The sequence below is a fragment of the Streptomyces antarcticus genome (assembly GCF_026627255.1).
Taxonomy (GTDB): domain Bacteria; phylum Actinomycetota; class Actinomycetes; order Streptomycetales; family Streptomycetaceae; genus Streptomyces; species Streptomyces antarcticus.
Map to the genome: position 1 here is coordinate 1 of NZ_JAPNLM010000012.1, position 57671 is coordinate 57671.

Genomic DNA, 57671 nt, shown 5'->3' on the forward strand with positions numbered 1-57671 from the left:
GATCGCCGTCAGACCCTCGCGGATGTCCTCGCCGGCGAGGTTGTCGTCCTTCTCCCGCAGGAACTTCTTCTCCCGCGCGTAACGGTTCACCAGCCCGGTCAGCGCCGCACGGAAACCCTCCTCGTGCGTGCCGCCCTCGTGCGTGTGGATCGTGTTCGCGAAGGAGTAGACCCCCTCCGTGTACTGCGAGTTCCACTGCATCGCGATCTGGACCGAGAGCATGCGCTCCTTGTCCTCGGCCTCGACGTCGATGACCGTCGGGTGGATCAGCTCGCCCTTGCGCGAGTTGAGGTACTTCACGAAGTCGACGATGCCGCCCTCGTAGTGGTACTTCACCGTGCGCGCCGGGGGCTCGGCCGCGTCCACGTCCGGGTCGTCCGCGCCGACCGTCGCCTTCGCCGACTCCCGCTCGTCCGTCAGCGACAGGGTCAGGCCCTTGTTGAGGAAGGCCATCTCCTGGAAGCGCCGGGAGAGCGTCTCGAAGGAGTACTCGGTCGTCTCGAAGATGTCGGCGTCGGCCCAGAACGTCACCGACGTGCCGGTCTCGCCGGTCTCCTCGTTCTTCGCGAGCTCCGCGGTCGGGGCGCCGAGCTTGTAGTCCTGGGTCCAGCGGAAGCCGTCACGCCGGACCTCGACCGCGACCCGCTTGGACAGCGCGTTCACGACGGAGACGCCCACGCCGTGCAGACCGCCCGAGACGGCGTAGCCGCCGCCGCCGAACTTGCCCCCCGCGTGCAGGACGGTCAGCACGACCTCGACGGCCGGCTTGCCCTCGGAGGGCACGATGTCGACCGGGATGCCGCGGCCGTTGTCGACGACCTTCACCCCGCCGTCGGCGAGGATCGTCACGTCGATGGTGTCCGCGTGCCCGGCCAGCGCCTCGTCGACCGAGTTGTCGACGACCTCGTAGACGAGGTGGTGCAGACCGCGCTCACCCGTCGATCCGATGTACATGCCGGGCCGCTTGCGGACCGCGTCCAGGCCCTCCAGGACCTGGATGTTGCTTCCGGTATACGAAGATCCACCTGCCTCGGCGGCCTCGCCGCCGGCGGTGGACTCGTTCTTGTCGTTGGGGTTGCCGGAATCGGCCACGAAGCGCCCTTTCTGGCACAGCACAGGCCGTACTCCGGGCCAGCAGGCATGCGAGCGGGAGCGGCTGCGTCGATCTGCGTTTGTCAGCGTGTTGTCGGCGTAAGTCGACGGGATCCCGCGATCGGGCGGGATTGGCTCCAGTCTACCGGTACCGCCGACATGAATGGGGGTTTGCCGGTACCTGAGTCCGCATGTGCCGCCCTGAACCTCCTCTCTCCGACTCCCCATATACGGGAAGGGGCTCAAAGAGGCTCACACGGGCGTCCAGCGCTTCGGGCTGTCAACCTCCCGCTACCGTGAGGGACGCCACGCGCGCACCGCCGCCCAGGGCCGGGTTCCGGCGGCACGCGGCACCGCCTACCGCCCCTCCCGCACAGGGAAACGGGCGGGGGACCGGGGGCGGGTGACCGGCTCGGCGGGCCGCCGAGGCGCGCCGCCGAGACCGGATGCGGGCCGCCGGGACCGGATGCGCGCCGCCGACGGTGGCCGAACCCGCCGAGGGCCGCCCCCGCCGAGTGTGCCGTCGGCACGGGCCGGGAGGCCGGCTCAGCCGTAGGTGTCCCCCGGGCCCTTGCTCCCGGGCGCCCGCCACGGCCCGTACCCCTTGGGCCGTCCGCCGGGGCCCTGTACCTTGATCATCCGTACCGTGCCCTGCCCCAGGTCCGCGTTGAGCCGCGCGACCAGCTGCGGGGCCAGCAGCTTCAGCTGCGCCGCCCACGCCGAGGAATCGCACCGCACGACCAGTTCACGGTCCTCGTAGCGTTCCGGTTCACAGTGCGCGGCGATGTCCGGGCCGACGATCTCCGGCCAGCGCTCCATCACTCCCGCCACCGCCATCGGCATCTCCCAGCCGCGCTCCGTGCGCAGCCGGTCCAGCGCCGCCATCAGCGGCATCGGATCCCGGCCGTCCGCCCGCGCGCCCGAGCGCAGCCCCGGCTGGTGCTGGCGCCTGCGGCCACCGCCCGCCGCGTTGCCACGGGCACGCGCCTGCTCGCGCGCCGCCGCCAGGGCCTGGCGGGCCAGGTCCACCCCGGACGCCTCCGGAACCTTGCGCGGCTCCTGGCCGGCCCGGGGGCCGTCTCCCTGATCGTTCACAGCCGGGTCACCTCACCGCCGGACACTCCGAACCGCGCTCCCGCAAGCACGCCCGGAACGTCATCGTCCACTGCCGCCGTCACCAGGACCTGCTCGCCCGGTGCCACCAGCTCCGCCAGCCGCTCCCGGCGCCGCGCGTCCAGCTCCGCGAAGACGTCGTCCAGGATCAGCACGGGCTCGCTGCCCTCCGAGCGCAGCAGCTCGTACGAGGCCAGGCGCAGCGCCAGCGCGTACGACCACGACTCCCCGTGGCTGGCGTACCCCTTCGCCGGCAGCTCGCCCAGCCGCAGCAGCACGTCGTCGCGGTGCGGGCCGACCAGGGTCACCCCCCGCTCGATCTCCTGTTTGCGCACCTCGGCCAGCGCTGCCAGCAGGGCCTCGTACAGCGCCTCACGGGTCCGCGCGGCGCCGCCGTCCACGGCCTCGGCCGACTCGGCCGACTCGGCCGCCGCGCCCGCCGAGGACTTGTACGCCATGCCGAGCGGGCCGCCGCCGGGCGCGAGCTGCTCGTACGCCTTGTCCGCCAGCGGCAGCAGCGTCGCGATCAGGTCCAGGCGGTGCGCCAGCAGCTCCGCGCCCGTGCGCGCCAGGTGCTGGTCCCACACGTCGAGGGTGGACAGGTCCATCGAGCGGCCGCCGTGCCGGCGGGCCATCGCCGCGGACTTCAGCAGGGTGTTGCGCTGCTTGAGGACCCGCTCGTAGTCGGACCGGACCGCCGCCATGCGCGGCGAGCGCGCGGTGACGAGCTCGTCCAGGAACCGCCGCCGCTCCCCCGGATCGCCCTTGACCAGGGCCAGGTCCTCCGGCGCGAACAGCACCGTACGGACGATCCCCAGCACGTCCCGCGGCCGGACCTGCGAGGAGCGGTTGATCCGGGCCCGGTTCGCCCGCCCCGGGTTCAGCTCCAGCTCGACCAGCTGCCGGCGCTCGCCCTGGGTGAGGGCGGCGCGGATGACCGCCCGCTCCGCGCCCATCCGCACGAGCGGGGCGTCCGAGGAGACCCGGTGGCTGCCGAGGGTCGCCAGATAGCCGATCGCCTCGACGAGATTGGTCTTGCCCTGGCCGTTGGGCCCCACGAAAGCGGTGACGCCCGGGTCGAGGGGTACCTCGGCCCGGGCGTACGAGCGGAAGTCGGCCAACGAGAGATGCGAAACATGCATGCGGCGCCGACCTCCCCCGGCTTCCTGCTGTTCTGTGCTCTGTGGTGCTGTGGTGCTGTGGGGCTTGTGGTGCTGCTACACCTTCTCGACCGCGTGGCCGCCGAACTGGTTGCGCAGCGCGGCGATCATCTTCATCTGCGGGGAGTCGTCCTGGCGCGAGGCGAACCGCGCGAAGAGCGAGGCGGTGATGGCCGGCAGGGGAACGGCGTTGTCGATCGCCGCCTCCACGGTCCAGCGGCCCTCGCCCGAGTCCTGCGCGAAGCCGCGCAGCTGTTCCAGGTGCTCGTCCTCGTCGAGGGCGTTCACGGCCAGGTCCAGCAGCCAGGAGCGGATGACGGTGCCTTCCTGCCAGGAGCGGAAGACCTCGCGGACGTCGGTGACCGAGTCGACCTTCTCCAGGAGCTCCCAGCCCTCGGCGTAGGCCTGCATCATGGCGTACTCGATGCCGTTGTGGACCATCTTGGCGAAGTGGCCCGCGCCTACCTTGCCGGCGTGTACGGCGCCGAACTCGCCCTCGGGCTTCAGGGCGTCGAAGACCGGCTGTACGCGGGCCACGTCGTCCGCGGCGCCGCCGAACATGAGGGCGTAGCCGTTCTCCAGGCCCCAGACGCCGCCGGAGACTCCGCAGTCGACGAAGCCGATGCCCTTGGCGGCGAGCTCCGCCGCGTGCTTCTCGTCGTCGGTCCAGCGCGAGTTGCCGCCGTCGACGACGACGTCGCCGGGGGAGAGCAGCTCGGCGAGTTCGTCGACGGTGGACTGGGTCGCCGCGCCTGCCGGGACCATCACCCACACCACGCGGGGGGCCTGCAGGCTGTCCACGAGTTCCCGCAGGCTGTGGACATCGGCGAGGTCCGGGCTGCGGTCGTATCCGATGACGGTGTGGCCTGCGCGGCGAATGCGCTCGCGCATGTTGCCGCCCATCTTGCCGAGACCGACGAGACCAAGCTCCATCAGGTGGTTCCTTAAGCGTTGTGGCCGTCTGTACCGGGGGTCCCCTGCTTCCCGGAGACACCCCCGGCCCCGAGCCTACGCCGGGCCGCGCTTCGCGGCTTCATGGGGCGCACGGGGCGCGGAACGCGGTCAGGCCCGGTCCCGCGGACTGCGAAACCGGGCCTGACCTGTGAAGAATCAACCGGAGAGGCGCACCGGCATGATCAGGTACTTGTACGCCTCGTCCGCTTCGGCGTCGACCGCGGGGCGGCCGCTGAGCAGCGCCGGCTTGGTGGACGTGGTGAAGCTGAGCTGGGCGGCGGGCGAGTCGATCGCGCTCAGGCCGTCCAGCAGGAAGGTCGGGTTGAAGGCGATCGAGATGTCGTCGCCCTCGAGCTTGGCGTCGACGCGCTCCACAGCCTGTGCGTCGTCGCTGGACCCGGCCTCCAGGATGAGCACGCCCTGCTCGAAGCTGAGCCGGACGGGGGTGTTGCGCTCGGCGACCAGGGCCACGCGCTTGACGGCCTCGACGAACGGGGCGGTCTCGATCACGGCGATGGAGTTGAACTCGGTCGGGAAGAGCGTGCGGTACTTCGGCAGGTCGCCTTCGAGCAGCCGGGTGGTGGTGCGGCGGCCGGCGCCCTCGAAGCCGATCAGGCCCTCGCCCTGGCCGGAGCCGGAGAGCGCCAAAGTGACGGTGTCACCGCTGGTCAGGGACTTGGCGGTGTCCAGGAGGGTCTTCGCGGGCACCAAGGCCACGGCGGAGGCCTCCGGGTCCTCGGGCTTCCACAGGAACTCGCGGACCGCGAAGCGGTAGCGGTCGGTGGAGGCCAGGGTGACCCGGTCGCCCTCGATCTCGATGCGGACGCCGGTCAGCACGGGCAGCGTGTCGTCACGGCCGGCGGCGATGGCGACCTGGGCGGCGGCGGAGGCGAAGACCTCGCCGGGCACGGTGCCGGTCGCGGTCGGCATCTGCGGCAACGCCGGGTACTCCTCCACAGGCAGGGTGTGGAGTGTGAACCGCGAGGAGCCGCAGACCACGGTCGCCCGTACACCGTCTGTGGAAATCTCCACCGGCCGGTTGGGGAGGGCCCGGCAGATGTCGGCGAGCAGCCGGCCGGACACCAGGACCGTGCCGTCCTCCTCGACGTCCGCCTCGACGGAGACCCGGGCCGAGACCTCGTAGTCGAAGCCGGAGAGGCTCAGCTTGCCCTCCTCGGCCTTCAGCAGAAGGCCCGCGAGAACGGGGACCGGCGGCCGGGCCGGGAGGCTGCGGGCCGTCCAGGCCACCGCCTCCGCGAGTACGTCGCGCTCCACCCGGATCTTCACCGGAACCGCCTCCTGCTGTTGCTCGCTCGTCTGCCGGCCTTCGTCGTCGGCTCGTCGATGCCTCGACCGATGCCGGGGACCAGTCTGACGTACGGCGCCGACAGTCGGTGCGGCCGGCGGTCAAGTCGGGAGCGAGGTGTCGGCGAGCCCGTCCGCCGAGTTGTGCACAGGACCCGCTTGAAAACCGAATCCGAGCTAACTCTCTATGGGGGTAGTAGTAGGGGCTGTGGATACAGTGGATAAAACCGTTTCCGCAGGTCAGACCCCTTTTTTTATCCACCGGGCCTGTGGGCGGCACCGGTGGACAACCCGGTGTCCCTGTGGAGAACGAAAAGTTCTGCACAGGCTGTCCCCAGGAGAGCCCCACTACTCCACAGGTGTGTCCCCAGCTTTCCCCCGGTACTCCACAACCCAAACGTCCACCTCCGTGTGACCGCTTTCACTCGGGGCGGTGAGAAGGGGTGGCGCGTTGCCGAACAGTGGACAACGGTGTGGAGAAGTCCTCGGATCCTGTGCACAGGATCGGCGAAGCTGTGGGCCGCCGGTGGACAGAGGCGTGGAAAGTCCTGTGGACGAAATATTTGTCCACAGCCTGTGGATGACGTTTGTGCACAATTCCACAGGGTGCTGACCTGCCCTGATGACCCCTCACCCCGCGCCCCTGTGGACAGATTGTGGGTGACGGATCCTGTCCCCAGGCTGTGGACGGAAGAAAGTCCGTGAATCTGTGGATGACTTGCTCCGTTGGGGGCGTATTCGAACAGGCCAGGGGCGCGCGGACGAAGAAGGGCGCCCCCGTTGTGGTCCGGAAGCGCCCTCTGTGTGCGTGTGAAGGGGCCCTGGCACCGCTCCCGCGGGCCCGTCTCAGGCGTTCTTGATGCGGTTGGTGAGCTCCGTGACCTGGTTGTAGATGGAGCGGCGCTCGGCCATCAGGGCGCGGATCTTGCGGTCCGCGTGCATGACGGTGGTGTGGTCGCGTCCGCCGAACTGCGCCCCGATCTTGGGCAGGGAGAGGTCGGTCAGCTCCCGGCACAGGTACATGGCGATCTGCCGGGCGGTCACCAGGACCCGGCTGCGGGAGGACCCGCAGAGGTCGTCCACCGTCAGCCCGAAGTAGTCCGCGGTGGCCGCCATGATGTCCGAGGCGGTGATCTCGGGCGCGCTGTCCTCACCGCCCGGGATGAGGTTCTTGAGGACGTCTTCGGTGAGGCCGAGGTCGACCGGCTGCCGGTTCAGGCTCGCGAAGGCCGTGACCCGGATCAGCGCCCCCTCCAGCTCGCGGATGTTGCGCGAGATGCGGGAGGCGATGAACTCCAGTACCTCCGGCGGGGCGTTGAGCTGCTCCTGGACGGCCTTCTTCCGAAGGATCGCGATACGGGTCTCCAGCTCGGGCGGCTGGACGTCGGTGATCAGGCCCCACTCGAAGCGGTTGCGGAGCCGGTCCTCCAGGGTGACGAGCTGCTTGGGCGGCCGGTCGGAGGAGAGCACGATCTGCTTGTTGGCGTTGTGGAGCGTATTGAAGGTGTGGAAGAACTCCTCCTGCGTCGACTCCTTGCTCGCGAGGAACTGGATGTCGTCGACCAGCAGGATGTCCATCTCCCGGTACCGCTTGCGGAAGGCGTCGCCCTTGCCGTCGCGGATGGAGTTGATGAACTCGTTGGTGAACTCCTCTGAGCTCACGTACCGCACGCGGGTTCCCGGGTACAGGCTGCGCGCGTAGTGCCCGATGGCGTGCAGGAGGTGGGTCTTGCCGAGGCCCGACTCGCCATAGATGAAGAGGGGGTTGTACGCCTTGGCGGGCGCCTCGGCGACGGCCACGGCGGCGGCGTGCGCGAAGCGGTTGGAAGCGCCGATGACGAAGGTGTCGAACAGGTACTTGGGGTTCAGCCGGGCGGTCGGCTCCAGCGGGCCCGAGGTCGAGCCGCCGGACGAGCCCGGCGACGAGGGCCGGCCCTGGGGCTGGCGCGGCGCCGGCTGCTCGTACTTCTGCTGCTCGTATTGATGGGACTGCCGCGACTGCTGGGGCTCGTACGGGGACTGCTCGTACTTCTGCTGCTCGTACGAGCCCTGGTCGTAGCCCGAGGGCTCGGACTGCTGGAGGTAGCCGGGCTGCGGGGAGGCGTACGGGTCCCGCTCGGGGAAGCCGCCGAGGCGCGGCTGCTGCCAGCCGTAGTCGTCCTGCTGTCCGCCGCGGGGCCAGGAGCCGGGCTCGGGGCGCGGCTGCTGGTAGTCCGGGTAGGCGGGGCGGGCGGTGGGGAGCTGGTCGTCGGAGCCGCCGCCGGAGCGCTGGCCGCCGTACGGCTCGTATCCTTCGCGCTGCTGGACGGGCTGGGCGGGGGGCGCGGGCTCGCCCGCGGAGTCGTCCACGGTGATGGCGATGCGGATGGGGCGGCCGCATTCACGGCTCAGTGCGTCGCTGATCAGCGGGGCGAGGCGGCCTTCGAGGACGCGCTTGCCCCATTCGTTGGGGACGGCGAGCAGGGCGGTGTCGGCGACGAGGGCCAGGGGCTGACACCGCTCGACCCACTGCTTGTCCTTGGGTTCGATCCCCGGCTGTCCCTCCCCGAGGAGCTTTTCAAGCACCCTTGGCCACACTGCGGCAAGATCGGCGGGTACGTCAGCCACAGAGCACGCTCTCTCACGGGGGTCCCACGAATGTGTGGTTCTTTGGGACGGTCGGGGCAAAAAATCCGGGGTCAGTCAACGGTAGTCAGGGCGACGGGTACGGTTCAAGTCGTTGTCCACAGCCTGTGCACAGTGTGGGGCACCGCCGCCTCGGTTTGACCGGATGGCGTAGCCGCGCGTACCGTAACGAGGTCGAGTTGTCGATGGCTGCTGCCGCCTGCCTACCGATGGGCGAAGATCACGAGTCGTGATCGTTTGCGGTGCCACTCGAGCGGTCACGCGAATTTCCTTCGTGGGCGCACGGTGACAGCCAGGCGATGTCCCGCCACAACGATTCATTCTCTGGAGCCCCCGAGTGAGCAAGCGCACCTTCCAGCCGAACAACCGCCGTCGTGCCAAGACCCACGGCTTCCGTCTCCGGATGCGTACCCGTGCCGGTCGCGCGATCCTGGCGAACCGCCGTGGCAAGGGCCGCGCCACCCTTTCCGCGTAACCGATAAGCGCAGGTCGTGACGTCGTGCTGTCTCCCGAAAATCGGCTGAGGCGGCGCGAGGACTTCGCGAGCGCGGTACGCCGAGGGCGTCGGGCCGGTCGCCCGCTCCTCGTCGTACACCTACGTACCAGCGGTGCAACGGACCCGCACGAGTCGGGGGAGATCGATCCCTCGACGCGTGCGGGTTTCGTCGTCAGCAAGGCCGTGGGCAACGCCGTCGTCCGTAACCGGGTGAAGCGCCGTTTGCGCCATCTTGTCCGCGAGCGGCTGTCCCAGCTGCCCGCCGGTAGCCTGGTGGTGGTGCGTGCGTTGCCCGGAGCGGGTGACGCCGGCCCCGACGAACTGGCCCGGGACCTGGATGCCGCTCTGACGCGGCTCCTGGGAGGCGTCGCTCGATGAAGTACCCGCTGCTCGCTTTGATCAAGCTGTACCAGTGGACGATCAGTCCGCTGCTCGGCCCGGTGTGCCGGTACTACCCCTCGTGTTCGCACTACGGGTACGCGGCCATCGACCGGCATGGTGCGGTGAAGGGGACGGTCCTGACCGCCTGGCGGATCCTGCGGTGCAATCCGTGGTCCCCGGGCGGCGTGGACCACGTCCCACCCCGTAAACGCCCGCGTTGGCACGAGCAGCTGCGCAGTGCGTTGCGTAGATCTCGCAATGCTCAAGGAGCCTGATTAGTGGACACGATTGCCGGTCTGTTCAGCTTTATCACCACACCCGTCTCGTGGATCATCGTCCAGTTCCACAGCGTCTATGGCGCGGTCTTCGGACCGGACAGTGGGTGGGCCTGGGGCCTGTCCATCGTGTCCTTGGTGATCCTGATCCGTATCTGCCTGATCCCGCTCTTCGTGAAGCAGATCAAGGCGACGCGTGGCATGCAGGCGCTCCAGCCGAAGATGAAGGTGATCCAGGAGCGCTACAAGAACGACAAGCAGCGTCAGTCCGAAGAGATGATGAAGCTGTACAAGGAGACGGGTACCAACCCGCTCTCCTCGTGCCTTCCCATCCTGGCGCAGTCGCCGTTCTTCTTCGCGCTTTACCACGTGCTCGCCAGCATCGCCAACGGCGACACCATCGGCGTCATCAACAAGTCGCTGCTGGAGAGCGCCCGCCAGGCGCACATCTTCGGCGCCCCGCTGGCGGCCAAGTTCACGGACAGCGCCGAGAAGGTCGCCGGCCTGGACGCCTCGATCACCAACGTGCGCATCGTGACCGCCGTCATGATCGTCCTGATGTCGCTGTCGCAGTTCTACACGCAGCGCCAGCTGATGCAGAAGAACGTCGACCTGTCGGTCAAGACGCCGTTCATGCAGCAGCAGAAGATGCTGATGTACATCTTCCCGCTGATCTTCGCGGTCATGGGCATCAACTTCCCCGTCGGTGTCCTCGTCTACTGGCTCACCACGAACGTCTGGACCATGGGTCAGCAGATGTACGTGATCAACCAGAACCCGACGCCGGGCAGCATGGCGCAGGACCAGTACCTGACCCGTCTGCTGAAGCACATCAGCGCGAACGGTGACGTCAAGGGCCGTAGCAAGAAGAAGATCGTCGCGGGGATCGTGGCCAAGGGCCCGGACCGCAACGACAACGAGCGCAAGTTCATCAACGCGCTGACGAAGCAGGGCCTGGCCGCCCAGCCGGACGGTTCCGTGTCCAAGAGTGTCGAGGCCACGGCAGACTCCGACGCGGCGAGCGGCGGTGCCGCGAAGCGGCAGCAGCCGAAGCGCCAGTCGAAATCGCAGCGCCAGACGCCCACCAAGCCCTCTCCCAAGAAGTAAGAAGGAGTCCCTCCCGTGACGGAAGGCACCACCACCGCCGCCGCTGAGGGTGGCGACACCCTGACCCGCCTCGAGCAGGAGGGCGAGATCGCGGCCGACTACCTCGAGGGTCTCCTGGACATCGCCGACCTGGACGGGGACATCGACATGGACGTCGAGGCCGACCGGGCCGCGGTGTCGATCGTCAGCGACTCGGCCACCGGCGACCTGCACAAGCTCGTGGGCCGCGAGGGTGAGGTCTTGGAGGCTCTCCAGGAACTGACGCGCCTTGCCGTGCACCGGGAGACCGGTGACCGCAGCCGGCTGATGCTGGACATCGACGGCTTCCGCGCGAAGAAGCGCGAGGAGCTGGCGGCGCTGGGCGCCCAGGCCGCGCTGGACGTGAAGGCGTCCGGTGAGCCCCTGAAGCTGGCGCCCATGACCCCGTTCGAGCGGAAGGTCGTCCACGACGCGGTGGCGGCCGCCGGCCTGCGCAGCGAGTCCGAGGGCGAGGAGCCGCAGCGCTTCGTCGTGGTACTCCCCGCCTGACCGGTAGCGCGAGTGTTCGGCCCCGTCTGTGTCGCAGGCGGGGCCGATGTTTGTCAGCCTGGCATGTGAATAACGCACCATCTTGAAGACGTGGTTCTTCAGAACCATGCGGTACGGAAGGACGGTCCCCGTGACGGAGGCAGCTGAGCTTCCCCCGGCGCCTGAAGAGGCGCGCGCGGTGTTCGGTGAGTTTTTCCCGGAAGCTGTGCGCTATGCGGAGCTGCTGGCCGATGCGGGTGTCAAGCGGGGCCTGATCGGGCCACGCGAGGTGCCGCGGCTGTGGGAGCGGCACCTGCTGAACTGCGCTGTGCTGTCGGAAGTGGTGCCACAGAACGTCACCGTGTGCGACGTGGGCTCGGGTGCCGGGCTGCCGGGCATCCCGCTGGCCCTGGTGCGGCGTGATCTCAAGATCACGCTGCTTGAGCCGCTGCTGCGGCGGACGACCTTCCTTCAGGAAGCCGTGGAGCTTCTCGGCCTCGACCACGTCACGGTGGTGCGCGGGCGGGCCGAGGAGGTCCTCGGCAAGCTGCAGCCGGTACACGTGGTGACGGCGCGCGCGGTCGCTCCGTTGGACCGGCTGGCCGGCTGGGGCGTACCCCTGCTGCGGCCCTACGGGGAGATGCTGGCGCTCAAGGGCGACACCGCCGACGAGGAGCTGGTGGCGGCGAAGGTCGCGCTGGCCAAGCTCGGTGTGGTGAAGACCTCGGTGCTCCAGGTGGGCGAGGGTGTCGTGGATCCGCTGTCGACGGTGGTGCGGGTCGAGGTCGGAGAGAGCCCCGGTGGGGTGAGGTTCGCGGCCAAGCGGGCTAAGGCCGCCCGGGTAGGGCGCGTCCGTCGTCGCCGTTGACCAGGGTGCTCAAGGGGCTCGGCCGGGAAATTTTGCCGGTGTTGAGCCCTATAGGTATGGATTTCGGAGTGTCGTAGCAGCCTGAAGACTCCGTCCGGGCATCGTGTTTCACGTGAAACGTCGCTCTCTGCTGCACGGAATCATCAGCCGCGGTCGGGCGGCTGCGGCCCCTCGCTCCCGCAAGGACGCGAGGGGGACGGAGTTGTCCACATCGGGGGATTCATCCACAGGAGTACGGGCCCCGCTGGTTCGCGACCCGGGTGACATGGGAGGCTCTGTGCATCGCGAGCCTGCTGCCGAGGAGAGTGACACCGTGCGGTCCGACGCCAACCTCGCGGGGCCGATGGCCGATCCGGTCCCCGGTCCCCGCTCTGAATCCGCGGGGGAGGATGTTTCACGTGAAACATCGCCTCCGCCCCTTGTAGACAACGACACCCCGATCGGCCGAGCCGCCCAGCTGGCGGTCGAGGCGATGGGGCGGGCCGGTGAGGGACTTCCCCGGCCCGACCAGACCCGGATCATCGTGGTCGCCAACCAGAAGGGCGGGGTGGGCAAGACCACCACGACCGTCAACATGGCCGCCTCGCTGGCACTGCACGGTGCACGGGTCCTGGTGATCGACCTCGACCCGCAGGGCAACGCGTCCACGGCGCTGGGCATCGATCACCACGCGGATGTGCCGTCGATCTACGACGTGCTCGTCGACAGCCGGCCGCTGCTCGAAGTGGTCCAGCCGGTGGCGGACGTGGAGGGCCTCTTCTGTGCTCCGGCCACGATCGACCTGGCGGGCGCCGAGATCGAGCTGGTATCGCTCGTGGCGCGTGAGAGCCGGCTTCAGCGGGCGATCCAGGCGTACGAGCAGCCGCTCGACTACATCCTGATCGACTGCCCGCCCTCGCTGGGTCTGCTGACCGTGAACGCGCTGGTGGCAGGGGCGGAGGTGCTGATCCCGATCCAGTGTGAGTACTACGCGCTGGAGGGGCTGGGCCAGCTGCTGCGCAACGTCGACCTGGTGCGCGCCCACCTGAATCCGGCACTGCACGTCTCGACGATCCTGCTGACGATGTACGACGGCAGGACCCGGCTGGCCTCGCAGGTGGCGGAGGAGGTGCGCACCCACTTCGGCAAGGAGGTGCTGCGCACCAGCATCCCGCGGTCGGTGCGCATCTCCGAGGCACCGAGCTACGGGCAGACGGTTCTCACGTACGACCCGGGTTCCAGCGGCTCCCTCTCCTACTTGGAGGCGGCGCGCGAGGTGGCGTATCGCGGGGTTGGAATGCATTACGAAGCCCAGCCCGCCCACCTGGGCACGGGCATGAAGAGCACGCAGAGTGTGGCGGAGGGGATCCAGTGAGTGAGCGACGTAGGGGTCTGGGACGGGGAATCGGTGCGCTGATCCCCGCGGCTCCGCAGGAGAAGACACCGCCGGTGATCGGCGCCGGGTCGACATCGCCGTCGGCGGTACCGGTGCTGACCTCGGAGCGCGGGATCGCTGCGGCGAAGCTCGCCGCGCTGCCGCAGGCCGATGTTTCACGTGAAACACCGCTCGCCATTGTTCCGGAGCAGGCGGATCCGGTGCCTCAGGAAGCCAACGCGGTGGCGGGAGCCACGTTCGCGGAGCTTCCGATGGACTCGATTACGCCGAACCCCCGGCAGCCGCGCGATGTGTTCGACGAGGACGCGCTCGCCGAGCTGGTGACCTCCATCCAGGAGGTGGGCCTGCTCCAGCCGGTGGTCGTGAGGCAGGCAGCTCCCGGTCGCTATGAGCTGATCATGGGCGAGCGGCGCTGGCGCGCCTGCCGCGAGGCCGGGTTGGAGAGCATTCCGGCGATCATCCGGGCCACGGATGACGAGAAGCTGCTGCTGGACGCGCTGCTGGAGAACCTGCACCGGGCGCAGCTGAATCCGCTGGAAGAGGCCGCGGCGTACGACCAGCTGCTCCGGGACTTCAACTGCACCCACGACCAGCTGGCCGACCGGATCGGGCGTTCCCGTCCGCAGGTGTCCAACACCCTGCGGCTGCTGAAGCTCCCGCCGTCGGTGCAGCGCAGGGTGGCCGCAGGCGTGCTGTCAGCGGGGCACGCGCGGGCCCTGCTGGCGGTGGACGACTCCGAAGTACAGGACCGGCTGGCGCACCGGATCGTGGCCGAGGGGCTTTCGGTACGGGCGATTGAGGAGATCGTGACGCTGATGGCGTCGGAGCCTTTGAGCCCGGTCAAGCCGAAGGGACCGCGGGCCGGTACGCGGGTGGCTCCGGCGCTCAACGAGCTGGCGACGCGCCTGTCGGACCGGTTCGAGACGCGGGTGAAGGTCGACCTAGGGCAGAAGAAGGGCAAGATCACCGTCGAGTTCGCCTCGATGGAGGATCTGGAGCGGATCCTCGGAACGCTGGCACCGGGCGAGGGCCGGGTGCTGGAGCAGGGGACTTCCGGGGAGTGATCCCCCGGACACAGGGGCGGACCGCGCTGGTGGCAACCGGTGTGGTCCGCCCCTTCGCCGTGCCCGGCCCGGCGCGCTGACCTGTCGAAGAAGCAGGGGGCTGTGGATACGATGCGCTCATGGGTCGTCGGCTGGTACCGCTCACGCTGGACAACCTCTCGGACCTGCCCCGGCGTTGCCGGTCCTGTGTGTTCTGGGAGCTGGATCCGGTCAGCGGGGAAGCCGCCGTCAAGGCGGGGACCGCGGCGCCGGAGAAGGAGGCCTGGATCTCGGCCGTCCTCCTGGAATGGGGATCGTGCGGCCGTGTGGTCTACGTGGACGAGGTCCCGGTGGGGTTCGTGCTGTACGCGCCGCCGGCGTACGTGCCGCGTGCCACGTCGTTCCCGACCAGTCCGGTCTCACCCGACGCCGTGCAGCTGATCACCTCGTGGATCATGCCGGGGTATCAAGGGCAGGGTCTGGGGCGGGTGATGGTCCAGACGGTGGCGAAGGATCTGCTGCGCCGGGGGTTCCGGGCGATCGAGGCTTTCGGGGACGCCCGGTGGGAGGGCCCGGCCTGCCTGCTGCCAGCGGACCACCTGCTCGCGGTGGGCTTCAAGACCGTACGGCCCCATCCGGTGCATCCCCGGTTGCGGCTGGAGCTGCGCTCCACGCTGTCGTGGAAGGAAGACGTGGAGATGGCGCTGGACCGGCTGCTCGGCGGGGCGCGCAAGGAGCCGGCCCTGCGCCCGCTGTGATCCGGAAAGCGAAACGGGGCCACCCCAGGGGCGGCCCCGTTTCACGTGAAACATCGTGACCGTCAGGCGGTCTCGACTCAGACGGCCTTGACTCAGGCGGTCTTGATCTCGACGAAGTCGGAGAGGTCGCGCAGGATGGCGGCCTTCGGCTTGGCTCCGACGATGGTCTTGGCGACCTCGCCACCCTGGTAGACGTTCAGGGTGGGGATGGACATGACGCCGTACTTGGCAGCCGTGGCCGGGTTCTCGTCGATGTTCAGCTTGACGATCTCGATCTGGTCACCGTACTCGGCGGCGATGGCCTCGAGGGACGGCGCGATCTGACGGCACGGTCCGCACCAGGCGGCCCAGAAGTCCACCAGTACGGGCTTGTCGCTCTTGAGGACCTCGGCGTCGAAGTCAGCGTCGGTCACGTTCTTGAGGGTGCCGGCCACAGCGGCCTCCTTCTTCATTCCTGCGGGGTGTGGGGTGGGGGCTGGTACGGGTGTCAGACCGTTGCGTGCGCCTTCTCGGCGTCCGCGAGGGCGGCGAGGAAGCGCTCGGCGTCGAGAGCGGCGGAACAGCCGGTGCCGGCGGCCGTGATGGCCTGACGGTAAGTGTGGTCCACGACGTCGCCGGCACCGAAGACGCCGGTGACGTTCGTCCGCGTGGACGGGGCGGTGACCTTGAGGTAGCCCTCGTCGTCGAGCTCCAGCTGGTCCTTGAACAGCTCGGTGCGCGGGTCGTGGCCGACGGCGATGAAGAGGCCGGTCACGGGCAGCTCGGAGGTCTCACCGGTCTTGGTGTTGCGCAGGGTGAGGCCGGAGAGCTTCTGCTCGCCGTGGATCTCGGCCACCTCGCTGTCCCAGGCGAACTTGATCTTAGGGTCGGCGAAGGCCCGGTCCTGCATGGCCTTCGAGGCGCGCAGGCTGTCGCGGCGGTGGACGATCGTGACGGACTTGGCGAACCGGGAGAGGAAGGTCGCTTCCTCGATCGCGGTGTCGCCGCCGCCGACGACGGCGATGTCGTGGTCCTTGAAGAAGAACCCGTCGCACGTGGCGCACCAGGACACGCCGCGTCCGGAGAGCGCGTCCTCGTTGGGAAGGCCGAGCTTGCGGTGCTGCGAACCGGTGGTGACGATGACGGCCTTGGCGCGGTGCACGGTGCCGGCGGTGTCGGTGACGGTCTTGATCTCACCGGCGAGGTCCACGGACACGATGTCGTCCGGGACCAGTTCGGCGCCGAAGCGCTCGGCCTGGCCGCGCATGTTGTCCATCAGATCCGGCCCCATGATGCCGTCCTGGAAGCCGGGGAAGTTCTCCACCTCGGTGGTGTTCATCAGGGCGCCACCGGCGGTGACCGCGCCTTCGAAGACAAGGGGCTTGAGCGAAGCGCGTGCGGTGTACAGGGCAGCCGTGTAACCGGCCGGCCCGGATCCGATGATGATCACGTTTCGAACGTCGCTCACGGGTTTCTTCCTCGTCTCTGCGGACTGCTTTTGCCTACCGGGGGCCGGTGCGGACTCTCACCCCACCCAACGGATCCTAAGGCGCATGCATTCCCCGGCCGTGCCGCGATCCCGCGGTGTCAGTTTCGCGGGTAGGTGCTCGACATCAGGAGCTTCCCGGGGGCGGTCTGTCCGGCGGACTCGCAGGCGGTTTCGACGAGGTAGGCGTCGACGCGGGTGGCGTCGCCCGGGTGCGGGAGGACCAGGAGGTAGACCGGTGCCCCCCGGTAGCTGCCGCGCTCGGCTGCGAGCGGAGTGTCGGGGCGGCCGGTGCCGTTCTGGACACACGCGGGGACGGTGGCGGCCACGCGGTCACCGCTGCCCGCGACCCCGGGGCCCGGAGAGGTGTTCTCCATCCCGTAGGTGTTGTTCTGCTCCTGTGGGGCCGTCTTGGCGCCCGGGCCGGAGGCCAGGAGCTGGCGGACGCTGTCCGGGAGGCCTTGGACGGTGTAGGTCCCGTCCTCCGCGGGGGCCTGAGCCGTCGAGGACGCCGCGTCGCCGCGGGCGGCGGTGCTCTGTGCGGGCGGGCCCGACAGATCGGCGAACAGGAAGATTCCGAGGGCGCACGCGGCCGCTCCGGCCAGGCCCGTGATGACGGCGATCCGGCGACGGGCGCGGCGGCGGCCGGGGCCGCTTGAGCCGACCGGGTGACCGGAGGGTCGACGGGCCCCCGTCGCGGGGGTCGTGCCGGTCGGTGTTTCACGTGGAACACCGCCGTCCACGGAGTCGGTCCGGGTCACGGCGGAGGAGGGGACCGGTGGCTTCGCGGCATCGAGGAGTGCCTCGGCGGCGAGGGCGGCGTCGATGCGTCCGGCGATGTCTACGGGCATCCGGGCGGGGCCGGGGAGGGTGCCGAGCAGGCCGCGGATCTCGTCCAGGGAAGTGCGCACATCCGCACACAGGGAGCAGTCGCCGAGATGCCGGCGGACCTCGGTGGTGCGCGAGGGAGAGAGAAGTCCTTCAGCCAGGTCGGAGATCTCCGAGACGTCCGGGTGCCTGGTCGTGCCGTTCGTGGGGCTCACGGTCGTCCACCTCCGCCCTTCACAGCGTCTGGGTCTGGATGCCTGGGTTCTGCCGCTGGTGTGACGGATGGGCCCGGCGTCCGGTTCCCTCCCCGCTTGGCGACGGTGTTATCCCCGGCATTCGTGCGCAGATGAGTGAGGAGCGGCACCAGTTTGGCCCGGCCCCGCGCGCACCGGCTCTTCACCGTCCCAGTGGGTACGTCGAGGATGTGGGCTGCCTCGGCGACGGGGTAGCCCTGCATGTCGACGAGGACCAGTGCGGCCCGCTGTTCGGCCGGCAGGGTGCCCAGGGCGGCCAGGAGCTGCCGATGGAGGTCCTCGCGCTCTGCGGGGGCCTCGGCGGACTCGTGGGGCTCCAGGAGCCGCTCCAGGCGGTCCGTGTCGTCCAGGGGTGCGGTCTTGCGGGAGGCGGCCTTGCGTGCGCGGTCGAGGCAGGCGTTCACGGTGATGCGGTGCAGCCAGGTCGTGACGGCGGATTCCCCGCGGAAGGTGTGCGCGGCCCGGTAGGCGGAGACGAGGGCGTCCTGTACCGCGTCGGCGGCCTCCTCGCGGTCGCCGAGGGTGCGCAGGGCCACGGCCCACAGCCGGTCGCGGTGACGCCGTACGAGCTCACCGAAGGCATCCGGGTCGCCGGCCACGTGCCGGGCGAGCAGGTCGCGGTCGGTGTCCGAGCGGGGGTCGTCAGCGGCGGGCCTCATGATTCCCCTCCCCTGGTCGGATCCGTGCAGGTATTGAATCGGGTTTGCCACGGAAAGTAAACGACGGGAATCGGGCATTTCAGTCATGATCGTCCGGTGCCACGGCCCGTCGGCCAAGAGGCGAATGCATTCCCGTTCTCCCTGTGGCACCGCTGATCGACGGGTGCCTCCGGGAAATGCGTTCGCCGCCTTCATGCCCTCGGGCGGTGGGTCGGAACCCGCCGCCGGTCGGCTGTGCCCGGCGCCGCGAACAAGGAGGCGGAGTCCAGGACGGGGCCAGGAAGAGGACTCGCTCCGCTGCGGGCGCACTACGGGGCGGGGCTGTGGGAATACTGCTCCCACAGCCCCGAATTTCTTTCCCGGATACTCCGGCCGCTATGAACGGCGCGAGAACGAGACGTTCGTGATGGCCTGCTTGTAGCCGGACCCGCTGAATTCATAGGCGCCGGACTTCGGCATGGCGGTGATCCACAGGACCACGTAGCGCGTATTGACCGGAGTCTCGGTGGCGAGGTCGAGCTTCTTTCCGGAGGTCTTGCCAGTGGCGATCTTCCGCATGGCACTGATCGGCGTCGCCGACGACAGGCTGTTGGTCGCGTAGAGGGTGGCCGTGGTGTGGTCGCCGCCGAACTGGAACGCTATCGACGCGGCGTTGACGCCCTGCTCGGAGCCCAGGTCGTAGGCGATGCCGACGCCCGCCTTGAAGGAGGTGTCCATCTCGGGACCGTCGTTGTAGCGCTTGGTCCGCCAGTACGACGTGGGGTCGTTGTCGTGGCTGTTCGCGACATCCTCGGCGTTCTGCGCGACTCCGTCCGGGAAGTATTCCGCGGCGTCCTTGACGGGGAGCGGGACCGGTGCGGCCTTCGGGTCGTCGCCGGTCTTGTCAGGCTCGTCGTCCTGGGTGGTGCCGGTGTCGCTCGGGCTCCTGTGGTCCAGAAGCGTGTCGGCGAGCTGCCAGCTGCCCAGTCCGAGTGCGGCGATCAGAAGAGCGGCGACGCCCCACTTGAGGGCCCGGCCGGTACGGCTCTGCAGCGGGGGCGGAGGGACGACCACGACCGTCGGGGAGGCGGGTGCGCCGGAAGGCGTGGGCCGGCCGTAGCTGCCCTGCTGGTACGTCGTGTGCTGGTATTCGGGCGGAGCCGTGAAGGTGGGCTCCGGCGGCCGGATGCGGGGCATCGCGGCGACGGCCTTGGCCAGTTCCTCCGGGGTGGTGCAGGCGGGTTCCTGGCGGGAGGCGGTCGCCCCGTCGTTGGCGAGCGCGCGCATGGCGAGCTCACCCAGGCTGCGGTGGACACCCGCGCGCACCTGGTCGGGTGCGATCAGGCCCACGCCCTTGGGCAGGCCGGTGAGTCCGTAGGCATCGTTCTCGTAGGGCCAGCGCTGGGTCAGGGCGGCGTAAAGGAGCGCCCCGATGGCCTCGGTGTCGGCGCGCTGCGGGGTCTCGCTGGTGATGCCGCGCAGAGCGGCGTTCACGGCGAGGCCGCGGATGCGGTACTGGCCCGAGGAAGTGCGCAGTATGGCGCTCGGCGTCAGCCGCAGATGGGCGAGGCCTTCGCGGTGCGCGGCGGTCATCGCCTGGGAGATCTGGCTGACGAGCTGGTAGGCCTCGTGGGCCTCCAGCGGGCCGGCGGCCAGCAGGGCGGTGAGCTCGGTGGCGTCGGGCAGCCACTCGTGGACGACGTAGACGAGGTCGTTCTCCTCCACGGCGTCGAGGACCTGGACGAACCGGGGGTCGCCGAGGAGGGCCGAGGAACGGGCCGCTGCCAGCACGGAGCGGGCCCGAGGGTGGTCGGCGGGCAGCAAGTGGACGCCCACGGCCCGGCGCAGCTTCTCGTCCATCGCACGCCAGCTACTGAATCCGTCCACACGGGTGACGCATTCCTCGAGGCGGTAGCGTCTGGCGAGCTTGTGGCCGCTGTGAAGTTCGGGGGCGGCCGCGGGGGCCGCGCTGATCCGGTCGCCGTCCTTTTCGAGCACAGGTCCGTCCGCGGCTCGTCCGTTCTGGGTGTCCACCCCGTCGGCCGTGGCCTTGGCCGCACCTGCGGCCAGCGGCTCTTCGCCGCTGTTGTCGGCCACGTCGACGGCAGCCGTGCTACGTTCCGCCACCGTCGGTTCCGCCTCCCCATCCGTTGCGCGCTGTAGGCCAGTCTGCGAAGCCATGCCAATTGTGCCCACAGTCCGACGCTATGCACGACACGCGATGGGGCCCGACGGTTGTGCGCATCAGCGCCCCAAACGTCCGCGGACCATCCCGACCATCGCGTTGAGCTCTTCGATCCGCATCCGCTTGGCGGCGATGAGGAACACCGCCGCCAGGGCGATTCCGCCGGCGACCAGGGCGGCGGCCGAGCCGATGACGCCGCTGCCGAGCCACTGGGTGACTCCGTAGGCGACGGCCCCCGCCACCGCGGCGGCGGGGACGCACGCGCCGGTGAGGCGGGCGTAGGTACGCATGACGTGGGCGCCGTCGAGGTCGCCGCCGAGCCGGTTGCGCAGCCGGCGCCAGGCTACGCCGACGCCGACGGCGTAGCCGAGGCCGTAGGCGGCGGCCATGCCGACGACGGCCCAGCGCGCGGGGAGGACGAAGAAGGAGGCCACGGAACCCGCCGCGTTGACGGCGGCCACGATGACCGTGTTGTAGAAGGGCGTCCGGGTGTCCTCGTAGGCGTAGAAGCCGCGCAGGACGACGTACTGGACGGAGTACGGGATCAGTCCGAGGCCGAAGGCCATCAGGACGTAGCCGATGTTCTGGGCGCCGGAGCCGGAGCCCGCGTAGAGCAGGGTCGCCATGGGGACGCCGAGCGCGAGGAACGCGAAGGCGCAGGGCACGATCGCGACGGCGGAGGTGCGCAGCCCGTACGAGATGTCGTCGCGCACGGCCGCGGCGTCGCCGTCGTGGGCCGAGCGGGAGATGCGGGGGAGGACGGCCGTCATGACGGAGACGGTGATGATGGCCTGCGGCATCTGCCAGAGCAGCAGCGCGTAGTTGTAGGCGGTGATGCCCGTACCGGGGTGGCCCTGCTTCTCCGCGACCGAGCCGGCCCAGGTGGCGAGCTGGGTCACGACGACGAGGCCGACCTGGTTGGCGAGGACGAAGAAGAACGTCCACTTGGCCAGGCGGGCGGCCTTGCCGAGTCCGTGGCCCTTCCAGTCGAAGCGCAGGCGGGGGGTGAATCCGGCGTCGCGCAGGTACGGCAGCATCGCGAGGGCCTGGACGGTCAGGCCCAGCAGGGTGCCCAGGCCCAGCAGGCGCACGCCGTCTGCGGTGACGGTGGTGGCGTTGACGCCGGAAGTGGTGAAGCCGCCGAACGCCCAGATGAAGGCGCCGAAGGTGGCGATGACGACGATGTTGTTGAGGACCGGGGTCCACATCATCGCGCCGAACCGGCCCCGGGCGTTCAGGATCTGACCGAGGACCACGTGGACGCCCATGAAGAACATGGTGGGCAGGCAGTAGCGGGCGAAGGCGACCGCGACGTCCATCTGCTGGGGGTCGGAGGCGATCTTCGGCGACATCATCGTGATGAACACGGGTGCGGCCAGCACGCAGACGGTGGTGATCGCGGCGAGCAGCACCACGACGAGCGTCAGCAGCCGGTTGGCGTACGCCTGTCCGCCGTCGCTGTCGTTCTTCATGGCCCGGACGAGCTGGGGGATGAAGACCGCGTTGAGCGCGCCGCCGCCGACCAGCACGTAGATCATCGTGGGCAGGGTGTTGGCGATCTGGTACGTGTCGTTGAAGGTGCCGACGCCGATGGCACCGGCGATGACCAGGGTCCGCAGGAACCCGGTGATGCGGGAGACGATCGTGCCGGCGGCCATCAGCGCGCTGGACTTGAGCAGGCTGGACGCCCGCCCGGCCGGCTTGGCGGGCGCCGGGGCCGCCACGGGAGCCTCCTCCGCGGGGGTGCGGGGGGCGGCCTCCTGGTCCCTGTAGAGGTGCGCGAAGGCGTCCGGTGCGGGCTGCTGGTCGGCGGCCTTGGTCACGAGTGAGTCCACGCCCACGAACTGGGTGGTGGTCGCGTGATCTCCGTACGGGAGGTGCCTCGACGGGCCGTCCGGCTCGGGCGGCGGCGTCTGGGCCCAGACGCGTGGGTCGGGGGAGTACGAGGGTGCGGATGGGGCCGCGTAGAGCGGGCCGGGCTCCTGGAAGGTGCCGGGCGGCGGCGGGGGGTGCGAGGCCCGGTCGTAGAGGACCTCGGCGACGGGGTCCTGGGCCGACAGGTCCTGCGACCGGTACGGGTCGTAGTCGTAGGCTCCCTGGACATACGGGTCGTGATCAGGTGCGGGCGCGGGCGCGGGAACCTGCCCGGGCACCGGGGTGCCCGGGGCAGTGCCCTGGCTGGGCGCGGGCCCACCAGTGCCCTGCGCGCGGTCACCGTCGTACGGCGCGTTCATCGAAACCCCACCTCATCGTCCCCAGGCCGACCGGCCACGGCGTCGCTCAACGGTCCACTGTCTCACCCGTGCCGGACACGTCGGTGCTTTGCGGTCCGGTGTCCGTGGACTCGTCACTCGGCTGCGTGCTCTCCTCGGCGGCCGCGCGTGCCGCGACGCGCTTGCGGCTGGCGTACATCTTGATGCCCGCCAGGACGAGGAGGAGCACACCGCCGGCGATGACGAGCATGACGGTGGGAGTGATTTCGGTGGCCTCGACGGTGAAGGTGCGTGCCTTGCCGTAGGGGACGCCGTCCGTGGTGAAGAGCTGAGCGGTGACCTCGACCGGGCCGCTCGCCGTGGCGTTCGCGATGAACTTTACGGTCTGGCTGTGCCCGCCCTGGACCGTGACCTCCTGCTCGTCCTGGCCCCCGTCGCCGAACATCAGGCGGGTCGGGTTCGCCGACTTCACCCGCAGGACCAGGTTGTGGACGTCCTGCACGAGGCTGTTCTGGACGCTGACCGGGATGGTGGCGCTGTGGCCGGACAGGGTGGCGTCGGACTTGGGGATGACCTTGACCTTCTCCGTCAGGCCGATCAGGTACTCCTGCGCCTGGTCCCGGTAGAGCCGGGCCTCCTCCGGGCGTCCGCGCCACGAGGTGGACATCTCACGGTTGGTGGTGTTGCCGAACGGAATCTCCACGCGGTCGGGCGCGGCGAGGATGACCTTGAAGTGGTCGAGGGTGTTCTGCGTGGTGCGGATCTTCTCGAACGCCGACACCGGCAGCTCCTGCTTGCGCAGGGCCTCCGGGTACTCCCCCGCGCCCGGTACCTGGGTGGCGGCGCCGGGGTCGGGCTTGGCCGCGGCGGCGGACTCGAGGTCGCCGGGCTGGGTCCAGCGGCCCGCCTGGAGGCTGCGCAGGGCGAGGGCCATGGAGTTCGCCTGGCTGGCGGACGGCATCCGCTGCGGGGCGACGACGAAGCTGCGCTGCTCGTCGGTCTTCTGCAGGTTGAGGGCCAGGCTCTGGGCGAGGAACCGCTGCACGGCGAGCGTGGAGTTCTCAGCCCGCAGCATGTCGCCTTCGAAGGCGGTGGAGAGCTCCTCGTCCGCCACGACCGCCGTGGTGCCCGCGCCGATGGGCCGGGCGGCGGAGGGGGTGTAGCCGAGGGCCCCGGTCTCCGTGAGGCTGTCGCTGCGGGTGAGGACGTTGTGGGCGCCGGCCGAGGTGGCGACGTTGACGATCGACGGGTCGATGGCGCCGTTCACGGGCCAGGAGAAATCGGTGGAGGCCGGAACGTGCAGGACGGTCTCGACGGCGTCCTTCGCCTTGTCGGTGGCGGGCCGGAGCTGGCCCAGGGTCCCCGACACGTCCTTGCCCTGGTGGGCCAGGGAGGCGAGGTCGGGGTCGGCGAAGGGCAGCGCGACGACCTTCTTACCCTGGACGGCGGCTTCCAGCGCGCTCAGCCACTGCTCGGCGACGGCCTTCTTCTTGCCCTGGACGGTCTTCCCGTCGGGACCGCGGACCCGGTAGCCCTTGGTCATCGCGTCGACCGTGAAGAGCAGATCGGGGTCGATCACCCAGGTGACGGGGAGGTCCTTGCCGAGGGCGACCATCTGGCCCAGGCGGCCACCGGGCTCCAGCTCGGCGGCGAGCGAGTCGTCGAGGAAGACGGGGGTCTGCAGCTCGTCGGAGCCGGTCTCCGCGGTCACCCGGGTATGGGCGATCAGCGGCCACGCGAAGGTCAGGCTGGAGCGCTTGGCGGCGGCATCCGGCTGCCAGGGCAGGAAGGTCCGCTTGATGCCGAGCACCTGTTCGGAGGGCCGCCGGTCGGTCGCCCCGGACAGCGAGACACCGAGCTGGTAGACGCCGTCCTTGTCCAGCTCCAGCTTGTTCACCGGGACCGTGAGGGTGAAGTCCTGGCCCGCCTTCGAGGGCAGCGAGGGGATCTTCACGGCGTAGGCCGGGTCGATCTCGCCCGGGTCCGTGCCGGCCCGGAAACCGCTGCGGTCCGCCACGTCGTCGATGGAGGCCCGGTCAGCCAGTGCGGGCCCGACCCGCAGCCCCACGTGGGCGTCGGTGATCGTGTCGGAGCCGTTGTTGACCACGGTGCCGGAGATGGTGAGGTTGTCGCCCTTGACCGGGGCCGCGGGGGCCATGGACGTCAGCTGGACATCGACCGAGGGTCCCGGGGCCGCCTGGGCCTCGGGGGCGGGTGAGTAGACCAGAGCGGCCAGCACGGGCGTTCCCGCGAGCAGGACAACCGCCCGTCGCAGCCATCGGCGCCGGACAGGGGCGGGGGACGCCCCCTGGATCTCTGCCGCCTCGGCCACGCGTTAGCCCGTTCCTCGAAGTGTCTGTGGTCGTCGTCTGTGCGTCCACTGATGGTAACGAGACCCGCTGTGCGCGAGTGCCGCGTCTTGCTCCACATGATCGGCTCCGTCCCGGGGCGGTTGTGTACCGGGGTGGCCACAAAACGGGGAAGCCCGGGCCGGGCAGGCCACGTACCCTTTTCTGTTGTGCCGAAAGCCAACGAAGACAACCCCAGTGCCCTGAGTCAGGTGCAGCGCCGCGCGGTGAGCGAACTGCTGCGGATCGCCCCTGTCGCCGACGAGCTCGGCCGCCGTTTCCAGCAGGCGGGCTTCCGCCTCGCCCTGGTCGGCGGGTCCGTCCGCGACGCGCTGCTGGAGCGTCTCGGCAACGATCTCGACTTCACCACCGATGCCCGCCCCGAGGACGTGCTGAAGATCGTCCGGCCTTGGGCCGACTCCGTGTGGGACGTCGGCATCGCCTTCGGCACCGTCGGGTCGCAGAAGGACGGCTTCCAGATCGAGGTGACCACCTACCGCTCGGAGGCGTACGACCGCACGTCCCGCAAGCCGGAGGTCTCCTACGGCGACTCCATCGAGGAAGACCTGGTCAGGCGCGACTTCACGGTCAATGCCATGGCTCTGGCCCTGCCGGAACAGGAGTTCATCGACCCGCACGGCGGCCTGGAGGACCTGGCCGCGGGAGTCCTCCGCACGCCCGGCACCCCCGAGGACTCCTTCTCCGACGACCCGCTGCGCATGCTGCGGGCGGCCCGGTTCGCGGCGCAGCTGGACTTCGAGGTCGCCCCGGATGTCGTGGCGGCGATGAAGGCCATGTCCGACCGGATCGAGATCGTCTCGGCGGAGCGGGTGCAGGGCGAGCTGAACAAACTGATCCTCGCCACCCATCCGCGAAAGGGCCTGGGTCTGCTCGTGGACACCGGGCTGGCGGACCGGGTGCTGCCCGAGCTGCCCGCGCTGCGGCTGGAGAGTGACGAACACCACCGGCACAAGGACGTCTACGACCACTCGTTGATCGTGCTGGAACAGGCGATCGCCCTGGAGGAGGACGGACCGGACCTCGTGCTGCGGCTTGCTGCCCTGCTGCACGACATCGGCAAGCCCCGCACCCGCCGCTTCGAGAGCGACGGCCGGGTCTCCTTCCACCACCACGAGGTGGTGGGCGCGAAGATGACCAAGAAGCGCCTCACGGCGCTGAAGTACTCCAACGACATGATCAAGGACGTGTCCCGGCTGGTGGAGCTGCACCTGCGCTTCCACGGCTACGGAGACGGGGAATGGACCGACTCGGCGGTGCGGCGCTACGTCCGCGACGCGGGGCCGCTGCTGGAGCGTCTCCACAAGCTGACCCGGTCCGACTGCACCACGCGGAACAAGCGGAAGGCCAACGCCCTCTCCCGGACCTACGACGGACTGGAGGAGCGCATCGCACAGCTGCAGGAGCAGGAGCAGCTGGACGCGATCCGGCCCGACCTGGACGGCAACGAGATCATGCAGGTGCTGGACATCGGCCCGGGCCCGGTCATCGGCCAGGCGTACGCGTTCCTGATGGAGCTGCGCCTCGAGAACGGCCCGATGGAGCGCGAGGCGGCCGTCGCCGCGCTCAAGGAGTGGTGGGCCTCACAGGCCTGAGGCAGGACAGCCCCTGCTGCTGTTTCACGTGAAACAGCGACGCGTGCGGGGGCCGGCGGGGACGACGTTTCACGTGAAACGTCGCCCCCGCCGTTCCAGTAGGACCGCTGTCGCGGCGTACAGGGCGGCCACGCTGAGGATCAAGGTCACGGAGCGCCCGTCGACGGGGAGCATCAGAGAGGCCACCGCCGCCGCTCCGACGAACGCGACGTTGAACAGCACGTCGTAGACGGCGAAGACGCGGCCACGGTAGGCGTCGTCCACCTGGGACTGCACGACCGTGTCGGTGGAGATCTTGGCGCCCTGGGTGGCGAGACCCAGGACGAACGCCGCGGCCAGCATCGGGCCGGGGGTGAAGAATAGGCCGAGTGCCGGGACCAGCACCGCGGCGCCCGCGGCGCAGACGGTGATCGCCCCGCGGGTGCCGAGCCGGCCCACCAGCCACGGGGTGACGAGTGCGGCTGCGAAAAATCCGGCCCCCGAGACGCCGATGGCGACGCCGAGCAGGGCCAGGCCGTCGGACTCGTTGTCCGACCAGGAGTAGCGGCACAGCATGAGCAGCATGACGAACAGGGCCCCGTAGCAGAACCGCATCAGGGTCATGGCGGCGAGCGCCTGGGCGGCTTCGCGCCGGGAGGCCAGGTGCCGCAGGCCGTCGGCCATGCCGCGCACGGTGAGGACGATTCCCTCGGCGACCGAGGGGCGGAGCCGGCCGGGAGGGTGGTCGGGCCCCAGGAGGCCGACGGCGAGGCGCAGGGAGACCAGTGCCGCACACAGGTAGAGGCCGGCTCCGAGGAGCACGACGAGGGCGTCGGAGTCGGCGGCCAGCACCCGGACGAGGAAGGCCAGCCCCCCGCCCGCGACCGCGGCGAGCGTTCCGGCGGTGGGCGAGAGGGCGTTGGCCGTGACCAGCTGGTCGGGACCGACGACGTGGGGCAGGGACGCGGCCAGCCCGGCCAGCACGAAGCGGTTGACGGCCGTCACCGACAGGGCCGAGGCGTAGAAGAGCCAGTCGGGCACGTGCGCGACGATCAGCATCCCGGTGACGCAGGCCAGGAAGGCGCGGAGCAGGTTGCCGTAGAGGAAGACCTGGCGGCGGCGCCAATGGTCGAGGAGGACCCCGGCGAAGGGCCCGATGACCGAGTAGGGGAGCAGCAGCACGGCCATCGCCGATGCGATGGCGGCCGGCGAGGTCTGCTTCTCCGGGGAGAAGACCACGTAGGCGGCGAGTGCGACCTGGTAGACGCCGTCCGCCGACTGGGAGAAAAGCCGTACGGCGAGCAGGTTGCGGAAGTCCCTCAGGCGCAGGAGTACGCGCAGATCACGTACGACAGGCATGAGGGCAAGGGTCACATACGCGGAGGGTCCCCGGGCACATTGCCCGGGGACCCTCCGCGGAAGAACAGCCTAAGTCCAGGTGTCCGGAGGACCCTTGGGCTCGACTAGCGCTCGACCTCGCCCTTGATGAACTTCTCGACGCTGGCGTAGGCCTCGTCGTCGAAGTACTGGACCGGCGGGGACTTCATGAAGTAGCTGGAAGCCGACAGGATCGGGCCACCGATACCGCGGTCCTTCGCGATCTTCGCGGCGCGCAGGGCGTCGATGATGACACCGGCAGAGTTCGGGGAGTCCCACACCTCGAGCTTGTACTCGAGGTTCAGCGGAACGTCGCCGAAGGCGCGGCCCTCGAGGCGGACGTACGCCCACTTGCGGTCGTCGAGCCACGCGACGTAGTCGGACGGGCCGATGTGGACGTTGTTCTCGCCGAGATCCCGGTCGGGGATCTGCGAGGTGACGGCCTGCGTCTTGGAGATCTTCTTCGACTCGAGGCGGTCGCGCTCGAGCATGTTCTTGAAGTCCATGTTGCCGCCGACGTTGAGCTGCATGGTGCGCTCAAGACGGACACCGCGGTCCTCGAACAGCTTCGCCATCACGCGGTGCGTGATGGTGGCGCCGACCTGGGACTTGATGTCGTCGCCGATGATCGGGACACCGGCCTCGGTGAACTTGTCAGCCCACTCCTTGGTGCCGGCGATGAAGACCGGGAGGGCGTTGACGAAGGCGACCTTGGCGTCGATGGCGCACTGCGCGTAAAACTTCGCCGCGTTCTCGGAGCCGACGGGCAGGTAGCAGATGAGGACGTCGACCTGGCGGTCCTTGAGGATCTGGACCACGTCGACCGGAGTCTCGGCGGACTCCTCGATCGTCATGCGGTAGTACTTGCCCAGGCCGTCCAGGGTGTGGCCGCGCTGAACGGTCACACCGGCGTTCGGGACGTCGCAGATCTTGATGGTGTTGTTCTCGCTGGCGCCGATGGCGTCCGAAAGGTCGAGGCCGACCTTCTTCGCGTCGACATCGAACGCGGCGACGAACTCGATGTCACGCACGTGGTAGTCGCCGAACTGGACGTGCATCAGACCGGGGACCTTGGCCGCCGGGTCGGCGTCCTTGTAGTACTCGACGCCCTGCACCAGCGAGGCGGCGCAGTTGCCTACGCCGACGATGGCTACGCGAACCGAACCCATTCCGGTTGCTCCCTGTTTGTTCTCGGACGAGGCCTGCGAGATGCAGGCCTCATTTTGCAGTTTCGTCGGACGGACCGGGACTTCTCTGGTCCCGTCCCGCCCGCTCGCTCTCGATGAGCTCGTTCAGCCAGCGCACTTCGCGCTCCACCGACTCCATGCCGTGCCGTTGCAGCTCCAGCGTGTAGTCGTCGAGGCGTTCCCGTGTGCGGGCGAGAGAGGCGCGCATCTTCTCCAGGCGCTCCTCAAGCCGGCTGCGGCGGCCCTCCAGTACCCGCATGCGCACTTCTCGCTCGGTTTGACCGAAGAAGGCGAAGCGGGCGGCGAAGGACTCGTCCTCCCAGGTGTCGGGCCCCGTGTGGGAGAGCAGCTCCTCGAAGCGCTCCTTGCCCGCGGCCGTCAACCGGTAGACGATCTTGGCGCGGCGCCCTGCGAGTGAAGCGGCGAGAGCGTCTTCCGGAGCGTTGCCCGGTTCCTCGATCAACCAGCCGTTGGTGACCAGCGTCTTGAGGCAGGGATAGAGCGTCCCGTAGCTGAACGCCCGGAACACCCCCAGCGAGGTGTTGAGCCGCTTGCGCAGCTCGTAGCCGTGCATGGGGGATTCGCGAAGCAGGCCGAGGACGGCGAATTCCAGGATGCCTGAGCGCCTGCTCATCCGCCTGCCCCTCCTCCGACTCTGAGTCTGTATGTCGAGCTGATGTATCGACTCGATACATCCAGACGATAGATCGAGCAGCCTCTGGCGACAAGGGGCGACATGGTGACCGGCGTCACATCATGAATTCGTGCGAGGTAAGTTGCCTGATTTGGGGTGAACTTCGGCACTGTTCGGGTTTTGAGCGTGCGTAGTCTGTGGGCCATGACACCGGGGGAACCGGAATTCACCCGCCGCTTCCAGGCCACTCGCCTGCCCGAGGAGTAGTCGTTCGATGAGCGAGCATCGCCGCAAACCGCCGCAGCCCCAGGGCGGTGGACGCGCCTCGTCCCGCCGGGCTGCCCCGCAGCGCCCGGGACGGGGCGCCGAGGCCGGACGTGGCGTGCCCACCGCGTCGCCCAGCGGCCCGTACGCAGAACAGCCCTCCCAGGGCAGCCGTGCAGACGCGCGCCGGGCCGCCCAGAGAGGTTCCGGGGGTCGCGGCCGGGGCGGCGGAGCCGCGGCGCGCGGCGCCGGCCGGCCTGACAAGCGGCTCATCAACTACCCTCGCTCCGACCGGGCCGGCTGGAAGCGCTTCGTGCCCTCCTGGAAGCTCGTCAGCGGTACGGTGCTGGGCTTCTTCGCGGTCATCGTGGCCGGAGCCGGCATCGGCATCGCCATGGTGGGCACGCCCGACCCCAACAAGACGGCCGAAGCCCAGAACAACGTCTTCCTCTGGGCCGACGACACCCAGATGGTGGCCACCGGCGGATCCATGAACCGGCAGATCGTGGGCATCGACCAGATCCCCCTGTCGATGCAGAACGCCGTGATCGCCGCGGAGAACGAGTCCTTCGACTCGGACAAGGGCGTCGACCCCATGGGCATCGTCCGCGCCGTGTGGAACATGGCCAAGGGCGGTTCCACGCAGGGTGGCTCGACCATCACCCAGCAGTACGTGAAGAACAACTTCCTGGACTCCGAGCAGACGCTCAAGCGGAAGGTCACCGAGCTCTTCATCTCGATCAGGCTCGGTGTCACCGAGGAGAAGGACAAGGTCCTCGCGGGCTACCTGAACACCGCGTACTACGGCCGGGACGCCTACGGCATCCAGGCCGCGGCCCGTGCCTACTTCGGCAAGGACTCCAAGGACCTGAACCCCTCCGAGTCCGCCTTCCTGGCCTCGGTCCTCAAAGGCCCCAACCTGTACAACCCGGACGGCGGCATCGGCGCCTCGGCCACGCCCGAGGCCAACACCCAGCGGGCGAAGCAGCGCTGGTCCTGGGTGCTCGACCGCCAGGTCCAGGTCGGCCGGATGTCCAAGGAGGAGCGGGCGAAGTACAAGCCCGAGGACTTCCCCGCCCGTGTCGAGTCGGCGCAGGCCCGCGGCATGTCCGGCCAGATCGGCTACATGGTCGAGACCGCCAAGCAGTACGTGATGAAGACCAAGGACATCAGCGCCGAGAAGATGGCGCTGGGCGGCTACCGGATCAAGACCACCTTCCAGAAGCCGAAGGTGGATGCCCTGGTCAAGGCCGTGGAAGACACCCGCAACGACTTCCTCGACGAGAAGAAGCGCCCCGATCTGGACACCTTCGTGCAGTTCGGCGCCGCCTCCGTCGACGTGAAGTCCGGCGCGATCGTGGCCCTGTACGGCGGCCCGGGCTGGGACCAGAAGTACTTCAGCAACAACGCCAACACCATCGGCGTCCCGGTCGGCTCGACCTGGAAGCCGTACGTCCTGGCCGCCGCGATGAAGCACGGCACCCAGAACTCGAACGGCGAGGGCGTCTCGGTCGACAGCAAGTACATGGCCGACGACCTGACGGTGATCAAGAACCGCCAGGGCAAGCCGCTGCTCGCCGCCGACGGCAAGCCGTTCCGGCAGAAGAACGAGAGCCCGACCGCCTTCGGCTACGTCACCCTCAACGAGGCGATGGAGAAGTCCATCAACGTGCCGTTCGCCCAGCTCGTCTTCGACGTCGGGCACACCAAGGTCCGCGAGATGGCCAAGTCCACGGGCATCCTCGAGGACTCGATGGACAAGAACAACAACGCGTCCTTCGCCCTCGGCACCTCCACCCCGAGCGCCATCCGCATGGCCGACTCCTACGCCACCTTCGCGGCCTCCGGCACGCACCGCGAGCCGTACTCCGTGAGCGAGGTGTCGAAGGACGGTCAGCCGCTGTCCGGATTCGAGGCGCCCAAGGAACAGCGGGCCATGGACAGCGATGTCGCCGACAACGTCACCAAGGTCCTCGAGAACGTGGTCAAGAACGGCACCGGCACCAAGGTCAAGAAGCTGGGCAGGCCCGCCGCGGGCAAGACCGGCACCACCGACCAGAACAAGTCGGCGTGGTTCGTCGGCTACACCCCGGAGCTGTCCACCTCCGTGGCCCTCTTCCGCACGGACCCGAACTCCGCGGACAAGAAGCTGCTGTCCATGAACGGCGTGGGCGGTACCGACTCCATCCACGGTGGTGACATCCCCGCCGTCATCTGGACCGAGTACATGCGCGAGGCCCTGAAGGACGTGCCGGTCAAGGACTTCCCCGAGGCCGAGGCCATCGGCGTCAAGGCGGACTCCTCGGGCGCGCCGTCACCGACGCCGTCGGCGGTTCCCACCCCGTCCACACCCCCCTCGCCGTCCCCCTCCAGCCCCTCCCCGACGCCGTCCCCGACACCGTCCAAGGGCGGGAAGCCCTCCTGCAAGCCGGGGGACCTGTTCTGCGACCCGAGCACGGCGGCCGGGGGGGCCAACGGAGGCGCCAACAACGGGGGAGCCAACAACGGAGGCGCCAACAACGGCGGCGTCATCGGCGGAGCGGACGGCGGGAACGACGGCGGTGCCACCGGCGAGCCATCCCCGTCGAACAGCAGCCGGCCGGGCCGCCCTGGCGGCGTCACCGGCGGATGGCCCACCGGTAGTCCGGACGGCTGACCCTGCCGCCCGAGCCGGACCCGGAAGGCCGTCGCACCCCGTGCGGCGGCCTTCCCCCGTGTCCGGCCCCGTACGGCAGGATGAGCGCATGACGAAGGTGCAAGAGGACCTCCCCGTACTGCCCACCCAGCAGGACGAGGTCGCCGCGGCCGGCAGCGAGCTCATCGGCGGCCCGCTCGGCCGCTACGCCCGGCTGGGCGGTCACTGGCTGGGACCGGTCCGCGTCGTGGCGCTCCTCGCCATCGGCATGTTCGCCCTCGGGATGGTGCAGAAGCTGCCCTGCTACGACTGGGCGTGGTTCCGGGGGGCGGGCTCGCAGTACACGCACGCCTGCTACTCCGACATCCCGCACCTCTACGCCGTGCGCGGCTTCGCCGACAACCTGACGCCGTACTTCGACCGGCTCCCCGGCGACATGGAGTACCTGGAGTATCCGGTGCTCACCGGTCTCTTCATGGAGATCGCCTCCTGGCTGACCCCGGGCAGCGGCTCCATGCAGCACCGCGAGCAGATGTACTGGATGGTCAACGCGGGCATGCTGATGGCCTGCGCCGCGGTGATCGCCGTCTGCGTCGCCCGCACCCACCGGCGCCGGCCCTGGGACGCCCTGCTCTTCGCCCTCGCACCCGCCTTCGCGCTCACGGCGACGATCAATTGGGACCTGCTGGCCATCGCCCTGACCGCCGCCGGGATGCTCGCGTGGTCCCGTGGCCGGACGGTGCTCTTCGGCGTCCTCATCGGCCTTGCCACCGCTGCCAAGCTCTACCCCGTCCTGCTTCTCGGGGTGCTCTTCGTACTCTGCTGGCGGGCCGGGAAGTGGCGCGCGTTCGGCGGCGCCGTCCTCGGCGCGGCCGGGGCCTGGCTCGTGGTGAACCTGCCGGTGATGCTGTTCGCCTGGGACGGCTGGTCGAAGTTCTACACCTTCAGCCAGGAACGCCCGATCGACTTCGGCTCCGTGTGGCTGCTGATCTCCCAGCGCTCGGGCAACCCCCTCGACGGCGCCAACACGTACGCCACCGTGCTGACGCTCCTGCTGTGCGGCGCGATCGGGCTGCTCACGCTGTGCGCGCCCCGGCGGCCCCGTTTCGCACAGCTGGCCTTCCTGGTCGTCGCGGCCTTCATCCTGGCCAACAAGGTCTACTCGCCGCAGTACGTGCTGTGGCTGATCCCGCTCGCCGCGCTCGCCCGGCCGCGCTGGCGGGACTTCCTGATCTGGCAGGCCGGCGAGGTCGCCTACTTCCTCGGGATCTGGTTCTACCTCGCCTACACGAGCAGCGGCGACAAGCACCAGGGCCTGCCCGTGGAGGGCTACCAGCTGGCCATCGCGGCCCACCTGCTGGCCACGCTGTACCTGTGCGGGATCGTCGTACGGGACATCCTGCTGCCCGAGCGGGACGTCGTACGCCGGGAGGGCTCGGACGACCCCTCAGGCGGCGTCCTGGACCGCGCCGAGGACGTCTTCGTGCTGTCGGACGCGACGAGGGCGCCGCGGTACGCGGCGCCCTCGGAGGGACAGCAGGTCGGCTGGGGCGTGCACCCCGAGAAGTGACCGGGCGGAACTCAGGCGTCGAGCACCCGGTCGAACTGCGTGGTGGTGTGGCGCAGGTGCGCCACCAGCTCGTCGCCGACCTTCGGCTCGGTGGCGTCCGAGGGTACGAAGAGGATCGACACCTGCATGTGCGGCGGCTCGGCGAACCATCGCTGCTTTCCGGCCCACACGAACGGTGACAGGTTCCGGTTGACGGTCGCCAGGCCCGCCCGGGCGACGCCCTTGGCCCGCGGCATCACGCCGTGCAGGGCCTTGGGGGCCTCCAGGCCAACGCCGTGCGAGGTACCTCCGGCGACGACGACCAGCCAGCCGTCCGAGGCGGCCTTCTGCTGGCGGTAGCCGAACCGGTCGCCCTTGGAGACGCGCGTGACGTCGAGTACCGCGCCGCGGTACTCGGTCGCCTCGTGGTCACCCAGCCAGAGCCGGGTGCCGATACGGGCCCGGAAGCGGGTCTGCGGGAACTGCTGCCGGAGCCGTGTCAGCTCCGGGGCCCGCAGGTGGCTGACGAACATGGTGTGCAGCGGCAGCCGGGCCGCGCGCAGCCGGTCCATCCAGCCGATGACCTCCTCGACGGCGTCCGAGCCGTCCGGGCGGTCCAGCGGCAGGTGCAGGGCGAAGCCCTCCAGCCGGACGTCCTCGATGGCCGCGTGCAACTGGCCGAGGTCCTGCTCGGAGATGCCGTGGCGGCGCATCGAGCTCATGCACTCGATGACCACCCGGGCGCCGACGAGACCGCGGACGCCGTCCAGCGAGGACACCGAGCGGATGACCCGGTCCGGCAGCGGAACGGGGTCCTCGCCCCGTCGGAACGGGGTGAGGACCAGCAGGTCGCCCCCGAACCAGTCCTTGATGCTGGCGGCCTCGTACGTCGTCCCGACGGCCAGCACGTCGGCGCCCATCCGGGTCGCCTCCTCGCACAGCCTTTCGTGGCCGAAGCCGTAGCCGTTGCCCTTGCAGACCGGGATCATCCCGGGGAACTGGTCCTGGATCTGCTTCTGGTGCGCACGCCAGCGCGCGGTGTCGACGTAGAGCGTGAGCGCCATGCCCGTCCGGAACCTCTCCTGTGGAGCTGCGTGGTGCAGCGGTGCGTGGTGTGGGTGGGGATGAGGTGCGGTCAGCGGCGCGACATGTAGATGTCGAGCGCCTTGTGCAGCACCTTGTTGAGCGGGAAGTCCCACTCGCCGACGTACTCGACGGCCTCGCCGCCCGTGCCGACCTTGAACTGGATGAGGCCGAACAGGTGGTCGTTCTCGTCCAGCGTGTCAGAGATGCCGCGCAGGTCGTAGACGCTGGCGCCGAGCGCGTAGGAATCGCGCAGCATGCGCCATTGCATCGCGTTCGAGGGCCGCACTTCCCGCTTGTGGTTGGCGGACGCGCCGTACGAGTACCAGACGTGCTGGCCGACGGTGAGCATCGTGGCGGCGGCGAGGGGCTCCCCCTCGTGCGTGGCGATGTAGAGCCGCATCCGGTTGGGGTCCTCGGAGTTGAGGGCCGTCCACTGGCGCTGGAAGTAGCTGAGCGGGCGCGGGCGGAACTTGTCACGCTCGGCCGTGATCTCGTACAGGTGCTGCCAGGTCGGCAGGTCCTCGTAGCCGCCCTGGACGACCTCGACACCGGCCTTCTCGGCCTTCTTGATGTTGCGGCGCCACAGCTGGTTGAAGCCCTTGAGAACGTCGTCCAGCGAGCGGTTGGCCAGGGGCACCTGGAAGACGTAGCGCGGCTGGACGTCGCCGAAACCGGCGCCGCCGTCCTCGGCCTGCTGCCAGCCCATGCGGCGCAGCTTGTCCGACACCTCGAACGCGCGGGGCTCGATCACCGAGGCCTCCACGTCGCGCAGGCGCTTGACGTCGGGATCCTGGATGCCGGCCTTGATGGCGATCGAGTTCCACCGCCGGATGACGACGGGCGGGCCCATCTTCACGGTGAAGGCGCCCTGCTGCTTGAGGTGCGCCAGCATCGGCTGGAGCCACTCCTCCAGGTTGGGGGCGTACCAGTTGATGACCGGTCCCTCGGGAAGGTACGCGAGGTACCGCTTCACCTTGGGCAGCTGCCGGTACAAGACGAGCGCGGCGCCGACGAGTTCGCCGGAGCCGTCGAACCAACCGAGGTTCTCCGAACGCCACTCGTTCTTCACGTCGGCCCACGCCGGGACCTGGCAGTGGCTCGCCGAGGGCAGGCTCTGGAGATAACCCAGATGCTGCTCTCGGCTGATGGTCCTCAGGGACAGGCTCATGCGGGGCGTCTCCTCCGGCGGCTTCGCTGGCTATGGCGCGAAGCCTACTGCGACAGGGGCGCCACCCATCTGGGGGACGGGCCCGGGGCCCGGGCCGGCTCGCGGCCGGCGCCCTGTCGCGGAGGCGTCCCGTCAGCCCAGCCAGCCGCCGAAGAGGCCGCCGTGGGCCATCCCCATGTAGAAGCCGAAGGCAGACGCGCCAAGGCCGATGATCAGCGCGAAGCGCTCGCGTGTCGTGACGGAGATGAACTGTCCGTACGCACCGGTCAGGATCCCGATCAGCCCCGCCCACGAGCTGATCAGGTGCAGCTGGTCGAAGAAGGCCGTGACGAACGCCACGGCGCCGAGGACCAGGGTGACCGCCATCAGGGTGTCCTGCAGCGGATGGGGCTTGCCGTCGGTCGAGAAGAGCGAGATGGAGGACTGGCGTCGCATTGCCTGTGCCATCGGAAGGCACCTCCTGGCTGAAGCAGAGCGGTGCGGCGGGACTGCCTCCGGACCGGCCGGGGGCATAGCACCGAGCACACCCGATGGATACAGATTGTGGCCTCCTGGTGCCGGATTTCAACCGGAAGGAGTCGACGGGGTAGTCTGTACGGTCTGCGCGGTGTCTGTTCACGGACGCCGTGCGGTACGCATCACGACCCTCCTGCCACGGATCGACCGTGGCCGCTGAGTCCAAAGGAGGTGGGTTCCACATGCGTCACTACGAAGTGATGGTCATCCTCGACCCCGATCTCGAGGAGCGCGCTGTCTCCCCGCTGCTCGAGAACTTCCTTTCCGTCGTCCGTGAGGGCAACGGAAAGGTCGAGAAGGTCGACACCTGGGGACGCCGTCGTCTCGCTTACGAGATCAAGAAGAAGCCCGAGGGCATCTACTCGGTCATCGACCTTCAGGCCGAGCCTGCGGTCGTCAAGGAGCTTGACCGACAGATGAACCTGAACGAGTCGGTTCTCCGGACCAAGGTCCTTCGCCCCGAGACCCACTGAACTTCGGTTCAGCGGTAATCGGGACCGAGTAGCACAGCAGCCCAGCAGCAATCCCCGCCGAGAGGTTCATCCATGGCAGGCGAGACCGTCATCACGGTCGTCGGCAATCTCGTCGACGACCCCGAGCTGCGCTTCACCCCCTCGGGTGCGGCGGTCGCGAAGTTCCGTGTCGCGTCCACTCCCCGCACCTTCGACAAGCAGACCAACGAGTGGAAGGACGGCGAAAGCCTGTTCCTGACCTGCTCGGTCTGGCGGCAGGCGGCTGAGAACGTCGCTGAGTCCCTTCAGCGGGGCATGCGCGTCGTCGTCCAGGGTCGGCTGAAGCAGCGGTCCTATGAGGACCGCGAGGGAGTCAAGCGCACGGTCTACGAGCTGGACGTCGAGGAAGTCGGCCCCAGCCTGAAGAACGCCACGGCCAAGGTCACCAAGACCGCGGGTCGCGGTGGCCAGGGTGGATACGGCGGCGGCGGCCAGCAGCAGGGTGGCGGCGGCGGCAACTGGGGCGGAGCCCCCAGCGGCGGCGCCCCGCAGGGCGGCGGAGCTCCCTCCGACGACCCGTGGGCGTCCAGCGCGCCGGCCGGCGGCCAGCAGTCGCAGGGCGGCAGCAGCGGGGGCGGTTGGGGCGGAAGCTCTGGCGGCACCGGCGGTGGCTACTCGGAGGAGCCGCCCTTCTAGGGCGGCTCTCACCCCCACTTCTTGATCACACAGGAGAGACACAATGGCGAAGCCGCCTGTGCGCAAGCCTAAGAAGAAGGTCTGCGCGTTCTGCAAGGACAAGACCGCGTACGTGGACTACAAGGACACGAACATGCTGCGGAAGTTCATTTCCGACCGCGGCAAGATCCGTGCCCGCCGCGTCACCGGCAACTGCACGCAGCACCAGCGTGACGTCGCCACGGCTGTGAAGAACAGCCGTGAGATGGCACTGCTGCCCTACACGTCCACCGCGCGATAAGGAAAGGGTGACCGACTAATGAAGATCATCCTTACCCACGAGGTCTCTGGCCTCGGTGCCGCCGGCGATGTCGTCGACGTCAAGGACGGTTACGCTCGCAACTACCTGGTCCCGCGTGGTTTCGCGATCCGCTGGACCAAGGGTGGCGAGAAGGACGTGGCGCAGATCCGCCGCGCCCGCAAGATCCACGAGATCGCGACCATCGAGCAGGCCAACGAGTTCAAGGCCAAGCTCGAGGGCGTGAAGGTCCGTCTGGCCACCCGCGCGGGTGACGCCGGTCGTCTCTTCGGTTCCGTTACCCCGGCTGACATCGCCACGGCGATCGAGTCCTCGGGCGGCCCGAAGGTCGACAAGCGCCGCGTCGAGCTGGGCTCCCCGATCAAGACCCTCGGTTCGTACCAGGTCTCCGTGCGTCTGCACGCTGACGTGGCCGCGAACGTGGGCATCGAGGTCGTCGCCGCCTAAGGGCTGCGCGCGAAGGGCCGCACCCCATCTGGGGTGCGGCCCTTCGCCGTGTCCGGAGCCGTCCGGTGACGGCGCAGGGGTTTCACGTGAAACAGCGGCGCTCGTTTCACGTGAAACTAAGACCGCGCCTCGTTTCACGTGAAACACCGCTCTAGCGGGTGGCTCCCGCGACCAGCCAACGGCCCGATCGTGCCCGGAGCTGGAGGGTGACCATGCGGACCAGCATCATCAGCGTCATGGCCCACCAGAGTGTCGTCAGACCGCCGCCCATGGCGGGGACGAGCAGCGCGGCCGGGGTGAAGACCGCCAGCGTCAGCAGCATGGCCCAGGCCAGGTAGCGGCCGTCTCCGGCGCCCATCAGTACCCCGTCGAGGACGAAGACGATGCCGGATACCGGCTGGGAGACGGCCACCACCAGCAGTGCCGGCAGCAACGCGTCCTCGACCGCCGGATCGCTGGTGAACAGGGGGACGAACACCGGGCGGGCTAGGACGACGAGCAGGCCGAGGATGAAGCCCGAGGCGACCCCCCACTGGACCATGCGACGGCAGACCGCCTTGGCACCCGCGGTGTCCCCCGCGCCGAGGTAGCGGCCGATGATGGCCTGCCCCGCGATGGCGATGGCGTCCAGGGCGAAGGCGAGCAGGCTCCACAGGGATAGCAGGATCTGGTGCGCCGCGATGTCGGCGTCGCCGAGCCGCGCGGCGACGGCGGTCGCGATCAGCAGTACGGCGCGCAGGGACAGGGTCCGGACCAGCAGCGGGGCTCCGGCCTTGGCGCAGGCCCGGATACCGGCGGCGTCAGGGCGCAGCGAAGCGTCATGGCGACGTGCTCCGCGTACGACGACCACGAGGTAGGCGGCGGCCATGGCGCACTGGGCGATGACGGTGCCCCATGCGGAGCCGGCGATGCCGAGGTCCGCGCCGTAGACGAGGGCAACGTTCAGGATCCCGTTGAGGGCGAAGCCGCCGATGGCGACGTAGAGCGGGGTGCGGGTGTCCTGGAGGCCGCGGAGGACACCGGTGGCGGCCAAGACCATGAGCATGGCCGGGATGCCGAGCGCGGAGATCCTCAGATAGGTAATGGCATGCGGGGCGACGGCATCGGAGGCGCCGAAGACCGATACCAGCCAGGGTGCGGCGGGGAGGACCACGACGATGACGGCGGCACCGAGCAGGAGGGCGAGCCAGATGCCGTCCATGCCCTGCCGGATCGCAGCCCTCAGGTCGCCCGCCCCCACCCGACGGGATACGGCCGCGGTGGTGGCGTAGGCGAGGAAGACGAAGATGCTCACGGCGGTGGTCAGCAGAGCGGCGGCGATGCCCAGGCCGGCCAGCTGGGGGGTGCCGAGGTGCCCCACGATGGCGCTGTCGGCCATCAGGAAGAGGGGTTCGGCGACGAGTGCGCCGAAGGCGGGCACGGCGAGAGCGAAGATCTCCCGGTCGTGTCGTCTCGGTGCGGCCTTCGGCGCGGCGGGGGCCTGTGTCATGCGCTCAATCTAATCTTCCACAGGTAATGGATGCAAGGGTCCTTGGATCCTTACCGATGCGCTGACTTGGGAGTTCTTTCCACCCCGTTGGGGGCGATCTTGAGACAGTGGCGAAGATTTTTCCCCCGACCTGGCTCCGGATGAAGAAAGCGCAGGTCAATGCGGGTAGTGGGGTGGGGCGGGTGATTTTGTCCACAGCGTCGTCCCCCGGTCCGTGCACAGCTTCCGGGGAGTTACCCACAGCATTGGCCCCGTCGTCCACATCTCATCCACACAGCCTGTGGATAACAAGATTGGCTGACGCCGCTCCCGGCCCTACCGTGGTGCGTTACCCGACTCGCCGACAGCCGATCCGGGTGCCCCAAATGTCAGAGCCGTGTCGTAGAAAGAGTGACACGGCGAGGTCCGCGTTGCGGACGGGAGGAGGTGGTCCGGTGAGCATGCCCGAGCCCACGGACGACCCTTGGGCCGACAGCGGTCCAGGTGACCGTCTGCCCGCCCGCTCGCGCCGCAGCGGCGAAGGCCGCGGCCGCGGGGACGAACAGCGCGATCGGGGCCGCGAGAACGGCTCCTGGGACGACGGCGGGGGCGGAGGCGGAGGCGGGGGCGGCTTCGAGCGCGTCCCTCCGCAGGACCTCGACGCCGAGCAGTCGGTGCTCGGCGGCATGCTGCTCTCCAAGGATGCGATCGCCGACGTCGTCGAGGTCATCAAGGGCCACGACTTCTACCGGCCCTCGCACGAGACGATCTACCAGGCCATCCTCGACCTGTACGCCAAGGGCGAGCCGGCCGACCCGATCACCGTCGGCGCCGAACTGACCCGGCGTGGCGAGATCAGCAAGGTCGGCGGGGCCTCGTACCTGCACACGCTGGTGCAGTCCGTGCCGACTGCGGCGAACGCCGAGTACTACGCCGAGATCGTCCACGAGAGGGCCGTTCTGCGCCGACTGGTGGCCGCCGGCACGAAGATCACGCAGATGGGGTACGCGGCCGACGGCGACGTCGACGAGATCGTCAACAGTGCCCAGGCCGAGATCTACGCCGTCACCGAGCAGCGGACGTCCGAGGACTACCTGCCGCTCGGCGACATCATGGAAGGCGCACTCGACGAGATCGAGGCGATCGGCTCCCGCAGCGGCCAGATGTCCGGAGTTCCGACCGGCTTCACGGACCTGGACTCGCTGACCAACGGCCTGCACCCGGGCCAGATGATCGTCATCGCCGCCCGTCCCGCGATGGGCAAGTCGACGCTCGCCCTGGACTTCGCGCGGGCCTGTTCGATCAAGAGCAATCTGCCGAGCGTGATCTTCTCCCTCGAGATGGGGCGCAACGAGATCGCGATGCGCCTGCTTTCGGCAGAGGCCCGCGTGGCGCTCCACCACATGCGCTCGGGAACGATGACGGACGACGACTGGACCCGGCTGGCCCGCCGGATGCCGGACGTTTCGGCCGCCCCGCTGTACATCGACGACTCCCCGAACCTGTCGATGATGGAGATCCGGGCGAAGTGCCGTCGGCTCAAGCAGCGCAGCGACCTCTCGCTCGTCGTCATCGACTACCTCCAGCTGATGCAGTCGGGCGGCTCGCGCCGCCCCGAGAGCCGACAGCAGGAAGTCTCGGACATGTCCCGAAACCTCAAGCTGCTGGCGAAGGAGCTCGAGGTCCCCGTGATCGCGCTCTCCCAGCTGAACCGTGGACCGGAACAGCGCACCGACAAGAAGCCGATGGTCTCCGACCTGCGTGAATCCGGATCGATCGAACAGGATGCCGACATGGTGATCCTGCTACACCGTGAGGACGCCTACGAGAAGGAATCTCCGCGCGCCGGTGAGGCGGACCTGATCGTGGCGAAGCACCGAAACGGTCCGACGGCGACGATCACGGTGGCATTCCAGGGCCACTATTCGAGATTCGTGGACATGGCCAACACGTAGCGCCGATGTGTAGGGTCTCAAATTTCGTGGCACAGTCTCAGCCGCGATGGCACAACGGTGGCATTTATGCCGCTGTTGTGAGACTCCCTGATGGGGCATTCGTCCTTTCGGGTGACGGAGATTTTGGTTGGGCCTGTCGAGGGACGTAGCGCTGACACCTTGGCTGTACGGGCGATTGCCTGTGGGCTGGGGGTACGTGATGGACGAAGCGTTTGTGACCGTGAGCTTTCGTCGTCGAAGCGGTGAGTGCGTCGAAGAGCGGGCTTGGCGTACGGTGCCAGTCGAGCTCTTGGAGTCGGCTGCTCCGTGGCGGACTTTCCGCTGGTACAAGGGGCAGAAGCATTACTCCGGCATCTACTGGTCTGCGACGGTCCGCGAGCATGTGATCTACGAGTCGCGCCTGGAATTGGCGAGGCTGCTCTTCGCCGATTTCGATCCCGCCGTGCGGTCCATCGTGGCTCAGCCCTTCCTGCTGAAAGCTGAAGTGGACGGGAAGCTCCGCAAGCACATCCCGGACTACCTGCTGATCACCGAGCAGGGGCCGATGGTCGTGGACGTCAAGCCGCTGCACCGGTTGTCCAAGCCCGATGTGGCCTTCACCTTCGACTGGACTCGACGGGTGGTGGAGTCGCGGGGCTGGCAGTACGAGGTGTCGAGCGAGCCGCCGACGGCACAGCTGGAGAACATCCGTTTCCTGGCCGGCTATCGCAGGAACTGGCTGTTCAGCCTCGACCTTCTGGACGAGCTCCTGGGCGCTGACCTCGATGGAACCCCGTTGGGGCAGGTCCCGGGCCGTTTTCCCGGCCGTGCGGAGCCGCATGTGCGGTCCGCGGTTCACCACCTGCTCTGGACAGGCCGCCTCGTCACAGACCTTGGCCAACCGATCAGCCCTTCCCGGGTGTTGCGGACGGCGTCATGAGCAGGGCCGGGGCCCGGGTCGGAGTCGGTACGCGTTTCCGCTACGACGGGGAGACCCTCGAGGTGGTGGAGATGGTCCCCACCACGGTGGGCAACGAAGTGGCCCTGAAGGACGGCCGGGGACGGATGCTGCGCCTGTCCCTGAACGAGCTGCTGTTCTCCGATCGCGCGGTCATCATTCCCGACGCCCCCGGCCCAGCGGCAGACGATCCGGAAGAGATCGCCTCAGTGATGCTTGGGCAGCTGAACGACGCAGAGCGGCGGAAGCTCCATGACCGAGCCGAACACGTCCGCGAGGTCCTGACGGGCTACCGGTCCGGCACCCCAGAACTCGCACGCGACGATGAGCCCAGGCCCGAGTACTCACCCGCGTTGTCTGCGGAAACCCGGTACACGACGAAGGCCGCAGAGCTCGGAGTGGGCACGCGCACGTTGAAGCGGTGGGTTGCGGAATTCCGGGAGCATGGCGAGGCCGGGCTCGCACCCAAAAGGGGACCAGCTCGGAAGTCGCAGGTCGGGCTCGATGACCGGTGGGTGGAGACCGCGCTGGAGGTGATGGTCGAGCACACCGGGGAGTCGAAGCCCTCGCGCACGATGGTGATCGAGCGGACCCGGGCCCGGGTGATAGCCCGGTTCGGGCCGGAGGTGGTGCCGCAGCCGAGTCGGGCGACGGCGTTTCGGCTGCTGGTGGAGTTGGAGCGGCGGCATCCGTTGTTCCGGCTGAGCACGAAACGCAACCGGGATATCGCCGATCGGCCGGAGGGCCCGTACGGGAAGCTGCGGCCAACGCGGCCGGGTGAGTACGTGCTGATGGACTCGACTCGGCTCGATGTGTTCGCGTTCGATCCGTTCACGCTCACGTGGGTCCAGGCCGAGCTGACGGCCGCGATGGACTGGTACACCCGCTGCATCGTCGGGATCCGGCTCACGCCAGTCTCCACGAAGGCGGTGGACGTCAGCGCGGTGCTCTTCCAGTCGTTCCGGCCCCGGCCGGCGGGGAAGGACTGGCCGCGGCATGCGGTCTGGCCCGAGCACGGCATTCCCCGCACCGTGCTGGTCGATGTTGAGGGGGCCGTGGGTCCGGGGCTCGCGTCACCTCCTCTGGTCCCAGAGACCCTGGTCGTGGACCACGGCAAGGTCTACGTCTCGGAGTACCTGACCAGCGTCTGCCGTCGGATGGGCATTTCGATTCAGCCCGCACGGCTTCGAACGGGACGGGATAAAGGGCCGGTTGAGCGCTATTTCCGCACCCTGCGCGAGGGGCTCTTGCAAGCTCTGCCGGGCTACAAGGGCCCCGACATCCATTCCCGGGGCGAGAGTCCGGAGGGCGACGCGTTCTTCTTCCTCGACGAACTGGAGGCGATCGTCCGGGAGTGGACCGCGACGGTCTACCACTGTCGGCCGCATGCGAGTCTGGTCGACCCGGGTCTGCCGGGGCTGAGGATGTCCCCGGCGAAGATGTTCGAGCACGGGATGGCCAGGGCCGGCTATATCGAAGCACCCCGGGACCGGGATCTTGGCTTTGAGTTCCTGCAGACGAAGTGGCGCACGATCCAGCACTACGGCGTCGAGATCGACCGCCGCCGCTATAGCGGGCCCGGCCTGCCCGAGGCGGGTATTCGCAGTCCCTACGACGGTCCAGTCAAGAACGGCTGGCCGTTCCAGGTGGACCCTGACGACATCGCCCGGATCTACTTCCGTAACCCCACGACCCGTGACTGGCACACCCTGACCTGGGAACACGCGCCGTCGGCGCGGATGCCGCTGAGCGAGGACGCGCTGGCCTTCGCCCGGCAGCTGGCGGCTTCGAAATACCGCTATCCCGACGACCGCCTCGCCGTCGCAGATCTGCTGGAGCGCTGGAACCTCGGGCTGGGCACGAGCCTCGTGGAACGGCGCATGGTCTTGCGGCTCTCGCGTGAACAAGCTGCCATCGAACTTCCCCAGACCGCGGAGGAGACCGTCGTCTCCCTTCCTTCAGTACGCAAAGCCCTTGGGCAGGCCGCAGACCCGGAGGGGCCTTCGGAAGAACTCCCGCCGAAGTCGGTCGAGATGGGCGATGACGACGAGGCCGATCTGGAAGATCTCTCTGCCGAGGACGGTTTCTACACGGACGCTCTGGAGGACGCGTGAGCGCGGCCGGCCCGCCGGGCTTGGGCAGTCTGGCGCTCTCGCGAAAGGAGGACTGGAAGGCGTTCGCCGAGACCCCGCGTCGGATACAGCCTGAACTGTTGACCCGCCGCCAGGTGAAGGCCCTGAGCGAAGAGGCGAGAGGCGAGCGTGACCGGTTGCTGAGGGAGTGGCATGCCAACCTGGGGCCGATCAAGACGCCTCAGCTGGCGGAACTGCACGAGGACTTGTGGGACATCGTCGACAGCAACGTTCAGGACGGCGACAAGGCCAAAGGCGCCGTGGCGGTCGATGCTTTCCCCGGACTCGGGAAGACCACCTCGGTGCTGGCCTTCCTCCGGGAGTTCCATCGCAGGGAGATCGCCGAGCGGGGCCTGTTCACCGACCAAGGGCATGAGCGCCTCCCAGTCTGCCGGGTCGGGCTGACCGGCAATACCGGGATGAAGGACCTCAACCGATCCCTGCTGGAGTTCTTCGGCCACCCCGGACGGAACCGAGGTACCACCGCGCAGTTCGGTCAGCGGGCCCTGGACTGCGTGATGTCCTGCGAGGTCCGCCTGCTCGCGCTTGATGATCTCCACTTTTTGAAGTGGAACCAGAAGAACGGCATTGAGGTCAGCAACCACCTCAAGTGGATCGCCAACGAGTTCCCCGTGACGCTCGTGATGATCGGCGTGGGCCTCGCCGATAAGGGCCTGTTCAGCGAGGGCGACACCAGGCGGGATACGGCACTGGCTCAGACCGGGCGCCGCACCACCCGGCTGGGCATGCGCCCCTTCACGATCGAGTCCGAGGCAGGACGACGGGAATGGCGGCAGATGCTGCTGGCACTCGAACAGCGCGTCGTCCTGGCGGACAAGCAGCCCGGCATGCTCGCAGACGACCTCTCCGACTACCTCTTCGCCCGCAGCACCGGCCACATCGGCTCCCTGATGACACTAATCAACCGCGGCTGCCAGCGAGCCGTCCGCAGCGGCACCGAATGCCTCACCCGTGACCTGCTCGATCGCGTGAAGAACGACGAGGCATCCGAAGTGGCCCGCAAGGAACTCGAAGCCGCCCTGGAGAGAAAGCGCCTGACCAGCCGTCCCCGCACCGCACGCAAGAAGGCGGCGTGACTGCGGCCACCCGAACCCTTCCCGTCCGGCTGGCCCCACTGCCGGGCGAGGCCCTCGACTCCTGGCTGGAAGCACTCGCCCGACGGCTTCACACCCCGCTCGGAGAGGTGTTGCGGCACTTCGGGATTCCGGCACGACTGCGGCGAGGGAACCGTCTGAAGGGCATCCCGCCGGACTGGACGATCCTCCTCAGCGAGCAGGAGACGATGGCCATCGCGCACGCGAGCGGACTCGACCCGCAGGCGATCACCAGCATGACCCTGGCCCACTATGACCAGAGGGCTCTCCGCATCAACTTCGAGCGCCGTCAAGTCAACCGCTGGGTGCTTTGGGGCCGCGGTGGTGGCTCCCGGTTCTGCCCGGACTGCCTGCGCGACAGCGACGGCCGGTGGCAATTGGCCTGGCGGCTGGGCTGGTCATACGCCTGCGTCCTCCATGGCAGGCTCATGGCGGACTGCTGCCCGGACTGCGGACGCGTTCAACGACAGCGGCCCCGCTCCGGTCGAGTCGTCCCTCTGCCAGCGATCTGCGGAAACCCACCTGCGGCGCGGGGTGGACCTCGAACAAGCGGCTGCGGATTCGATCTGACCCAGACCCGTACGCTCCAGCTGCACGTCGGGCATCCCGCGTTCACGGCCCAGGAGCGGCTGCTGGACGTCATCGGGACCGGCACGGCAGCCTTCGGCCCCTACGCGATCAGTCCACAGCCATCCCAGGCGGCATTGGCTGATGTCCGCGCAATCGGCGGGCGGGTGCTGGCAGATCTTCCGGCACCCGACATCAGGAACCTGGTGCCGGCGGACATTGCCGAGGAGCATTTCGCCATTGAGCTGGGCTCCCGGCTCGCTCTGCGAGCAAATGACAGGCCCGGCTTCATGGCCCCACCGCGAGCCGCAAGCACGGCTGTCGCGGTAATCACCGCCCTGCACGTTCTCGAACAGAGCGACTTCCACCGGGCCGGCGAGGCGATTAGGGGCCTGCTGGAGGCGATGCGCGAGGAGCTCTGGCAGATCAGCGCCAGCAGTATCGATAGCTGGGGACGGGGCCTGACCCCTGTCCTGCAAGGAGTGAACCTGGCAGCCCTCGCCCCCACGCTTCGTCCCAGCGAACAGCTCCGTTATCGCACGGTCACGCACATGCCGCGCCGCCCGACGACGGGCCGCGATGAGACACGGCGGGCCCGGAAGATTCCCAGCATCTTCTGGCCTTCCTGGGCCGTGCGGCTCACTCCATCCGACGGGATCTATCCCCGCGTCCTCGCTCCCGTGCTGGCTGCCTCGCTGCTGATCACCGGTAGCAGGATCACCCTTGAGGACGCGGCCGAGCACCTCGGAGCGGTCACCGACGGCATCGACATCTCGCGCGTTCTCCAACTGCTGGACGATCAGCCGTACTGGTCGGCCATGGTCACCGCCCTCGTTCAGCTGGGCGATCACCTCGATGCCACCGATGTCCCCATCGACTACCAGCGGCGGCGCCGCTTGGACTACACCGAGCTGCTGCCACACGAACGCTGGCGAGAGATCTGCCGCAGCACCGGCACGTCACCCGGCACCGGCCGCCGAGAGACGGTCGTCCGCTGCCAGCTCTTCCAACGCATCAGCGGCCTTCCCGCCGAGTTCGCTCCCGGTTATGTCCCCGGCAACGAAGCCCAGTTCCGGGCCGAGAGCGTCCGCTATGCCGCCCGGCAGACTCCCGAGCTGGCCCAGGCACTGATGGAAGAAGCTCGAAACTTCCTCGTTGGTCACCGCATCCACGACGAACCGGTCACGTGGCAGCCGCCCCTGACTCTGCTGACCGGACTCGACCTTCCCGGCCCTGACCCGGATCAGATCGATGTTCCACGCCTTCACCAGCTCGTCCGCCAGCGCAAGAATCCAATTCAGCACGCAGCCGAACTCTTCACCACGAGTGTCGAGGCCATCCGACTCGTCCTGGACGAACAGCCGGCTCCCGCACTCCCCCCGACGAAGACTGCGGCCAGGGCGACGGGCCACACACGCTTTAAGGCCCGCCAGGAGGTGCCGAAGGAGACCTTCACCCGCCTCTACCTTGACGAACACCGCTCACTTCAACAGATCGCTGACCTCATGGGCTTCTCCCGCCCGGTGCTGACCGAACTGGCGATGGAGTACGGCATCGCGCTTCGCGCCGGACCGCAGGACTACAAGCCCCGCGGAACCATCGAGCGGGAATGGCTCATGGAGCAGTACGTCGTCCGACGACGGACCCTGCCGGACATCGCCCGAGAGGCGGGCATGAGTATCGCAAACATTGCCCGCTGGGCGCACATGCACAAGATCCCCCTCCGGCCCCGCGGCGGTGGAAGCCACGACATCGCACTACGCGTCACCGAGCAGGCGGCCCGCACCCCAGCGATTCTGCGCAAGGCCCTCACCAGTCCCTATGCCTGGCAGCGACTCGAACGGTTTGCGGCCGCAGCGTCCTATCCCACAATCGGCGGGGCGGCCCAAGCCCTCGGCATCAACCAGCCGACCCTGGTGATCCAGATCAACCGCTTGGAACGGGACCTCGGGAAGACTCTGCTTGAGCGTGCGGAACGTGGTCGGGCCATGAAACTGACCCCCTTCGGCAAGAAGGTCGTAGCAGTCGTCAGCATCAGGGCGTGTCAGCCCTGATGCTGAGCGTCAGCCGCCTCGAACTGCGAGCCGATGTTGTTCTACATGTCGCCAGTTCCTGAGCTTCGCAGCCCATGGACCAGCCCTGGTTCCCAACCAGTTCCCGACAGAACCGCTGGAAGCCATTGTGGTTCTAGCCAAACTCGGCACGGCTCTTGACTTTGTGATGTCACATCACAAATATAGCAAACATGACATCTGTAGACGTGCCCGCGACACTGCGCACCATCCGGGCCAACCTTGATCTCACCCAGGCAGGCCTAGCGGAGAAGCTCGGCGTCTCTTTCGCGACCGTCAACCGCTGGGAGGGTGGGAGCAGCGCGCCGCAGAGGGCCCCGATGGCACGCATCCTCGAGGTAGCGGCTGAGGCCGGGGTCGACGTCGACGACATCGACGCGACCGCAGTCCCAGCACCCACTCGCCGGCGTGGCCGGGTGGCCGCTGCTAACAGCACCAAGCCCATGGAACAGATGCTCTGGGATGCCGCTTGCTCCATCCGCGGCGAGAAGGACGCTCCGAGGTTCAAGGACTACCTCCTGCCGTTGCTGTTCTTGAAGCGGCTCTCCGACGTCTTCGACGACGAGATTGCCCGCCTGGCAGAGGAGTTTGGTGACCCTGCCGTCGCTTTGGAGATTGCGGAGTCCGACCACAGCCTGCTGCGCTTCTATATCCCGCCCGAGGCCCGTTGGAGCGTGATCAGTGGGCGCTCGATGTTCGACTGGCCAGTCGATGAGCGTGGCCGGTCGACGGTCCCCCGGGACATCGGGGAACATCTCACCAAGGCAGTGCGCGGCGTGGTGCGGCACAACCCGGATCTTCCGGGTGTTATCGACATCGTCGACTTCGCCGCCGAGCGCAACGGCGAGCGGGACATTAACCCGGCCAAGCTGCGCGGGGTCGTCGAAACCTTTTCCGACCCGCGCTACCGCCTTGGCCTGGCTGATGTGCAGCCCGACTTCCTGGGGCGGGCCTACGAATACCTCCTGCGGAAGTTTGCTGAGGGCTCTGGCCAGAGTGCTGGCGAGTTCTTCACGCCGACCGAGGTCGGCTTCCTGATGGCCAACATCCTCCGTCCTAGGCCGGGAGATACCTGTCACGACTACGCCTGCGGATCAGGTGGGCTCCTGATCAAGCTACAGCTCGTCGCTAGGGAGCTTGACCCGACCGGCAAGGTGCCGCTCAAGATGTACGGCCAGGAGCTCCAGGCCGAGAGCTACGCCGTGGCCCGGATGAACACGATCATTCACGACATGGACGTCGACCTGCAGCGCGGTGACACCATGATCAATCCCAAATTCCGGGATGCCTCCGGTTCTCTGAAGCGCTTCGACATCGTGGTGGCGAACCCGATGTGGAACCAGCCCTTCGACCCAGGGCTGTTCACCGACGACCCGTTCGACCGATTCATGAAGTCGGGCGGCGCAACGTCAGGCAGGGGCGACTGGTCATGGCTACAGCACACCATTGCCACGATGAATGACGGTGGGCGCGCTGCGGTTGTCCTCGACACCGGTGCAGCCACCCGCGGTTCCGGTGCTAAGAACGAGGACAAGGAGCGCAACGTCCGGAAGTGGTTCGTCGATTGTGATCTGGTCGAAGGCGTAATCCTCCTCCCGGAGAACCTCTTCTACAACACGTCGGCCGCAGGCCTGATCATTGTGCTCAACAAGCGCAAGCCGGCCAGCCGCAAGAACAAGGTCGTCCTGATCAACGCCAGCCGCCGCTACATCAAGGGCAAGCCCAAGAACCACCTCAGCGAGGAGGACATCAAGGAGCTGACTACGCTCTTCACCGCGGGTGAGCCCGTCGACGGCGAGGTCGCCGTAGTTGACCTTGGGGACATCGTGGAGGCCGATTACAACCTGAGTCCAAGTCGGTGGGTACGTCGGGCCGATGACCGGGAGCATCGCACCATCGCCGAGTTGCTTGGCGAGCTACAACTGCTCCACGACCAGGACAACGACTTGACCGCTCAGATGCTCGTCGCGCTACGTCCGCTCGCGGAGGTCAAGGCATGACCGGCAACTGGAAGACGGAGACCGTCGAAGCGTGCCTACAGCGGATCACCCTGCCCCGCGTCAAGCTTCCGACGAGCTCCTACAAGCAGTCAGGTAAGTACCCAATCATCGATCAGAGCCAGGCCGACATCGCAGGTTGGACTGACGGTGAAGACGGCGTCATCGACGAGCAGTTGCCGTTGATCGTCTTCGGCGACCACTCCCGCACGCTGAAGTACATCGACACGCCTTTCGTGCGTGGTGCTGACGGTACCCAGATCCTCAAGCCGCGCTTGGGCATCGACCCGCTGTTCTTCTTCTACGCTCTCCGTTCGATCAACTTGGAGAGCCGCGGGTACAACCGCCACTTCACAATTCTAAAGGAGCAGTTGGTACCCGTACCGGAACAGTCCGACCAGGTACGGATCGCTCAGGCGCTGAAGCAGGTCGAAGACGGTATTCGCCTTCAGGAGCGAAAGGCTGCCACTCTCAAGGAGCTCAAGGGTGTCGCTCTCCATGAGTTGTTTGCCCGTGGTGTGCGTGGCGAGCCCCAGAAGGAAACGGAGTTCGGCCAGGTTCCGGAGGGTTGGGTCGTCGAGGAACTCGGTGACTCGCACACCGTGCAGACTGGTGGGACCCCGTCCCGCCGTGACTCGCGGTACTGGGATGGTGGCACCATTCCGTGGGTGAAGACGGCCGAGGTGTCGTACTCGACGATCACAGAGACCTCTGAACACATCACGGTTGCTGCCCTGAAAGAAACGAGCGTCAAGCTCTTTCCTGCCGGCACGCTGCTGCTCGCTATGTACGGCCAAGGAGTCACGCGCGGGAAAGTTGGCAAACTTGGGACCGAGGCAACTTGTAACCAGGCCTGCGCCGCTCTCCGCTGCCCTGACGGGAGCGTCGCCCCTGACTACCTCTACTACTTCCTCGAGTGGCAATACGAGAACATCCGCGCCCGGGCGCACGGTGGCCAGCAGCAGAACCTCAGCCTCGATATTGTACGGACGATTCCGATCGCGTACCCCCGTGACCTTAACCAACAGCAGGAGATCGCGGCGCTGCTTAAGACGATTGACCAGAATCGTGAGTTGCAGCGCGCCAAGCTGGAGCTTCTCAAGGAACTGTTTGACCGCATGCTCCACGACCTGATGACCGGAAATATCACGGTCGACGACCTGTTCGTCCCGATTGGTCTGCTGCCCGAGGGGAACGCTGAATGACGACGCTCAAGATCTCCGAGGGCTATACCGTCCAGTTTCCGATGGTGAAGCACGTGGTCGAGATCGGATGGACGCCCCTGACGCAGCAGGAGGCCGAGGCCAAGCGCCACGGACGCGCGAACATGCTATTCCGCGATGATCTCGAGGCGAAGCTCCTGGAGTTCAATCCGTGGCTGAGTGATGACCAGTCCCGGGCCATCGTCGACACCATCGAGGCGCTGCCGCCGACCATTGAGGGTAATCGAGATGTCCTTGCCTGGATCCGTGGCGAGCGCCAGTGGTACGACGAGGCGGAAAGGCGCCACCGTCCAATTCGGGTCGTCGACTTCGATAACCCGGGCAGCAACTCCTTTGTCGTGACATGGGAATGGAAAATCGAGCCGCTGGCACGTAAGGGCAACCGTGCTGACGTCATGTTCGTGATCAACGGGCTGCCGGTGGCGGTCGTCGAGCACAAGAACCCCAAGGACGGGGGAGCGCTCGACCGGGCAGTGAAGCAGTTGCGTCGCTACCAGCTGGAAACGCCCGAGCTGCTAGCCGCGCCTCAGCTGTTCAACGTCACGCATCTACTCGACTACTGGTATGGAGTTACCTGGAACGTCAACCGGCGATTCATCTCCAAGTGGAAGCAGACTCCCGACGAAGAGTATCGATTCGCCGTCCAGGCTTTCTTCGAGCCGACCGATTTCCTGCGCACTCTGCAGCACTGGATCCTCTTCTACGTCGAAGACGGTGAGACGAGGAAGTCGGTGCTGCGCGAGCACCAGTGCCGGGCCATCGACAAGATTGTGGGCCGCTGCGCAGACCCCGAGAAGACCCGTGGCCTTATCTGGCACACACAGGGATCTGGCAAGACGTTCACGCTGCTCATCGCAGCTCGTCTGGTCCTTGAGGACAAGGGTCGATTTAACAATGGCACCGTCATCCTGGTGGTCGACCGCAGTGAGTTGGAGGGTCAGCTGCGAGAGTGGGTCGACCGCTTGCTGGGGGAGATGCAGGCCAACGACATAGCTGTACGCAGGGCGAACTCCAAGTCTGAGCTTCAGGAGCTGCTCGACGCCGACTTCCGCGGCCTGATCATCTCGATGGTCCAGAAGTTCGAAGAGATCAAGAAGGACAGCTCTCCTCGCGACAACTTCTACGTTTTCATCGACGAGGCGCACCGCTCGGTCGCCAAGGATCTGGGCAGCTACCTAATGGCGGCGCTCCCCGCGGCGACGATCATCGGATTCACCGGAACGCCAGTCGGCAGTGTTAAGGGCGGTTCTGGGTCATTCCAGATCTTCGGCACGCAGGACGAGGACGGCTACCTCGACAAGTACTCCATCCAGGAGTCGATCGAGGACGGCACGACGCTTCCCATCCGCTACATGATGGCGCCGTCCAATATGATTATCCCGGCAGAGCAGCTCGATGAGGAGTTTTTCGCTCTAGCGGAGGGTGAGGACGTCACGGACGTCGAGGAGCTGAACCGGGTGCTCGACCGGGCGGTCGGTATCCGTGCTTTCCTCAGCGCTGACGACCGTGTCGAGCAGGTGGCCCAGTTCGTCGCGCGCCACTTCTGTGAAAACGTCGACCCGCTACACTACAAGGCCTTCCTGGTTGCCGTCGACCGCGCGACCTGTGCCAAGTACAAGGTGGCCCTTGACCGGCACCTGCCGCCGGAGTGGTCGGAAGTTGTCTACAGCAGCAACCCTTCGGACGCTGTCGATCGACCGAAGGTGGCCGAGCTGCAGCTCTCGGAGGCTCGCGAGCAGGAGGTACGCAAGGCCTTCAAGAAGCCCGCCGATCAGCCCAAAATCCTTATTGTCACCGACAAACTACTCACAGGCTACGACGCCCCAGTGCTCTACTCGATGTACCTCGACAAACCTATGCGCGACCATGTGTTGCTCCAGGCTATTGCTCGGGTCAACCGGCCTTACGTCGACGCCGAGGGTGTTCAGAAGCGCGTCGGCCTGGTCGTTGACTTTGTCGGAGTGCTGCGCGAGCTCCAGAAGGCCTTGTGTTTCGATTCTGCCGACATCGGCGGGTCGATCGAGGACCTGGAGATCATGATGGAGGACCTCCATCTGCGGATCACCCAGGCTGCAGAGAACTACCTCCAGGTCGAAGCAAAGGACAGCCCGGACCAGCAGCTGGAGAAGGTGGTCTACGGCCGGTTCATTGATCCCGACGCTCGCAAGACGTTCTTCGAGGACTACAAGGACGTCGAGGCTCTCTGGGAGATCCTGTCGCCCTCGGCCGAGCTCCGCGACTACATCGCGACTTACAAGCGCCTCAGCCAGCTCTACGCCGCGGTGCGCAACGCATACTCGGAGACCGGCAGCTTCCTCGGTGACCTGGAGTACAAAACCCGCCGGCTCATAGAGAGCAGCGCGGAGCAGGAAGGGTTGGGCCGCATTGCCAAGGTCGTCACCTTCGACGTTGCCGCCCTGGAGTCGCTCAAGGGTGAGGACGGGCCCGAGGAGGGGAAGGTCTACAACCTGCTCCGGGGACTACGCAAGGAGATGGACGAGGACCCGGCTAGGGCCGTGGTGCTACGTGCTCTCAAGGAGCGAGCGGACCAAGTGATCAAGAACCTGGAAGAGCGCAAGATAACCGGCATGGCCGCTATGGACGAGATCGCGGCGCTGGTCGGCGAAAAGGAAGCAGCCCGAAAGGCGGCTCAGGACAGCGGCCTGAGCGATGTCGGCTTCGCCGTCCACTGGCAGCTCGGTCGCGATGAGGATCTCACCGAGACTGGCCTCGATACGCTGGCCGTGGCTCGGGATGTGGAGACTCTGCTTGATAAGTTCCCTAACTGGCTGGAGAACCCCGATGAGCAGCGTCGCCTCCGACTGAACCTCTACAAACCGGTGATCAAGCTTCCCGGTGAGCAGCGTCGTACGGTGGTGGAGCAGATCATGCAGCTGCTTGAACAGACGGTAGGAAACTGATGTCCTCGCTCTATCCAGACCAGCAGCTCAGGCGTCGCGCGATGGCGTGGGCGCTCCGGCTAAAGGTCAACCCGAAGCGCGTGGATATCGCCGAGATGCCTAAGAAGTGGGGCGCGTGTACTAGCGACGGCGTGGTGATCTTCGCAGACGAGCTAGCTGAGACCGATAAGGCCTTCCAGGACTACGTCATCGTTCATGAGCTGCTGCATCTGCGCTATCGCACGCACGGCAAGCGCTTCCACGCCATGTTGTCAGCGCTCGTTCCGAACTGGCGTGAGCTGGAGCACAAGAGCCACCACGCAATCAAGTGACCAGGGCATCCGCCAGCGGGCCGGCGGACGGTACCTCATACGAAGGCCAGCCGTCCGCCAGAGTCCTCACAGGATGGTGGCGGGCGTCTGCGGCTGGCGAACCTGAGTAGCTGCAGAGTGACCGGTGATGCTGGTGATGAGCGGCGCTTCCTGTGCCGGGACCTCGCCTTGAGTATTCAGCGAGGCACCTGTTTGGCGAGTGGGTCAGAGAGGAGCGGCGGTGCTCGTGCGGTCCCAGTCGGTGCCCTGGCGATAGAGCGACGCATGCTCATCCAGCAGGCGCAGGAAGCCTGGTGCGGGGGCACAAGTCCCGGTGGAGGGCCACTGCCCTGCCGGCATAGCCAGCGGAGGAAATGACATGAAGCTGAGACTGAACCCATCCGCGGCGGCCTGAGACAACCCGAAGAACTTCTGGTCCACGGAAGTCACCGCATGCCAATGAACCGGAGAACCTACAAACATGTAGGGTCTCAAATTTCGTGTCGGAATCTCACGCTCGATGTCGGATGGAAGTCGGATCCGACACCAAGCTGAGATTCGCAGGTCGCTGCCGTACCTCATTCGAGTGAAAGCGTTGCTGGTGTGCTCCCGTCGGCGTGTTGGGCGGGAGCATCGTGCTGCCGGGGGGCAACTCCAACTCGGGAGTGGGGATGGAAGCGACGGTCAGCTTTCGTGGGCACGGTGGCGGGGTTGAAGAGTGTTCCTGGGCGTCTGTGGCAGCGGTGTCGCTGCAGACGGCTTGTCCGCCGGCAGATCACAGCCCAGCTGTCGTGATCGCCTGCTGGGGCGGATAGTCATTTGCCGCACCCGCCCCGCCGGCTCGATCATGAAGTCTCGATCGAGGAGGCTTCGTGGGATTGTGTCTGTTCCCTGGGGACGGTGACCTCACCAGCCCGGACATCAGCTGGTCCTACTCGGGTTTCAAGGCCTTTCGCCAGCGCTTGGCGCAGGCTGAGGGGTTCGCACTGCCGGACATGTGGGGCTTCGGTGGGGACCGGGAATGGAGCGAGATCTCGACGACGCTTGAGCCCCTGCTCGACCACCCCGACGATGACGGCGATCTATCCGCCGCCGACTGTGCCAGGATCCTGCCCCGGCTGGCCGAGATCATCATGGAGTGGGAGACCGCGGAAAGTGACCCCGCTCTCACGCGGCACATCGAGGACGCCCGACAGCTCGTGGCCGTATTGAAGATCTGCGTCGACTCCAACGTCGAACTGCTCTTTGGATGACCCTGAAGAGGGCCCGGCCGCAGGCAGGGATCAGGGAGGGCCACGAGGAAATGACACGGCCGTGAGACAGAGCCCTGGCCAACCCGCGTGAGACAACGCCAAGACCCGCAGGTCACAGCGTCGCGATATGACACCGAAAGCGAGAACCTACAATGCGGGGCCCACCTGGGCGACGCACTACGGATGCGCTTGGTCCGCTGGCCGAAGGAGCGGCGCATGACGACGCTCAAGACCGGTGAGGGAGACCAGCCGGTGAATTGCTGGTCACACATGTCACGTCATGACACTGAACCGGAGAAACCGCACGATCATGGATGAGCTCTCCGAGGACCTGGACCTTCTTCCCGCCACCCGGCGCGCGCTGAGCCACCGGATCGCCGTCGCGCAGAGCGAGGGCCGCGCCCCCTCCGTGTCGGCCGCCGTCGCGCGGGGCGGGGTGGTGGTCTGGGAGGGCTCTCGGACCTCCGTACCCGGCCATGGTCCGGACGGGAACGTCCAGTACCGGATCGGGTCCATCAGCAAGACGTTCACGGCGGTCCTCGTGATGAGGCTGCGGGACGAGGGGCTGCTGGACCTCGCCGATCCCCTGGAGAAGCACCTGCCCGGTACCAGGGCCGGTGAGGTGACGATCGCCCAGTTGCTGGCCCACACCGGCGGCTTGGCGGCGGAGACGCCCGGCGAGTGGTGGGAGCGTACGCCCGGGTCGGCGCGGCCGGAGCTGGCCGACGTCCTGGGCGAGGAGCCGTTCCGGCACGCGCCGGGGCGCCGGTTCCACTACTCGAACACGGGTTACACGCTGCTGGGTTCGCTCGTCGAGGCGCTGCGGGGGAGGCCGTGGGAGGAGGTGCTG

At 67.9% G+C, this 57671-nt stretch carries 47 protein-coding genes and 1 pseudogene (1 of these 48 running past the window's edge); 27 read left to right on the top strand and 21 right to left on the bottom strand.

The window, feature by feature from the left end:
- The 6 genes from OTB16_RS19105 to dnaA form a co-directional block, all read right to left on the bottom strand.
- A partial coding sequence (locus OTB16_RS19105) for an ATP-binding protein (protein WP_324290858.1) occupies positions 1–1116 on the bottom strand: 1116 nt, incomplete at its 3' end.
- A gap of 522 nt (positions 1117–1638) precedes the next feature.
- Complete coding sequence (locus OTB16_RS19110) at positions 1639–2187, bottom strand: DciA family protein (RefSeq protein WP_267721440.1); 549 nt, start codon at positions 2185–2187, stop codon at positions 1639–1641.
- Positions 2184–3347 carry a DNA replication/repair protein RecF gene (recF, locus tag OTB16_RS19115; protein WP_267721441.1) on the bottom strand — a complete coding sequence of 388 codons (1164 nt, stop codon included), beginning with the start codon at positions 3345–3347 and terminating at the stop codon, positions 2184–2186. Before recF ends, OTB16_RS19110 begins: the two co-directional genes overlap by 4 nt.
- 75 nt (positions 3348–3422) lie before the next feature.
- Entirely contained in the window at positions 3423–4298 is an 876-nt protein-coding gene (gene gnd, locus OTB16_RS19120; protein WP_267721442.1) for a phosphogluconate dehydrogenase (NAD(+)-dependent, decarboxylating), read from the bottom strand.
- Positions 4299–4475: 177 nt separating this feature from the next.
- Positions 4476–5606 (bottom strand): DNA polymerase III subunit beta, encoded by a 1131-nt coding sequence (gene dnaN, locus OTB16_RS19125; RefSeq protein ID WP_267721443.1) that lies wholly within the window; start codon positions 5604–5606, stop codon positions 4476–4478.
- An 864-nt stretch (positions 5607–6470) separates the two neighbouring features.
- Positions 6471–8231 (bottom strand): chromosomal replication initiator protein DnaA, encoded by a 1761-nt coding sequence (dnaA, locus tag OTB16_RS19130; protein WP_267721444.1) that lies wholly within the window; start codon positions 8229–8231, stop codon positions 6471–6473.
- 355 nt (positions 8232–8586) lie between these two features.
- Here dnaA and rpmH point away from each other — a divergent pair, with 355 nt between their 5' ends.
- From rpmH to OTB16_RS19175, 9 genes are all read left to right on the top strand, one after another.
- Positions 8587–8724 carry a 50S ribosomal protein L34 gene (gene rpmH, locus OTB16_RS19135; RefSeq protein WP_267721445.1) on the top strand — a complete coding sequence of 46 codons (138 nt, stop codon included), beginning with the start codon at positions 8587–8589 and terminating at the stop codon, positions 8722–8724.
- Positions 8725–8748: 24 nt separating this feature from the next.
- The gene (rnpA, locus tag OTB16_RS19140; protein WP_267721446.1) at positions 8749–9123 is read left to right on the top strand and encodes a ribonuclease P protein component; all 375 of its coding nucleotides are present in this window, start codon (positions 8749–8751) and stop codon (positions 9121–9123) included.
- The gene (gene yidD, locus OTB16_RS19145) at positions 9120–9401 is read left to right on the top strand and encodes a membrane protein insertion efficiency factor YidD (protein ID WP_078904056.1); all 282 of its coding nucleotides are present in this window, start codon (positions 9120–9122) and stop codon (positions 9399–9401) included. Before rnpA ends, yidD begins: the two co-directional genes overlap by 4 nt.
- 3 nt (positions 9402–9404) lie before the next feature.
- Complete coding sequence (gene yidC / locus OTB16_RS19150) at positions 9405–10508, top strand: membrane protein insertase YidC (RefSeq protein WP_267721447.1); 1104 nt, start codon at positions 9405–9407, stop codon at positions 10506–10508.
- A 15-nt stretch (positions 10509–10523) separates the two neighbouring features.
- Positions 10524–11036 (top strand): Jag family protein, encoded by a 513-nt coding sequence (locus OTB16_RS19155; protein WP_267721448.1) that lies wholly within the window; start codon positions 10524–10526, stop codon positions 11034–11036.
- Between the two features lie 106 nt (positions 11037–11142).
- Positions 11143–11883: a 16S rRNA (guanine(527)-N(7))-methyltransferase RsmG gene (gene rsmG / locus OTB16_RS19160; protein ID WP_267721668.1), complete on the top strand. Its 741-nt coding sequence runs from the start codon at positions 11143–11145 to the stop codon at positions 11881–11883.
- A 265-nt stretch (positions 11884–12148) separates the two neighbouring features.
- On the top strand, positions 12149–13237 hold the full coding sequence (locus OTB16_RS19165; RefSeq protein ID WP_269286275.1) for a ParA family protein: 1089 nt from the start codon (positions 12149–12151) through the stop codon (positions 13235–13237).
- Entirely contained in the window at positions 13234–14322 is a 1089-nt protein-coding gene (locus OTB16_RS19170) for a ParB/RepB/Spo0J family partition protein (RefSeq protein WP_267721449.1), read from the top strand. Before OTB16_RS19165 ends, OTB16_RS19170 begins: the two co-directional genes overlap by 4 nt.
- A 119-nt stretch (positions 14323–14441) precedes the next feature.
- Positions 14442–15059 carry a GNAT family N-acetyltransferase gene (locus tag OTB16_RS19175; protein WP_267721450.1) on the top strand — a complete coding sequence of 206 codons (618 nt, stop codon included), beginning with the start codon at positions 14442–14444 and terminating at the stop codon, positions 15057–15059.
- Between the two features lie 92 nt (positions 15060–15151).
- On the opposite strand, the gene trxA is transcribed toward OTB16_RS19175, so the two are convergent.
- From trxA to OTB16_RS19210, 7 genes are all read right to left on the bottom strand, one after another.
- Positions 15152–15493, bottom strand: a complete 342-nt coding sequence (gene trxA / locus OTB16_RS19180; RefSeq protein ID WP_267721451.1) for a thioredoxin — start codon at positions 15491–15493, stop codon at positions 15152–15154.
- A 53-nt stretch (positions 15494–15546) separates the two neighbouring features.
- Positions 15547–16506: a thioredoxin-disulfide reductase gene (trxB, locus tag OTB16_RS19185; protein WP_267721452.1), complete on the bottom strand. Its 960-nt coding sequence runs from the start codon at positions 16504–16506 to the stop codon at positions 15547–15549.
- Positions 16507–16625: 119 nt separating this feature from the next.
- A complete protein-coding gene (locus OTB16_RS19190; RefSeq protein WP_267721453.1) occupies positions 16626–17567 on the bottom strand; it encodes a zf-HC2 domain-containing protein in 942 nt (313 codons plus the stop codon).
- Positions 17564–18265, bottom strand: coding sequence for an RNA polymerase sigma factor SigM (gene sigM / locus OTB16_RS19195; protein WP_267721454.1), 702 nt, complete (start codon positions 18263–18265; stop codon positions 17564–17566). Before sigM ends, OTB16_RS19190 begins: the two co-directional genes overlap by 4 nt.
- Positions 18266–18640: 375 nt before the next feature.
- A complete protein-coding gene (locus tag OTB16_RS19200) occupies positions 18641–20371 on the bottom strand; it encodes a protein kinase family protein (RefSeq protein ID WP_267721455.1) in 1731 nt (576 codons plus the stop codon).
- 117 nt (positions 20372–20488) lie between these two features.
- Positions 20489–22663, bottom strand: a complete 2175-nt coding sequence (gene murJ / locus OTB16_RS19205; RefSeq protein ID WP_267721456.1) for a murein biosynthesis integral membrane protein MurJ — start codon at positions 22661–22663, stop codon at positions 20489–20491.
- Positions 22664–22709: 46 nt separating this feature from the next.
- Complete coding sequence (locus tag OTB16_RS19210) at positions 22710–24974, bottom strand: DUF6049 family protein (RefSeq protein WP_267721457.1); 2265 nt, start codon at positions 24972–24974, stop codon at positions 22710–22712.
- A gap of 186 nt (positions 24975–25160) precedes the next feature.
- Here OTB16_RS19210 and OTB16_RS19215 point away from each other — a divergent pair, with 186 nt between their 5' ends.
- The gene (locus OTB16_RS19215) at positions 25161–26603 is read left to right on the top strand and encodes a CCA tRNA nucleotidyltransferase (protein ID WP_267721458.1); all 1443 of its coding nucleotides are present in this window, start codon (positions 25161–25163) and stop codon (positions 26601–26603) included.
- A 69-nt stretch (positions 26604–26672) separates the two neighbouring features.
- Here the strand turns inward: OTB16_RS19215 and OTB16_RS19220 are convergent, their stop codons facing one another.
- The 3 genes and pseudogenes from OTB16_RS19220 to OTB16_RS19230 all read right to left on the bottom strand — a co-directional run.
- Positions 26673–27941 carry an MFS transporter gene (locus tag OTB16_RS19220; RefSeq protein ID WP_267721459.1) on the bottom strand — a complete coding sequence of 423 codons (1269 nt, stop codon included), beginning with the start codon at positions 27939–27941 and terminating at the stop codon, positions 26673–26675.
- A gap of 104 nt (positions 27942–28045) precedes the next feature.
- Positions 28046–29128, bottom strand: coding sequence for an inositol-3-phosphate synthase (locus OTB16_RS19225; protein ID WP_267721460.1), 1083 nt, complete (start codon positions 29126–29128; stop codon positions 28046–28048).
- Between the two features lie 52 nt (positions 29129–29180).
- Positions 29181–29780 (bottom strand): annotated as a pseudogene (locus OTB16_RS19230) (PadR family transcriptional regulator); the annotation flags it as partial.
- A 274-nt stretch (positions 29781–30054) separates the two neighbouring features.
- On the opposite strand from OTB16_RS19230, the gene OTB16_RS19235 reads away from it, so the two are divergent.
- The gene (locus OTB16_RS19235) at positions 30055–32700 is read left to right on the top strand and encodes a transglycosylase domain-containing protein (RefSeq protein ID WP_420717742.1); all 2646 of its coding nucleotides are present in this window, start codon (positions 30055–30057) and stop codon (positions 32698–32700) included.
- A gap of 88 nt (positions 32701–32788) precedes the next feature.
- Entirely contained in the window at positions 32789–34249 is a 1461-nt protein-coding gene (locus OTB16_RS19240; protein ID WP_267721463.1) for a glycosyltransferase family 87 protein, read from the top strand.
- A gap of 11 nt (positions 34250–34260) precedes the next feature.
- Here the strand turns inward: OTB16_RS19240 and OTB16_RS19245 are convergent, their stop codons facing one another.
- From OTB16_RS19245 to OTB16_RS19255, 3 genes are all read right to left on the bottom strand, one after another.
- Complete coding sequence (locus OTB16_RS19245) at positions 34261–35292, bottom strand: alanine racemase (protein WP_267721464.1); 1032 nt, start codon at positions 35290–35292, stop codon at positions 34261–34263.
- Positions 35293–35363: 71 nt separating this feature from the next.
- Positions 35364–36482: a lipid II:glycine glycyltransferase FemX gene (locus tag OTB16_RS19250; protein ID WP_267721465.1), complete on the bottom strand. Its 1119-nt coding sequence runs from the start codon at positions 36480–36482 to the stop codon at positions 35364–35366.
- A gap of 132 nt (positions 36483–36614) precedes the next feature.
- Entirely contained in the window at positions 36615–36929 is a 315-nt protein-coding gene (locus OTB16_RS19255; protein ID WP_267721466.1) for a hypothetical protein, read from the bottom strand.
- A gap of 251 nt (positions 36930–37180) precedes the next feature.
- Here OTB16_RS19255 and rpsF point away from each other — a divergent pair, with 251 nt between their 5' ends.
- The 4 genes from rpsF to rplI all read left to right on the top strand — a co-directional run bounded on the left by rpsF (position 37181) and on the right by rplI (position 38891).
- Positions 37181–37471 (top strand): 30S ribosomal protein S6, encoded by a 291-nt coding sequence (gene rpsF, locus OTB16_RS19260; protein ID WP_267721467.1) that lies wholly within the window; start codon positions 37181–37183, stop codon positions 37469–37471.
- A gap of 72 nt (positions 37472–37543) precedes the next feature.
- Positions 37544–38146, top strand: coding sequence for a single-stranded DNA-binding protein (locus OTB16_RS19265; RefSeq protein ID WP_267721468.1), 603 nt, complete (start codon positions 37544–37546; stop codon positions 38144–38146).
- A 43-nt stretch (positions 38147–38189) separates the two neighbouring features.
- Complete coding sequence (gene rpsR, locus OTB16_RS19270) at positions 38190–38426, top strand: 30S ribosomal protein S18 (protein ID WP_005315025.1); 237 nt, start codon at positions 38190–38192, stop codon at positions 38424–38426.
- Between the two features lie 18 nt (positions 38427–38444).
- A complete protein-coding gene (gene rplI, locus OTB16_RS19275; protein ID WP_069921086.1) occupies positions 38445–38891 on the top strand; it encodes a 50S ribosomal protein L9 in 447 nt (148 codons plus the stop codon).
- 151 nt (positions 38892–39042) lie between these two features.
- Here rplI and OTB16_RS19280 read toward each other — a convergent pair whose 3' ends face one another.
- A complete protein-coding gene (locus OTB16_RS19280; RefSeq protein WP_267721484.1) occupies positions 39043–40380 on the bottom strand; it encodes an MATE family efflux transporter in 1338 nt (445 codons plus the stop codon).
- A gap of 440 nt (positions 40381–40820) precedes the next feature.
- Between OTB16_RS19280 and dnaB the strand changes: the two genes are divergently transcribed.
- The 9 genes from dnaB (at position 40821) to OTB16_RS19325 (ending at position 55589) form a co-directional block, all read left to right on the top strand.
- Positions 40821–42314 carry a replicative DNA helicase gene (gene dnaB, locus OTB16_RS19285; protein WP_267721670.1) on the top strand — a complete coding sequence of 498 codons (1494 nt, stop codon included), beginning with the start codon at positions 40821–40823 and terminating at the stop codon, positions 42312–42314.
- Positions 42315–42513: 199 nt separating this feature from the next.
- A complete protein-coding gene (locus tag OTB16_RS19290; RefSeq protein WP_267721486.1) occupies positions 42514–43233 on the top strand; it encodes a TnsA-like heteromeric transposase endonuclease subunit in 720 nt (239 codons plus the stop codon).
- On the top strand, positions 43230–45365 hold the full coding sequence (locus OTB16_RS19295) for a helix-turn-helix domain-containing protein (protein WP_267721487.1): 2136 nt from the start codon (positions 43230–43232) through the stop codon (positions 45363–45365). The genes OTB16_RS19290 and OTB16_RS19295 overlap by 4 nt, the downstream gene beginning before the upstream one ends.
- Positions 45362–46480, top strand: coding sequence for an AAA family ATPase (locus OTB16_RS19300; RefSeq protein ID WP_267721489.1), 1119 nt, complete (start codon positions 45362–45364; stop codon positions 46478–46480). The genes OTB16_RS19295 and OTB16_RS19300 overlap by 4 nt, the downstream gene beginning before the upstream one ends.
- Positions 46477–49119 (top strand): TniQ family protein, encoded by a 2643-nt coding sequence (locus OTB16_RS19305; protein ID WP_267721490.1) that lies wholly within the window; start codon positions 46477–46479, stop codon positions 49117–49119. Before OTB16_RS19300 ends, OTB16_RS19305 begins: the two co-directional genes overlap by 4 nt.
- A gap of 191 nt (positions 49120–49310) precedes the next feature.
- Positions 49311–51137 carry an N-6 DNA methylase gene (locus OTB16_RS19310; protein WP_267721491.1) on the top strand — a complete coding sequence of 609 codons (1827 nt, stop codon included), beginning with the start codon at positions 49311–49313 and terminating at the stop codon, positions 51135–51137.
- Positions 51134–52339, top strand: coding sequence for a restriction endonuclease subunit S (locus OTB16_RS19315; protein WP_267721492.1), 1206 nt, complete (start codon positions 51134–51136; stop codon positions 52337–52339). Before OTB16_RS19310 ends, OTB16_RS19315 begins: the two co-directional genes overlap by 4 nt.
- Positions 52336–55278, top strand: a complete 2943-nt coding sequence (locus OTB16_RS19320; protein WP_267721493.1) for a type I restriction endonuclease subunit R — start codon at positions 52336–52338, stop codon at positions 55276–55278. Before OTB16_RS19315 ends, OTB16_RS19320 begins: the two co-directional genes overlap by 4 nt.
- A complete protein-coding gene (locus OTB16_RS19325) occupies positions 55278–55589 on the top strand; it encodes a M48 metallopeptidase family protein (protein ID WP_267721494.1) in 312 nt (103 codons plus the stop codon). The genes OTB16_RS19320 and OTB16_RS19325 overlap by 1 nt, the downstream gene beginning before the upstream one ends.
- Before the next feature lie 204 nt (positions 55590–55793).
- Here OTB16_RS19325 and OTB16_RS19330 read toward each other — a convergent pair whose 3' ends face one another.
- Positions 55794–56009, bottom strand: a complete 216-nt coding sequence (locus tag OTB16_RS19330) for a hypothetical protein (protein WP_267721495.1) — start codon at positions 56007–56009, stop codon at positions 55794–55796.
- A gap of 431 nt (positions 56010–56440) precedes the next feature.
- Between OTB16_RS19330 and OTB16_RS19335 the strand changes: the two genes are divergently transcribed.
- Both OTB16_RS19335 and OTB16_RS19340 read left to right on the top strand, forming a co-directional pair.
- Positions 56441–56821 carry a hypothetical protein gene (locus tag OTB16_RS19335; protein WP_267721496.1) on the top strand — a complete coding sequence of 127 codons (381 nt, stop codon included), beginning with the start codon at positions 56441–56443 and terminating at the stop codon, positions 56819–56821.
- A 310-nt stretch (positions 56822–57131) separates the two neighbouring features.
- A protein-coding gene (locus OTB16_RS19340; RefSeq protein WP_267721497.1) for a serine hydrolase domain-containing protein crosses the window boundary here: on the top strand, positions 57132–57671 show its 5' portion. It continues 846 nt past the right edge of the window; the window shows 540 of its 1386 coding nt (coding positions 1–540); the start codon lies at positions 57132–57134; its stop codon lies off the right edge, out of view.

Bases quoted from the DNA above. Each gene is read 5' to 3' on its own strand.
- recF (WP_267721441.1), bottom strand. From the start codon at position 3,347: ATGCATGTTTCGCATCTCTCGTTGGCCGACTTCCGCTCGTACGCCCGG.
- gnd (WP_267721442.1), bottom strand. From the start codon at position 4,298: ATGGAGCTTGGTCTCGTCGGTCTCGGCAAGATGGGCGGCAACATGCGC.
- yidD (WP_078904056.1), top strand. From the start codon at position 9,120: ATGAAGTACCCGCTGCTCGCTTTGATCAAGCTGTACCAGTGGACGATC.
- rsmG (WP_267721668.1), top strand. From the start codon at position 11,143: ATGCGGTACGGAAGGACGGTCCCCGTGACGGAGGCAGCTGAGCTTCCC.
- OTB16_RS19165 (WP_269286275.1), top strand. From the start codon at position 12,149: ATGGGAGGCTCTGTGCATCGCGAGCCTGCTGCCGAGGAGAGTGACACC.
- OTB16_RS19175 (WP_267721450.1), top strand. From the start codon at position 14,442: ATGGGTCGTCGGCTGGTACCGCTCACGCTGGACAACCTCTCGGACCTG.
- sigM (WP_267721454.1), bottom strand. From the start codon at position 18,265: ATGAGGCCCGCCGCTGACGACCCCCGCTCGGACACCGACCGCGACCTG.
- murJ (WP_267721456.1), bottom strand. From the start codon at position 22,663: ATGAACGCGCCGTACGACGGTGACCGCGCGCAGGGCACTGGTGGGCCC.
- OTB16_RS19220 (WP_267721459.1), bottom strand. From the start codon at position 27,941: ATGCCTGTCGTACGTGATCTGCGCGTACTCCTGCGCCTGAGGGACTTC.
- OTB16_RS19225 (WP_267721460.1), bottom strand. From the start codon at position 29,128: ATGGGTTCGGTTCGCGTAGCCATCGTCGGCGTAGGCAACTGCGCCGCC.
- OTB16_RS19235 (WP_420717742.1), top strand. From the start codon at position 30,055: ATGAGCGAGCATCGCCGCAAACCGCCGCAGCCCCAGGGCGGTGGACGC.
- OTB16_RS19240 (WP_267721463.1), top strand. From the start codon at position 32,789: ATGACGAAGGTGCAAGAGGACCTCCCCGTACTGCCCACCCAGCAGGAC.
- OTB16_RS19245 (WP_267721464.1), bottom strand. From the start codon at position 35,292: ATGGCGCTCACGCTCTACGTCGACACCGCGCGCTGGCGTGCGCACCAG.
- OTB16_RS19250 (WP_267721465.1), bottom strand. From the start codon at position 36,482: ATGAGCCTGTCCCTGAGGACCATCAGCCGAGAGCAGCATCTGGGTTAT.
- OTB16_RS19255 (WP_267721466.1), bottom strand. From the start codon at position 36,929: ATGGCACAGGCAATGCGACGCCAGTCCTCCATCTCGCTCTTCTCGACC.
- rpsF (WP_267721467.1), top strand. From the start codon at position 37,181: ATGCGTCACTACGAAGTGATGGTCATCCTCGACCCCGATCTCGAGGAG.
- OTB16_RS19265 (WP_267721468.1), top strand. From the start codon at position 37,544: ATGGCAGGCGAGACCGTCATCACGGTCGTCGGCAATCTCGTCGACGAC.
- rpsR (WP_005315025.1), top strand. From the start codon at position 38,190: ATGGCGAAGCCGCCTGTGCGCAAGCCTAAGAAGAAGGTCTGCGCGTTC.
- rplI (WP_069921086.1), top strand. From the start codon at position 38,445: ATGAAGATCATCCTTACCCACGAGGTCTCTGGCCTCGGTGCCGCCGGC.
- OTB16_RS19280 (WP_267721484.1), bottom strand. From the start codon at position 40,380: ATGACACAGGCCCCCGCCGCGCCGAAGGCCGCACCGAGACGACACGAC.
- dnaB (WP_267721670.1), top strand. From the start codon at position 40,821: ATGCCCGAGCCCACGGACGACCCTTGGGCCGACAGCGGTCCAGGTGAC.
- OTB16_RS19290 (WP_267721486.1), top strand. From the start codon at position 42,514: ATGGACGAAGCGTTTGTGACCGTGAGCTTTCGTCGTCGAAGCGGTGAG.
- OTB16_RS19295 (WP_267721487.1), top strand. From the start codon at position 43,230: ATGAGCAGGGCCGGGGCCCGGGTCGGAGTCGGTACGCGTTTCCGCTAC.
- OTB16_RS19310 (WP_267721491.1), top strand. From the start codon at position 49,311: ATGACATCTGTAGACGTGCCCGCGACACTGCGCACCATCCGGGCCAAC.
- OTB16_RS19315 (WP_267721492.1), top strand. From the start codon at position 51,134: ATGACCGGCAACTGGAAGACGGAGACCGTCGAAGCGTGCCTACAGCGG.
- OTB16_RS19320 (WP_267721493.1), top strand. From the start codon at position 52,336: ATGACGACGCTCAAGATCTCCGAGGGCTATACCGTCCAGTTTCCGATG.
- OTB16_RS19325 (WP_267721494.1), top strand. From the start codon at position 55,278: ATGTCCTCGCTCTATCCAGACCAGCAGCTCAGGCGTCGCGCGATGGCG.